The organism is Nocardia elegans NBRC 108235 (assembly GCF_001612845.1).
In the GTDB taxonomy this organism is placed as follows: domain Bacteria; phylum Actinomycetota; class Actinomycetes; order Mycobacteriales; family Mycobacteriaceae; genus Nocardia; species Nocardia nova.
Window position 1 is genome coordinate 1 of the sequence record NZ_BDBF01000037.1, and the last position, 56,966, is coordinate 56,966.

General features: G+C 68.4%; 54 protein-coding genes, 4 tRNA genes and 1 pseudogene (1 of these 59 running past the window's edge). 34 read left to right on the forward strand and 25 right to left on the reverse strand.

The features are described from left to right. Nucleotides 1-1,023: 1,023 nt before the first annotated feature. Complete coding sequence (locus tag NE2_RS37270; RefSeq protein WP_063029852.1) at nt 1,024-1,902, forward strand: DUF3710 domain-containing protein; 879 nt, start codon at nt 1,024-1,026, stop codon at nt 1,900-1,902. A gap of 43 nt (nt 1,903-1,945) precedes the next feature. On the opposite strand, the gene NE2_RS24295 is transcribed toward NE2_RS37270, so the two are convergent. Then, nucleotides 1,946-2,674, reverse strand: a complete 729-nt coding sequence (locus tag NE2_RS24295; protein WP_063029741.1) for an alpha/beta fold hydrolase — start codon at nt 2,672-2,674, stop codon at nt 1,946-1,948. 304 nt (nt 2,675-2,978) lie between these two features. Here NE2_RS24295 and NE2_RS24300 point away from each other — a divergent pair, with 304 nt between their 5' ends. From NE2_RS24300 to NE2_RS24310, 3 genes are all read left to right on the forward strand, one after another. Then, nucleotides 2,979-3,401 (forward strand): OB-fold nucleic acid binding domain-containing protein, encoded by a 423-nt coding sequence (locus NE2_RS24300; RefSeq protein ID WP_051756768.1) that lies wholly within the window; start codon nt 2,979-2,981, stop codon nt 3,399-3,401. Between the two features lie 180 nt (nt 3,402-3,581). Then, the gene (locus NE2_RS24305; protein WP_063019529.1) at nt 3,582-4,187 is read left to right on the forward strand and encodes a DUF3159 domain-containing protein; all 606 of its coding nucleotides are present in this window, start codon (nt 3,582-3,584) and stop codon (nt 4,185-4,187) included. Nucleotides 4,188-4,357: 170 nt separating this feature from the next. Then, complete coding sequence (locus NE2_RS24310) at nt 4,358-5,017, forward strand: sigma-70 family RNA polymerase sigma factor (RefSeq protein WP_307617924.1); 660 nt, start codon at nt 4,358-4,360, stop codon at nt 5,015-5,017. Nucleotides 5,018-5,023: 6 nt separating this feature from the next. Here NE2_RS24310 and NE2_RS24315 read toward each other — a convergent pair whose 3' ends face one another. Both NE2_RS24315 and NE2_RS24320 read right to left on the reverse strand, forming a co-directional pair. After that, complete coding sequence (locus tag NE2_RS24315; RefSeq protein ID WP_063029743.1) at nt 5,024-5,728, reverse strand: potassium channel family protein; 705 nt, start codon at nt 5,726-5,728, stop codon at nt 5,024-5,026. Beyond that, nucleotides 5,725-6,396, reverse strand: coding sequence for a potassium channel family protein (locus NE2_RS24320; protein ID WP_062998516.1), 672 nt, complete (start codon nt 6,394-6,396; stop codon nt 5,725-5,727). Before NE2_RS24320 ends, NE2_RS24315 begins: the two co-directional genes overlap by 4 nt. A 168-nt stretch (nt 6,397-6,564) precedes the next feature. Between NE2_RS24320 and NE2_RS24325 the strand changes: the two genes are divergently transcribed. Further along, nucleotides 6,565-8,553, forward strand: coding sequence for an APC family permease (locus tag NE2_RS24325; protein ID WP_063019520.1), 1,989 nt, complete (start codon nt 6,565-6,567; stop codon nt 8,551-8,553). Next, nucleotides 8,550-9,944, forward strand: a complete 1,395-nt coding sequence (locus NE2_RS24330) for a class I SAM-dependent RNA methyltransferase (protein WP_063029745.1) — start codon at nt 8,550-8,552, stop codon at nt 9,942-9,944. The genes NE2_RS24325 and NE2_RS24330 overlap by 4 nt, the downstream gene beginning before the upstream one ends. 117 nt (nt 9,945-10,061) lie before the next feature. Here NE2_RS24330 and NE2_RS24335 read toward each other — a convergent pair whose 3' ends face one another. Next, the gene (locus tag NE2_RS24335) at nt 10,062-10,805 is read right to left on the reverse strand and encodes an SIMPL domain-containing protein (protein WP_063909471.1); all 744 of its coding nucleotides are present in this window, start codon (nt 10,803-10,805) and stop codon (nt 10,062-10,064) included. A 173-nt stretch (nt 10,806-10,978) separates the two neighbouring features. Here NE2_RS24335 and dxs point away from each other — a divergent pair, with 173 nt between their 5' ends. Beyond that, complete coding sequence (gene dxs, locus NE2_RS24340) at nt 10,979-12,874, forward strand: 1-deoxy-D-xylulose-5-phosphate synthase (RefSeq protein ID WP_063029747.1); 1,896 nt, start codon at nt 10,979-10,981, stop codon at nt 12,872-12,874. A gap of 43 nt (nt 12,875-12,917) precedes the next feature. Continuing rightward, nucleotides 12,918-13,721: an enoyl-CoA hydratase gene (locus NE2_RS24345; protein WP_030517206.1), complete on the forward strand. Its 804-nt coding sequence runs from the start codon at nt 12,918-12,920 to the stop codon at nt 13,719-13,721. Here NE2_RS24345 and NE2_RS24350 read toward each other — a convergent pair. Beyond that, a complete protein-coding gene (locus tag NE2_RS24350; RefSeq protein WP_084494297.1) occupies nt 13,709-15,025 on the reverse strand; it encodes a ribonuclease D in 1,317 nt (438 codons plus the stop codon). The genes NE2_RS24345 and NE2_RS24350 overlap by 13 nt on opposite strands. A 21-nt stretch (nt 15,026-15,046) precedes the next feature. Continuing rightward, entirely contained in the window at nt 15,047-15,685 is a 639-nt protein-coding gene (locus NE2_RS24355; RefSeq protein WP_081879712.1) for a DUF3000 domain-containing protein, read from the reverse strand. 119 nt (nt 15,686-15,804) lie between these two features. On the opposite strand from NE2_RS24355, the gene hemE reads away from it, so the two are divergent. From hemE to hemQ, 3 genes are all read left to right on the forward strand, one after another. After that, a complete protein-coding gene (gene hemE, locus NE2_RS24360; RefSeq protein WP_063029749.1) occupies nt 15,805-16,872 on the forward strand; it encodes a uroporphyrinogen decarboxylase in 1,068 nt (355 codons plus the stop codon). Between the two features lie 152 nt (nt 16,873-17,024). Beyond that, nucleotides 17,025-18,365: a protoporphyrinogen oxidase gene (locus tag NE2_RS24365; RefSeq protein WP_063029751.1), complete on the forward strand. Its 1,341-nt coding sequence runs from the start codon at nt 17,025-17,027 to the stop codon at nt 18,363-18,365. A 483-nt stretch (nt 18,366-18,848) separates the two neighbouring features. Beyond that, nucleotides 18,849-19,544, forward strand: a complete 696-nt coding sequence (gene hemQ, locus NE2_RS24370; protein WP_030517202.1) for a hydrogen peroxide-dependent heme synthase — start codon at nt 18,849-18,851, stop codon at nt 19,542-19,544. Nucleotides 19,545-19,752: 208 nt separating this feature from the next. Here the strand turns inward: hemQ and msrB are convergent, their stop codons facing one another. From msrB to NE2_RS24390, 4 genes are all read right to left on the reverse strand, one after another. Beyond that, complete coding sequence (msrB, locus tag NE2_RS24375; RefSeq protein WP_063029752.1) at nt 19,753-20,208, reverse strand: peptide-methionine (R)-S-oxide reductase MsrB; 456 nt, start codon at nt 20,206-20,208, stop codon at nt 19,753-19,755. A gap of 57 nt (nt 20,209-20,265) precedes the next feature. Beyond that, nucleotides 20,266-21,603: a glycosyltransferase family 87 protein gene (locus tag NE2_RS24380; protein WP_063909472.1), complete on the reverse strand. Its 1,338-nt coding sequence runs from the start codon at nt 21,601-21,603 to the stop codon at nt 20,266-20,268. A 118-nt stretch (nt 21,604-21,721) separates the two neighbouring features. Further along, nucleotides 21,722-23,287: an alpha/beta hydrolase gene (locus tag NE2_RS24385; RefSeq protein WP_063029756.1), complete on the reverse strand. Its 1,566-nt coding sequence runs from the start codon at nt 23,285-23,287 to the stop codon at nt 21,722-21,724. 32 nt (nt 23,288-23,319) lie between these two features. Continuing rightward, entirely contained in the window at nt 23,320-24,111 is a 792-nt protein-coding gene (locus tag NE2_RS24390; protein ID WP_063029758.1) for a pyrimidine reductase family protein, read from the reverse strand. 35 nt (nt 24,112-24,146) lie between these two features. On the opposite strand from NE2_RS24390, the gene zapE reads away from it, so the two are divergent. Both zapE and NE2_RS24400 read left to right on the forward strand, forming a co-directional pair. Continuing rightward, on the forward strand, nt 24,147-25,166 hold the full coding sequence (gene zapE, locus NE2_RS24395; protein WP_063029760.1) for a cell division protein ZapE: 1,020 nt from the start codon (nt 24,147-24,149) through the stop codon (nt 25,164-25,166). Between the two features lie 81 nt (nt 25,167-25,247). Continuing rightward, the gene (locus NE2_RS24400; protein WP_063029762.1) at nt 25,248-26,054 is read left to right on the forward strand and encodes a tyrosine-protein phosphatase; all 807 of its coding nucleotides are present in this window, start codon (nt 25,248-25,250) and stop codon (nt 26,052-26,054) included. A 48-nt stretch (nt 26,055-26,102) separates the two neighbouring features. On the opposite strand, the gene NE2_RS24405 is transcribed toward NE2_RS24400, so the two are convergent. Continuing rightward, nucleotides 26,103-26,639 (reverse strand): GNAT family N-acetyltransferase, encoded by a 537-nt coding sequence (locus NE2_RS24405; protein ID WP_063029764.1) that lies wholly within the window; start codon nt 26,637-26,639, stop codon nt 26,103-26,105. Beyond that, entirely contained in the window at nt 26,636-27,874 is a 1,239-nt protein-coding gene (locus NE2_RS24410) for an MFS transporter (RefSeq protein WP_063029766.1), read from the reverse strand. Before NE2_RS24410 ends, NE2_RS24405 begins: the two co-directional genes overlap by 4 nt. A 268-nt stretch (nt 27,875-28,142) precedes the next feature. Here NE2_RS24410 and NE2_RS24415 point away from each other — a divergent pair, with 268 nt between their 5' ends. Next, nucleotides 28,143-29,084 (forward strand): competence protein CoiA family protein, encoded by a 942-nt coding sequence (locus NE2_RS24415; protein ID WP_233429867.1) that lies wholly within the window; start codon nt 28,143-28,145, stop codon nt 29,082-29,084. A 2-nt stretch (nt 29,085-29,086) separates the two neighbouring features. On the opposite strand, the gene NE2_RS24420 is transcribed toward NE2_RS24415, so the two are convergent. From NE2_RS24420 to NE2_RS24430, 3 genes are all read right to left on the reverse strand, one after another. Further along, nucleotides 29,087-30,271: a hypothetical protein gene (locus NE2_RS24420; protein WP_063029860.1), complete on the reverse strand. Its 1,185-nt coding sequence runs from the start codon at nt 30,269-30,271 to the stop codon at nt 29,087-29,089. 125 nt (nt 30,272-30,396) lie between these two features. Continuing rightward, on the reverse strand, nt 30,397-31,815 hold the full coding sequence (locus NE2_RS24425; RefSeq protein ID WP_063909473.1) for an MFS transporter: 1,419 nt from the start codon (nt 31,813-31,815) through the stop codon (nt 30,397-30,399). A gap of 121 nt (nt 31,816-31,936) precedes the next feature. Next, complete coding sequence (locus tag NE2_RS24430; RefSeq protein WP_030517190.1) at nt 31,937-32,179, reverse strand: hypothetical protein; 243 nt, start codon at nt 32,177-32,179, stop codon at nt 31,937-31,939. Between the two features lie 161 nt (nt 32,180-32,340). Here NE2_RS24430 and NE2_RS24435 point away from each other — a divergent pair, with 161 nt between their 5' ends. Further along, a complete protein-coding gene (locus tag NE2_RS24435) occupies nt 32,341-33,108 on the forward strand; it encodes an ArsR/SmtB family transcription factor (protein ID WP_063029770.1) in 768 nt (255 codons plus the stop codon). 20 nt (nt 33,109-33,128) lie between these two features. Here the strand turns inward: NE2_RS24435 and NE2_RS24440 are convergent, their stop codons facing one another. The 4 genes from NE2_RS24440 to NE2_RS24455 form a co-directional block, all read right to left on the reverse strand. Beyond that, the gene (locus NE2_RS24440) at nt 33,129-33,587 is read right to left on the reverse strand and encodes an SRPBCC family protein (RefSeq protein WP_030517188.1); all 459 of its coding nucleotides are present in this window, start codon (nt 33,585-33,587) and stop codon (nt 33,129-33,131) included. A 146-nt stretch (nt 33,588-33,733) separates the two neighbouring features. Continuing rightward, a tRNA-Val gene (locus tag NE2_RS24445) sits at nt 33,734-33,808 on the reverse strand. Nucleotides 33,809-33,825: 17 nt separating this feature from the next. Then, a tRNA-Cys gene (locus NE2_RS24450) sits at nt 33,826-33,896 on the reverse strand. A 23-nt stretch (nt 33,897-33,919) separates the two neighbouring features. Continuing rightward, nucleotides 33,920-33,992, reverse strand: a tRNA-Gly gene (locus NE2_RS24455). Between the two features lie 479 nt (nt 33,993-34,471). On the opposite strand from NE2_RS24455, the gene NE2_RS24460 reads away from it, so the two are divergent. From NE2_RS24460 to NE2_RS24470, 3 genes and pseudogenes are all read left to right on the forward strand, one after another. Further along, nucleotides 34,472-34,546, forward strand: a tRNA-Val gene (locus tag NE2_RS24460). 443 nt (nt 34,547-34,989) lie between these two features. Then, nucleotides 34,990-35,208: pseudogene (locus tag NE2_RS24465) on the forward strand (integrase core domain-containing protein); the annotation flags it as partial. A 168-nt stretch (nt 35,209-35,376) separates the two neighbouring features. Next, nucleotides 35,377-37,221, forward strand: coding sequence for a serine/threonine-protein kinase PknD (locus tag NE2_RS24470; RefSeq protein ID WP_373862281.1), 1,845 nt, complete (start codon nt 35,377-35,379; stop codon nt 37,219-37,221). Between the two features lie 174 nt (nt 37,222-37,395). On the opposite strand, the gene NE2_RS24475 is transcribed toward NE2_RS24470, so the two are convergent. Both NE2_RS24475 and NE2_RS24480 read right to left on the reverse strand, forming a co-directional pair. Next, nucleotides 37,396-37,749: a hypothetical protein gene (locus NE2_RS24475; protein ID WP_146165312.1), complete on the reverse strand. Its 354-nt coding sequence runs from the start codon at nt 37,747-37,749 to the stop codon at nt 37,396-37,398. Nucleotides 37,750-38,350: 601 nt separating this feature from the next. Then, nucleotides 38,351-38,884, reverse strand: coding sequence for a MarR family winged helix-turn-helix transcriptional regulator (locus NE2_RS24480; protein ID WP_063029776.1), 534 nt, complete (start codon nt 38,882-38,884; stop codon nt 38,351-38,353). A 166-nt stretch (nt 38,885-39,050) separates the two neighbouring features. Between NE2_RS24480 and NE2_RS37465 the strand changes: the two genes are divergently transcribed. Together NE2_RS37465 and NE2_RS24485 are read left to right on the forward strand one after the other, a co-directional pair. Continuing rightward, nucleotides 39,051-39,170 carry an Rdx family protein gene (locus NE2_RS37465; protein WP_195023641.1) on the forward strand — a complete coding sequence of 40 codons (120 nt, stop codon included), beginning with the start codon at nt 39,051-39,053 and terminating at the stop codon, nt 39,168-39,170. Between the two features lie 35 nt (nt 39,171-39,205). Next, a complete protein-coding gene (locus NE2_RS24485; RefSeq protein WP_063029778.1) occupies nt 39,206-40,078 on the forward strand; it encodes a haloalkane dehalogenase in 873 nt (290 codons plus the stop codon). A gap of 160 nt (nt 40,079-40,238) precedes the next feature. Here NE2_RS24485 and NE2_RS37715 read toward each other — a convergent pair whose 3' ends face one another. Then, entirely contained in the window at nt 40,239-40,622 is a 384-nt protein-coding gene (locus tag NE2_RS37715) for a lipocalin-like domain-containing protein (RefSeq protein ID WP_218018652.1), read from the reverse strand. Then, the gene (locus tag NE2_RS24490) at nt 40,619-41,080 is read right to left on the reverse strand and encodes a helix-turn-helix domain-containing protein (RefSeq protein WP_307617930.1); all 462 of its coding nucleotides are present in this window, start codon (nt 41,078-41,080) and stop codon (nt 40,619-40,621) included. The genes NE2_RS37715 and NE2_RS24490 overlap by 4 nt, the downstream gene beginning before the upstream one ends. A gap of 120 nt (nt 41,081-41,200) precedes the next feature. On the opposite strand from NE2_RS24490, the gene NE2_RS24495 reads away from it, so the two are divergent. Beyond that, the gene (locus tag NE2_RS24495; protein ID WP_063029782.1) at nt 41,201-41,785 is read left to right on the forward strand and encodes an SNIPE associated domain-containing protein; all 585 of its coding nucleotides are present in this window, start codon (nt 41,201-41,203) and stop codon (nt 41,783-41,785) included. Here NE2_RS24495 and NE2_RS24500 read toward each other — a convergent pair. Further along, a complete protein-coding gene (locus tag NE2_RS24500) occupies nt 41,751-42,116 on the reverse strand; it encodes a hypothetical protein (RefSeq protein ID WP_146165311.1) in 366 nt (121 codons plus the stop codon). The two genes, NE2_RS24495 and NE2_RS24500, sit on opposite strands and share 35 nt — an antisense overlap. 470 nt (nt 42,117-42,586) lie before the next feature. Continuing rightward, a complete protein-coding gene (locus NE2_RS24505; RefSeq protein WP_218018653.1) occupies nt 42,587-43,228 on the reverse strand; it encodes a dihydrofolate reductase family protein in 642 nt (213 codons plus the stop codon). A gap of 589 nt (nt 43,229-43,817) precedes the next feature. Between NE2_RS24505 and NE2_RS24510 the strand changes: the two genes are divergently transcribed. The 13 genes from NE2_RS24510 to NE2_RS24570 form a co-directional block, all read left to right on the forward strand. Continuing rightward, on the forward strand, nt 43,818-44,273 hold the full coding sequence (locus NE2_RS24510) for a pyridoxamine 5'-phosphate oxidase family protein (protein WP_063029788.1): 456 nt from the start codon (nt 43,818-43,820) through the stop codon (nt 44,271-44,273). Nucleotides 44,274-44,330: 57 nt separating this feature from the next. Then, a complete protein-coding gene (locus tag NE2_RS24515; RefSeq protein ID WP_084494299.1) occupies nt 44,331-45,326 on the forward strand; it encodes an NADPH:quinone reductase in 996 nt (331 codons plus the stop codon). Between the two features lie 2 nt (nt 45,327-45,328). After that, nucleotides 45,329-45,610 carry a hypothetical protein gene (locus NE2_RS37720; protein WP_063029790.1) on the forward strand — a complete coding sequence of 94 codons (282 nt, stop codon included), beginning with the start codon at nt 45,329-45,331 and terminating at the stop codon, nt 45,608-45,610. 116 nt (nt 45,611-45,726) lie between these two features. Continuing rightward, the gene (locus NE2_RS24525; RefSeq protein WP_063029792.1) at nt 45,727-46,140 is read left to right on the forward strand and encodes a spore germination protein GerW family protein; all 414 of its coding nucleotides are present in this window, start codon (nt 45,727-45,729) and stop codon (nt 46,138-46,140) included. 196 nt (nt 46,141-46,336) lie between these two features. Beyond that, nucleotides 46,337-47,332 (forward strand): YncE family protein, encoded by a 996-nt coding sequence (locus tag NE2_RS24530; protein WP_233429868.1) that lies wholly within the window; start codon nt 46,337-46,339, stop codon nt 47,330-47,332. A 13-nt stretch (nt 47,333-47,345) separates the two neighbouring features. Further along, on the forward strand, nt 47,346-48,008 hold the full coding sequence (locus tag NE2_RS24535; protein ID WP_063909474.1) for an ABC transporter ATP-binding protein: 663 nt from the start codon (nt 47,346-47,348) through the stop codon (nt 48,006-48,008). Beyond that, nucleotides 48,005-48,781 (forward strand): ABC transporter permease, encoded by a 777-nt coding sequence (locus NE2_RS24540; protein WP_063029797.1) that lies wholly within the window; start codon nt 48,005-48,007, stop codon nt 48,779-48,781. Before NE2_RS24535 ends, NE2_RS24540 begins: the two co-directional genes overlap by 4 nt. A gap of 388 nt (nt 48,782-49,169) precedes the next feature. Beyond that, nucleotides 49,170-49,526, forward strand: a complete 357-nt coding sequence (locus NE2_RS24545; protein WP_146165310.1) for a DUF6153 family protein — start codon at nt 49,170-49,172, stop codon at nt 49,524-49,526. A 92-nt stretch (nt 49,527-49,618) separates the two neighbouring features. After that, the gene (locus NE2_RS24550) at nt 49,619-51,169 is read left to right on the forward strand and encodes a multicopper oxidase family protein (RefSeq protein WP_063029804.1); all 1,551 of its coding nucleotides are present in this window, start codon (nt 49,619-49,621) and stop codon (nt 51,167-51,169) included. A gap of 202 nt (nt 51,170-51,371) precedes the next feature. After that, nucleotides 51,372-53,738: a heavy metal translocating P-type ATPase gene (locus NE2_RS24555; RefSeq protein WP_063029868.1), complete on the forward strand. Its 2,367-nt coding sequence runs from the start codon at nt 51,372-51,374 to the stop codon at nt 53,736-53,738. 121 nt (nt 53,739-53,859) lie between these two features. After that, complete coding sequence (locus NE2_RS24560; RefSeq protein ID WP_084494306.1) at nt 53,860-55,608, forward strand: sensor histidine kinase; 1,749 nt, start codon at nt 53,860-53,862, stop codon at nt 55,606-55,608. A gap of 380 nt (nt 55,609-55,988) precedes the next feature. Next, nucleotides 55,989-56,408 (forward strand): CBS domain-containing protein, encoded by a 420-nt coding sequence (locus NE2_RS24565; protein WP_063017993.1) that lies wholly within the window; start codon nt 55,989-55,991, stop codon nt 56,406-56,408. Between the two features lie 12 nt (nt 56,409-56,420). Then, nucleotides 56,421-56,966: the start of an adenosylcobalamin-dependent ribonucleoside-diphosphate reductase gene (locus NE2_RS24570; RefSeq protein ID WP_063029806.1), read on the forward strand. Its footprint extends 1,251 nt past the window's final position; the window shows 546 of its 1,797 coding nt (coding positions 1-546); it begins with the start codon at nt 56,421-56,423; the stop codon falls past the right edge of the window.

Sequence of the window (56,966 nt, forward strand, 5' to 3'; positions counted from 1 at the left end):
GTCCGTCCGCCGCGGCGCGCGCCGGGCGGACCGCGTCCGGACCTGCCGCCGGTGCCGGCGGATATGGACGACACCGGCCCCATTCCGCGCATCCCTTCCGGCCAGTTGCCGCCGCGGCCGGCGGGCGGAACCGGCGCGATTCCACGCGTTCCCGGCGGCCCGGCGGGTACGGGGGCGATGCCGCGCGTCCCCGGTGGGCCGGTCGGCACCGGAGCCATCCCGCGCGTTCCTGGTGGCCCTGTCGGGAGCGGTGCGACCCCGCGGATTCCCGGCGGTCCGGCGGGAACCGGTGCAACACCTCGGATCCCGGGCGGTCCGGCCGGCACCGGACCCACACCGCGGATTCCCGGCGGCCCGCTGGACTCCGGCGCGATGCAGCGCAATCCCGGTCCACCGGCCGGTACGGGCCCGACTCGACGCAATCCTCCGGGGCCGGGTGGCACGGGTGCCGTGCCGAGAATTCCCGGCGCAGCGCCCGCAACGGGCGGTCCGGTGACGGGTTCGGTCCGGCGGATTCCGCCCGGCGTGAACCCGGCCGGGCCCCCGACGGGTTCGGTGCCACGGCTTCCTCCGGGACCCGGACGTCCGGCGCCGGGCGGTCCGGGTGGTCCCGGCCGACCGGCCCCGGCCGGCTCACCCACCGGGGCTCCGCCTCCACCGCGACGCGCCTCGGAGCCGACGGGTACGCCCGCGCCGACGGTTACCGGCCGGCACCCCGTCGTGCCCGGACGGCAGCGCCCGGATGCCGGTGACGTCGAGTACGGCCACCCGCAGACGGGCCGGCATCGCCCGGTGGAGGCCGAAGCTCCCGGCTATCGCGAGCCCGCGCAGCCGCATCCCGCGGCGCCGGACCCCTACGCCGGGCGCGGGTACGACACCGCCGAATCCGGCCCGGCCACAGGCGGTTTCGCGGTAGCCGACCCCTACCGGCAGTCCTCCGGTGCGCACGGCGGCGACTCGTACGCCGAAACTCCCGGTTACGCCGCTGCCTACGCCGAGGATCCCGTCGAAACCTCCGGCTACGTGGACGATTCCGCATACGCCGGCGCGGAGGCCTACGCCGAGGACGACGCGTACGACGCCGAAAGTCTCGACGACACCGAGGGCTTCGACGACGACGCCGACTACGCCGACGAGTACGACGCCGACGAGTACGAGGACGAGGACCGCGACGCCGGCGAGGGCGAGGATTCCGCACCGCGGACCGGGCCCTTCGATTACGACGAGGTGGCCGAGATTCTCGCCGAGATCTCCGACCAGCATCTCGATCTGGGTTCGGTGCTCCTCCCGGTCCCCGACGGCGGTCAGTTGCAGGTGGAGATGACGCCCGACGGCACGCCGCAGGCGGTTCATCTCGCGACCCCGCACGGACGTCTCACCGTGGCGGCCTACGCGGCACCGAAATCGCCGGGCCAGTGGCGGACCGTCGCCGCGGATCTGGCGGAATCGCTGCGGGCCGACGGCGCGCAGGTCTCGGTCCAGACCGGGCCGTGGGGTCGCGAACTGCACGCGGTGACCGAGGGCGCCGACCTGCGCTTCATCGGCGTCGATGGTTACCGCTGGATGGTCCGGCTGGTGGCGGCGGGGCCCTCGGGTGCCGCCGACGAGGGCGGCCCGCTGGTCGAGGCGGCCCGCGCGATTCTCGCCGAGACAGTGGTGCGCCGCGGCGACGAGCCGATGCCGGTGCGGGAACCGTTGCCGGTGGTGCTGCCGCAGGAACTCGCCGACCAGTTGATCGCGGCGCATCAGCAGCAGGTCGAGGCGCAGCAGCAGGCGCTGGCCGCGCAGGCGGCCGCGGCCGAGGCGGCCGCGACGGGCACCTTCCCGGTGGTCACCGCCGAACAGCAGGGGCCGCGCCGCGGCGCCGAAGGCTCGGCGATGCAGCAACTCGGTCTCAACTGACCGCTTCCGGGCGCCCGCGGTACGGCCGGGCGCCCGGAAGCCGTCAGGCCCGCAGTTCCTGCGTGACCAGGTCCGGGACGCCCCGGGCGCCGAGAATCCCCGGATCGGCGCCGAGCTCGTCGAGCGTGATGCGGTGGATGCGCGCCCGCGGGATCAGCTCGTACCACTGTTCGGCGACGGCGAGCGGATGCACCGGATCGTCGACCGCCGCCACGACGGTGGTCGGAACGCGCAGTGCCGCAAGCGATTCCGCGTCCGGCCAGGCATAGGTGGCGGCCTCTTCCAGCGCCGCCGGCAGATCGGGCCAGTGCGTGCGCCACGACTGGGTCAGCGCCCGGCCCAGCCAGGCCGGGCTGCCCGCGCGCATCCGTTCGATCACGGGTTCCAAGCCGTCGGCGCGCAGCTGGGCCGCGGTGCTCGCCGCGCTGAGCGCCGCCGGGCACCCCGTGATATCGGAGCCGGTCCAGGCCGGCAGGGCCGCGACCACTCCGAACGCTGATTCCGGGTGGGCGCCGGCCCATTCCACCGCGATCGCGGCGCCCAGCGAAATCCCCGCGGCGAGCACCGGCCCGAGGAGGGCCGCCTCGTCCAGCGCCGCCCGGCAGCTCGCGACCACGGCCCGCGGCTGCGGCTCCACCGCGATGAACGGCAGATCCATTGCGGCACAAGCGGGTTCGAACGCTCGCCGGGCGAAGTCGGCATCGGATCCGGTGCCCGGCAGGGCGACGACGACGGCCGGGCGCGAGCCGTCGGCTCGGGGTAGTTCTGCCACGGCCGCAGCCTAGCCGCTGGGCCGGGTAAGCCTCGCCCCTCCGATCACCGGCGGAGTCCGGCGTCCGGCCCGCCCTTCCGATGCGTGAAAAACGTGTTGTCGACCACTCGAATCCGAGGGTTCGCGCGCGGATCGGCGGGGAACCCAGCAAACGGTGCGGTCAGCGCCGTGACGGTGGTGCCGGGCTCCCGTAGCGAGGGGGCCCGGGTGCATCTACAGTGGCGGTGTACGGCCCATCAGCCGGTCGTGTGGGAAACCGACGACGTGTGACCCACGCCGTCTGTAGTGCAGGAAGTGTTGCAAGATGCCTTTCACAGGCGGAAACAAGGCGGGTTCCGGTGCCGCGGGCAAGGTAGGCCCCGACAGCGGTTATTTCCGGCGTCTGGGGCGTCGTCTGACGGCCGATCTCGACGTACTCGATGCGGAGGAGCTGGCGGAGACCTCCGAAGCGTCGGGCGCGTGCAGGGCGGCGGAATGCCGACGTGGCGAAGAGGTCACCATGCTGGGGCGATTGCGCAGTGTGGAGGCCTGTCCGAAGTCGGCCAGCGCTTCGGTGGAGGCCGAATTCTTCGACGGTACCGACGCGGTGACCCTGGTATGGATCGGCAGGCGCCGCATACCCGGTGTCGAATCGGGACGCCGTATCCTGGTCCGTGGCCGCATCGGTGAACGCGATGGCGCCAAGGTGATGTTCAACCCCTACTACGAACTCCGCGAGAATTCCTGACGTATGCCGATACCCCACAACGACGAGGGCGCCGACCCGGCCGCCGTGGCCGGACTCCGCGCGAACCCCGTTGCGGGGCGCGGCCGTCACCGCCTGCGCGAGCCCGGCGGTGATGCCCCGCGTCATCCGGCCGCCGACGAGGACGACGATGCCTACACCGGCGAGGACCGCGAGGAGGAGATCGAGCAGACGCTGCTCGAGCAACTCGGTGGTATCAGCGGACTGATCTACTCCACGCTGCCGGTGGTGGTGTTCGTCCCCGCCAATACGCTGTGGGGCCTGACGGCCGCCATCTGGGCGGCGCTGGCCACCGCCGCCGGTGTCCTGATCTGGCGGCTGATCCGCCGGTCGCCGATCCAGCCGGCGATCTCCGGGTTCATCGGTGTCGCGGTCTGCGCCTTCATCGCCCACCGCACCGGCGCCGCGAAGGGCTACTTCCTCTTCGGCATCTGGGCGAGTCTGGTCTACGCCGGGGTCTTCCTGGTGTCGTTGCTGGTGCGCTGGCCGCTGGCCGGCGTGATCTGGGGTGTGCTGAACGGCCACGGCCACAGCTGGCGTTCGGATCGGCGCGCGATGCGACTCTACGATCTGGCCACGGTGGTGTGGGTGATCGTCTTCGGCGCCCGGTACCTGGTGCAGAACCATTTCTACGACACCGACAGCACCGGCTGGCTGGCCGCCGCCCGCATCGCGATGGGCTGGCCGTTGACCGCGGTCGCGCTGCTGGTGACGGTGTGGGCGGTGCGCCGCGCCGGCCATATGCCGGTCTCCTCGGCCACCGAATAGCGCGCCGAACGGTATCGGCGGACCGAACCGACTCCTAGTCGGGTAATGCCCCCAATTCTGGGGGCGGACAACGATGGGGTGGGCAGAACCCACCCCTGGGGTATCTATTCCACGAACCGGATTCGGCGCACGATCGTGTCAGTCAGTAGCGATCGGCGAGAGGATCCCCGGTGGATACCGAGAACGACACGGTGACGGCGTCCGGCCCGGCGAAGGGTGCGGGAGTCCGTTCGCCGAGATCGGCGCCCGCGGGGTCCGACAGCCGCCGCGCCGCAGCCGAACTGGACCGCCTGATCGGCCCGGCCGCCGCGGGCGACCAGCGCGCGGTCACCGAGATCATCCGGATCGTGCACCCGCTGGTGCGCCGCTATTGCGCCGCGCGCGTCGGAAGCAGCAACAATCCGCACGTCACCGCGGACGACATCGCGCAGGAGATCTGTATCGCGACCGTCACCGCGATTCCCCGCTACCGCGATCAGGGAAAATCGTTCCTGGCGTTCGTCTACGGCATCTCCGCCAACAAGGTGGCCGACGCGTTCCGCCGCGCCCAGCAGCATCCGTCCTATCCGGTGGCCGAATTCCCCGACACCGCCTCCACCGCACCGGGACCCGAGGAGCTGGCGCTCAACCTGGAACGCCGCCAAGCCACCCGCGAGCTGATGAAGATTCTCGCGCCGGCCCATCGGGAGGTGCTGGTGATGCGGATCGTGCTCGGCTGGACGGCCGCGCAGACCGCCGAGGCCATCGGCACGAGTCCCGGCGTGGTCCGGGTCATGCAGCATCGCGCGCTGACCAAGCTGCGCGCGCAACTGCTCCCCGAAACCGCCTGAGCGGATTCAGATCGCGGCGGGCGGCTCCGCGCCGGCGGGAGTCGCGCCCGCCGGTTCCGTGGCCAGACTGCGGCGCAGTTCGTCCTCGGCCTCCACCGTGGACACGAACAGCAGCTCGTCCTCGCCTTCCAGCGGATCGTCGGGCTGGGGGACGATCACCCGGCCGCCGCGCAGGATCGTCACCAGGGCGACGTCGCGGGGCAGGGCGAGCGTACGCACCGCGCGACCGGCCAGCGCGGTGTCGGTGGGCAGGGTGATCTCGACGAGGTTCGCCTGACCCTGACGCAGCGTCATCAGCCGGACCAGGTCGCCGACCGAGACCGCTTCCTCGGCCAGCGAGGCCAGCAGCCGCGGTGTCGAGACCGCGACGTCCACACCCCAGGAACCGTCGAACAGCCACTCGTTGCGCGGATCGTTGACCCGCGCGACCACGCGGCGCACCCCGAATTCGGTCTTGGCGAGCAGGCTGAACACGAGATTGGCCTTGTCGTCGCCGGTGGCCGCGATCACCACCTCGTAGTCCTGCAGGCCCGCTTCCTCGAGCAGTTCGAGTTCACAGGCGTCGCCGTGCATCCAGACGGCCGAGGGGGCGACCGTCGGGTCGATATGGTCGAGCCGGCGCTCGAGCAGGGTGACCCGATGCCCGCCCCGCAGCAATTCCTGGGCGATGGAGCGGCCGACGGCGCCTGCTCCCGCGATCGCTACGTTCACGACTTGTCCTCGCTCGAAGGGGCGGTGGCGGCGACGGCGACGGCCTCGCCGACCTTGTCGGAGACGGCGGCGATGTAGACCGTGTCGTCGGCCTGCAGCACCGTTTTGCTGGTGGGCAGCAGCGCCTGCCCGAAGCGGACCAGGAAGGCCACCCGCACCGGCACCGCATCCTCCAGATCCCGCACGGTACGCCCGTACCAGTCCTCGTGCAGGACGAGTTCGGTGACCGATCCGGTGCCCGTGGGGTCGCGCCAGGTGGCGGTGGTTTCGTCACCGGTGAGCGTGCGCAGGAACCGGTCGGTGGTCCACGGCACGGTGGCGATGGTGGGAATGCCGAGCCGCTCGTAGACCGCCGCGCGCTTGGCGTCGTAGATGCGGGCCACCACCCGTTCGACCCCGAAGGTCTCGCGGGCCACGCGTGCGGAGATGATGTTGGAGTTGTCGCCGTTGGACACCGCGGCGAACGCGCCCGCGCGCTCGATGCCCGCGCGGGTCAGCACGCCCCGATCGAAGCCGACGCCGGTGACCCGTTCACCGGGAAAGTCCTTGCCCAGGCGCAGGAATGCGCCCGGATCCCGGTCGATCACGGCTACCTCGTGGCCGATCCGGACCAGGGCGCGTGCCAATGCGGAGCCGACTCGGCCGCACCCCATGATCACTACGTACACCGTGTCAACCCCAATTCCGCCGAAAACCGTGGTGTGCGGTCTGGTTCCCTCTCGAGGGAACCGTACCCGTTGACGGTTCCCCGCAGCATGTTCCCCCATCGGCCGGGACCGAAACGCGAGTGAACCGCCCGCTATGTCACATCCGGTCCTGCCCTTATGCTGTGCCGAGTGTCCAAGTTGACGACGGCCGTCAAGCGTATGGTGGTCGGCCGCCCTTTCCGTAGCGATTCCCTGGGACATACCCTGCTGCCCAAGCGGATCGCGCTGCCCGTCTTCGCCTCCGACGCTCTGTCATCGGTGGCGTACGCGCCCGAGGAGATCTTCCTCGTGCTCTCCACGGCGGGTTTGTCCGCCTACGTCTACACGCCGTGGATCGGGCTGGCGGTCGCGACCGTGATGGCGGTCGTGGTCGCCAGTTATCGGCAGAATGTGCACGCCTATCCGTCCGGTGGCGGTGACTACGAGGTTGCGACGGTCAATCTCGGCCCGATGGCCGGGCTCACCGTCGGCAGTGCGTTGATGGTCGACTACGTCCTCACCGTCGCGGTGTCGATCTCCTCGGCGGCGTCGAACATCGGGTCCGCTGTGCCGTTCGTGTCCACCCACAAGGTGCTGTTCGCGGTGGCGGCGATCGTTCTGCTGACCGCCATGAATCTGCGCGGGGTGCGCGAATCGGGGACCACGTTCTCGATTCCCACCTACGGCTTCATGATCGGGATCTTCCTGATGCTGGCCTGGGGGGCGGTACGGATCTTCGTCTTCGGCGACGACCTGCACGCCGAATCCTCCGGATTCGGTCTCAACGGCAACGAATCACATCTGCAGGGCATCGCGTTCACCTTCCTCATCGCGCGCGCGTTCTCCTCCGGATGTGCGGCGCTGACCGGCGTGGAGGCGATCAGCAACGGCGTGCCCGCGTTCCGCAAGCCGAAATCCCGCAATGCCGCCACGACACTGCTGATGCTGGGCGTCATCGCCGTCACCCTGCTGATGGGCATCATCCTGATGGCGCGCAAGCTCGGTGTCGTCTTTGCGGCGAACTCGTCCGATCTGGTCGGGGCGCCGGCCGGTTATGAACAGAAGACGCTGGTCGCTCAGCTGGCGCACACGATCTTCGACGGTTTCCCGCTGGGCTTCTTCTACATCACCATCGTCACCGCGCTGATCCTGGTGCTGGCCGCGAACACCGCCTTCAACGGCTTCCCGGTGCTCGGCTCGATCCTGGCGCAGGACCGGTTCCTGCCCCGGCAGCTGCACACCCGTGGCGACCGGCTGGCGTTCAGCAACGGCATCCTGTTCCTCTCCGGCGCCGCGATCGCGTTCGTGGTGCTGTTCGGCGCCGAGGTGACGCGGCTCATTCAGCTCTACATCGTCGGTGTGTTCGTCTCGTTCGTGCTGAGCCAGACCGGCATGCTGCGGCACTGGACGCGGCTGTTGCGTACCGAAACCGATCCGGCGGTGCGCCGGCGGATGCTGCGCTCACGCGTCATCAACGCCATCGGCCTGACCATGACCGGCGCCGTGCTGATCATCGTGCTCATCACGAAATTCCTCGCCGGCGCCTGGATCGCGATCGTCACCATGGCCGCGATCTTCGGCCTGATGCGGCTGATCCGCCGCCACTACGACACCGTTGGGCGCGAACTCGAGGAGCAGGAGTTCACCGGGGTGCTGCCCAGCCGCACCCATTCGATCGTGCTGGTATCGAAACTGCATCTGCCGACGCGGCGCGCGCTCGCCTACGCCCGGGCCACCCGGCCGGACACGCTGGAGGCGGTCACCGTCAACGTCGACGAACCCGACACCCGGGCGCTGGTGCGGGAGTGGGCCGACAGCGATATTCCGGTGCCGCTCAAGGTGATCGAATCGCCCTACCGCGAAATCACCAAGCCGGTGGTGGATTACGTGAAGCGGGTGCGCAAGGATTCGCCGCGCGATGTGGTGACGGTCTTCATCCCCGAATACGTGGTCGGCCACTGGTGGGAGCAGTTGCTGCACAACCAGAGTGCGCTGCGGCTCAAGGGCCGGTTGCTGTTCGAGCCGGGCGTGATGGTGACGAGCGTGCCGTGGCAGCTGAGTTCGTCGGCCAAGGCACGCCGCCCCGAAGTGGTCAACGCCCCGGGCTCGGTTCGCCGCGGTTACGAGGATCGTTCGTGAGTGCCGGGCCGGACTGGTCCGGACGCACCCCGCAGGTGCGGCTGGGACCACCCGGCCACGGTGGTTTCTGCGTCGCCCGGCACGAGGGCCGGGTGCTCTTCGTCCGGCACGGTCTGCCCGGGGAACTGGTGCGTGCCCGGGTGACCGAGGACCGCGGCGGCTCGTTCTGCCGCGCCGAGGCGATCGACATTCTGGAAGCGTCGCCGGACCGCGTGCCGCCGAATTGCCCGGTCTCGGGTCCCGGCGGCGCCGGCTGCTGCGATTTCGCCTTCGCCACCCCGCAGGCGCAGCGTGCCCTGAAGGCGTCGGTCGTCCGCGAGCAGTTGCGGCGGCTCGCGCATTGGGAGACCGACATCGTCGTGGAAATGCTCCCGGTGCGCGAGACCGGTCTCGGGTCCCGGGCGGGTGGTGCGGGACGCTCCCGCGGGCCGGCGACCGGGTCCGAGCCGGATGCCGAACACCGGCTCCGCGAGGATGCGACCGTGGTCGTCCCCGGCGCCGAGGCGCCCGAGGTGGGGTGGCGCACTCGGGTGCGATTGGTTGTCGATGCCGAGGGACGCGCCGGCGTACACCGGTATCGCAGCAGTGACGTGATCACGGATTTGCGCTGCCCCCAACCTGTTTCGGGCGCGATGGACGGCATCGCCGACCGCGCGTGGACTCCCGGCGCCGAATTGGTGATCGCCGTCGACGCGGACGGCCTGCGCCATATCGTGGAAGTCGCGCCGCCGGCCGCACCCCCGCGGCGTGGAGGCGATCGCCGCGCGACCGCCGCGCGCCGTGCCGCCGCCCACGCGCGGCGCGCGGAACGCGTGGTGTCCGGCAGCGGACGGGCGGTGCAGTATGTGGCCGGTCGCCGCTGGGAGGTCTCGGCGACCGGCTTCTGGCAGCCGCATCGCGATGCTGCGCAACGCTATTCGGATGTGGTGGCCGAGTGGGCCGACCTCGCTCCGGGCGCCACCGCATGGGATTTGTACTGCGGTGCCGGTGTCTTCGCCGCGCGCCTGGCCGAGCAGACCGGTCCCGGCGGATCCGTGCTCGGCGTCGAATCCGCGCGCTCGGCGGTGGCCGACGGCGCCGCTGCCCTGCGCGACCTGCCCGCCGTCGACCTGCGCTCCGATCGGGTCGAACGCTGGATCGCCGCCCAGGATCGCGCCCCCGAGGTCGTCGTCCTCGATCCGCCGCGTGCGGGCGCCGGGAAACAGGTCATCACCCCGCTCACCGCCGCCGCGCCCGCGCGCATCGTCCACATCGGTTGCGATCCAGCGGCTTTCGCGCGGGACGTGGGCCTCTACCGGGAGGCGGGTTACCGAGTACGCGAGCTGCGCGCCTTCGATGCCTTCCCCGCGACGCATCACGTGGAGTGCCTGGCGCTGTTCGAACGGGCGTAGACAGCGGCGGCGCCGTCGACGAGTCGGCCGGTAATCCCGCCGGACAGGCGTCGCGGTCGTACGTGACGGGGGAGCTGTCGGAGACGGCGTCCTGCTGCCGGCGAGATCTGTTGCGGTTCAATTCAACTGCCAGGTCGCCCGCAGATCCGCGGTGACCTCGTGCTCACCGTATTCGACCGGAACCGGGGCGCCCGGGGCCGCTGATCGAGCGGCGACGAAACGGATGTCGCCGCGGGGTTCCGGTGTCGCCGAGGCGTTTTCGGTGATCTCCAGCACCGGTCCGAGCGCGCGTTCGGCGCGGGCCGCGTAGCGGCGGGCGCGGTCGAGGGCGTCGTCCCACGCCGCTTCGCGGGCGCGGATCAGCAGGTCGGCGCGGTCGGCGACGGTGAGGTTCAGCCCGCCCAAGCGGACATCGTCGCCCCCGGCCTCCACGGCCCGGGCGATCACGGCCGCGGGATCGGCGGCCGCGTGATCGGAAGCTGTGGCTGCGCCGGCGGCGGCGGGATCGGCCGGGATGCGCAGGTTCACTGTCAGCGAGGTGGTCGCCACGTACCCGGTGATGCGTGTGCCCTCGTTCTCGGTCCACGTCGTCTCGGTCCGCACGGACAATCCGGTGGTGGCGATATCGCTCGCGGCGACGCCGTCGGCGCGCAGGGCGCCGGTGACCGCCGCGGTGCGTTCACCGGCCCGGCCGTAGGCCGCCGCCACCGCCTCGGCGCGCGTTTCGATCGAGATCGATACCTGCATCCGATCGGGCGTCGCCGTGGCCACCCCGTGACCGAACGTCGTGACGGTGGCGGGACGGGAAATATCGGCTCGCTGCTGCGCTGAAGTATCGGCTCGCTGCTGCTCGGCGGTCATATCGTCCTTCCTGCGGGCGGGACGGGCAGTCACCCACTGTAATGCGGGTGATCTATGTCGAGCCTCACACCGATATCGGATGTCGCAGCTCGCCGGTCGTTCCCGTCGTCGGGGCCCGACGCGGCTCCGTAGACTGTTCGAAACAGATGAGCCACGGAGAGGGAGCGAGAACGGTGGGAGTTCTTTCCCGGGTCGATACGCCCGAGGACCTGCGCCGGCTGACGGTGCCGCAGCTGCGCGAGCTGGCCGAGGAGATTCGGGAGTTCCTGGTCCGCAAAGTAGCGGTGACCGGCGGTCATCTGGGCCCGAATCTGGGGGTGGTGGAATTGACCATCGCCCTGCACCGGGTCTTCGACTCCCCGGCCGATCCGATCATCTTCGACACCGGCCACCAGGCCTACGTGCACAAGATCCTCACCGGCCGCAAGGACAAATTCGATCGGCTGCGCAAACAGGGCGGCCTGTCCGGCTACCCGAGCCGCGCCGAGAGCGAGCACGACTGGGTGGAGTCCTCGCACGCCTCGGCCTCGCTGTCCTATGCCGACGGTCTGGCCAAGGCCTTCGCGCTGACCGGGCAGGATCGCCACGTGGTCGCCGTCGTCGGTGACGGTGCGCTCACCGGCGGCATGTGCTGGGAGGCGTTGAACAATATCGCCGCGGGCCCGGATCGGTCGCTGATCATCGTGGTCAACGACAACGGCCGCTCGTATTCGCCGACCATCGGCGGATTGGCCGACCGGCTGACCGCGCTGCGCATGCAACCGGTCTACGAACAGGCGCTCGACGCCACCAAGCGCTTCGTCCAGGGCATTCCGCGCGTCGGCAGCTCGGCCTATTCGATGCTGCACGCGCTCAAGGCCGGCATCAAGGACGCGGTCGCCCCGCAGGAGCTGTTCAGCGATCTCGGGCTCAAATACGTCGGCCCGGTGGACGGGCACGATCCGGTGGCGCTCGAGGCCGCGCTGCGCCGCGCCAAGGATTTCGGCGGCCCGGTCGTGGTGCACGCGGTGACGCTCAAGGGCCGCGGATATCAGCCCGCGGTCGACCACGTCGCCGACCAGATGCATTCCATCGGCGCCATCGACCCCGAGACCGGACAGCCGACCGGCGGCAAGACCGTCGGATGGACATCGGTGTTCTCCGAGGAACTGATCCGCCACGGTGAACAGCGCGACGATATCGTCGCCCTCACCGCCGCCATGTCGGGGCCGACCGGGCTCGCGCCGTTCGGTGAGCGGTTCCCCGACCGGCTGTTCGATGTGGGTATCGCCGAGCAGCATGCGATGACCTCAGCCGCCGGACTGGCGCTGGGGGGTCTGCATCCGGTGGTGGCGATCTACTCGACCTTCCTCAACCGCGCCTTCGATCAGCTGCTGATGGATGTGGCGCTGCTGAAGCTGCCGGTGACCCTGGTGCTGGACCGCGCCGGCATCACCGGTGACGACGGCGCCAGCCACAACGGCATGTGGGATCTGTCGGTGCTGGGCATCGTGCCCGGCATCCGCGTCGCCGCCCCGCGCGATGCGGTGACCCTGCGCGAGGAACTGGCCGAGGCGCTGGCCGTCGCCGACGGGCCGACCGCCCTGCGTTTCCCGAAAGGTCCTGTCGTCGAGGAGGTTTCGGCGCTGGAACGGCTCGACGGTGTCGACGTGCTCCGGATGCCGGAAGGGTCCTCGGCGCAAGCGGTGCGCGGTGACGTCCTGCTCGTGGCGGTAGGCGCGCTCGGCGCCACCGCGGTCGCCGCGGCGGATCTGCTGGCGGATCGTGGGGTTTCGGTGACGGTGGTGGACCCGCGCTGGGTGCTGCCGGTCTCCGACACCATCGTCAAACTGGCCGAGAACTATCGCATGGTGGTCACCGTCGAGGACGGCGGCCTGCACGGCGGTATCGGATGCACCGTCTCCGCGCGGCTGCGCGATTCCGGACTCGACGTGCCGACTCGCGAGCTCGGCGTGCCGCAGCAGTTCCTCGAGCACAGCTCGCGCGCCCAGATCCATCAGGAGCTGGGCCTGACGGCCGAGAACATCGCCGAGCGCGTTACCCGGTGGCTGACCGGTGGTGCGGTGTAGATTCTGAAACCGGTTACAGTTTTCGTCGCCGGTAGGAGTCTGCATGTCGTTCGTGCTCGTCGAGAAGCCTCGCCCGCAGATCGCGCTGGTCACCCTGAACCGGCCCGAACGCATGAATGCCATGGCGTTCGACGTCATGATCCCGCTGCGGGAGACGCTCGAGTCCGTGGCCGCCGACAACGAGGTCCGCGTCGTCGTGCTTACCGGCGCGGGCCACGGGTTCTGCTCCGGCGCCGATCTGCAGGGCGCCGGCCGGGTCCCGAATATCGAGGGCCTCACCCGCACCACCGTGGCGCGGCGTTCGATGGATCTGCTCGACAATGTGATGACCACGCTGCGGCGCATGCATCAGCCGGTGATCGCGGCGATCAACGGGGCCGCGATCGGCGGTGGGTTCTGCCTGAGTATGGCCACCGATATCCGCATCGCATCGGAGCAGGCCTATTTCCGTGCCGCCGGCATCAACAACGGACTGACCTCCGCCGAACTCGGCATCAGTTACCTGTTGCCGCGCGCGATCGGCGCCTCCCGCGCCTTCGAGATCATGCTGTCCGGCCGTGACATCGACGCCGCCGAGGCCGAGCGGATCGGCTTGGTCTCCCGCACGGTCGCCGCCGACAAACTTCTCGACACGTGTTACGAACTGGCCGAACGCATCATCGGCTACAGCCGGGTCGGCACCGAGCTCACCAAGCGGATGCTGTGGAGCGGGATGGAGGCCGGCAGCCTGGAATCACATATGCAGCACGAAGGTACGGCGCAACTGTACGTGCGGCTGACCACCGAGAATTTCGACGAGGCCATCCGCGCGCGCCGCGACCGGCGCACACCGGTCTACGAGGACTGAGCCGGCTCCGGGAACAGCGCCGCGGCCAGCTCGGGAACCGCCAATTCGCGTTGCCAGGTCCGGGCGCCCCCGGCCTCGAGATATTTGTCGATCACGGCCGCGGGGTCCGGCGGCGTTGCGCCGGTGCGGAATTCGGGCATCCCGTCCCAGCACAGCCGGCGCAACAGATCGGGAGTCAGCAGATTCTCCACCGGCACCGCGTGTCGTTCCGACAGTCCGTTCATCGCCGCTCGGGCTGCCGCCAGGCGAGCCGCTGCGACCGGATCGCGGCGCTCCCAGCGATTGACCGGCGGCGGACCGTCGAACGGCTGCGACATCGGCGGCAACTCCGAATCCGGCAGCGCGCGAGCACGTTCCACCGCGGTGAGCCATTCCCGCGAATATCTGCGCTGCCGCGGACCACCGAACACCGGCAGGGCGCGCAACTGCGGCACCGTCTTCGGATCCGCCTGTGCCGCGGCGATGATCGCCGAATCCGGCAGAATCCGCGCCGGGGCCACATCGCGATGACGCGCGATACCGTCACGCGCCGTCCACAATTCGCGGACGGTCGCGAGCTGCCGCGCCCGCCGCAGCGTGTGGATGCCCGAGGTGCGTCGCCAGCGATCCGGCTTCGGCGGCGCGGGCCGGGCGGTGCGCACATGGTCGAATTCCTGTGCGGCCCAATCGGATTTACCCTGATCGCTCAGCGTTGCCGCGACCTCGTCGCGCAATTCGACCAGCAGTTCCACGTCCAGGGCCGCGTAGTTGAGCCAGTCCTGCGGCAGCGGCCGGGTCGACCAGTCGGCCGCGCCGTGTCCCTTGCGCAGTTCCCGGCCCAGCAGCCGCGCCACCATAGCGGCCAATCCGACCCGCTCGAATCCGGCCAACCGGCCACCCAGTTCGGTGTCGAACAGCCGGGCCGGTCGCAGCCCCAGTTCGGCCAGGCACGGCAGGTCCTGGTCGGCCGAGTGCAGCACCCATTCCAGGTCGTTGATCACCGCCGCCAAGGCGTCCACCGCGGCCGGATCCGGAATCGGGTCGATGAGGAAGGTCCCGCTGCCGCGCCGGCGCAATTGGATCAGATAGGCCCGGTTGGAGTAGCGGAATCCGGAGGCGCGTTCGGCGTCGACGGCCAGCGGGCCGGAACCGGCGGCCAGCGCGGCGGCCGCTTCCGCGATCTCACGGGCGGAATCGAGAACCGGAGGAATGCCGTCGGCCGGGGCGAGCAGAGGAACCACGCTGTCCGCGTCCTGCTGCGCGGGCTGGTGCTGCGATGCGGGTGATGTCCTCGCGAGGGTGTCGGACTCGTCGGCTTCGGGCATAGCCCGAACTCTACGTGTCGCTCAGAACTGGTCGTCGGCAATCTGCGGATGCGGCCGCAAATGGGTGATGCCGGCCGGGGGCAGTCCCGCCGCGTAGGCCAGCACCTCGCAGAACGCCTCGACATGCGGGGCCAGCTGGGGTGAACCGACCGTCCACGAGGCGCGCAACTCCAGCTGATAGGCGCGCGGCGGCCCGGCGATATCGCCGTAGCGGACCGAACTCGTGGAGGTCACCGTGCCGCCGAGCGCCGTGAACTCCTCGCCGCGCGATTCCAGGGCGTCGACCAGCCAGCTCCAGGCGACCTCCGGCAGCAGCGGATCGCCGGCCAGGGCCGCGTCGATATCGGCCTGGATGTAGGCCACCAATCGGAAAACGCCGTGCCAGGCCTCGTGCCCGTTCGGGTCGTGCAGCAGGATCAGGCGACCGAAGGCGTCGTCGTCGGAATCGACCGGGATGACATTGGTGTCGGGATGCTTGACCTCGGCTCCGATGGCGTACGAATAGGGTGCCAGGCGTTGTGGGGGCCGGATCGGTGCGAGCTCGATCCGAGGATGGACGGATGCGGTGCCCATCGCATCGACCGCGGCGCGAAACTGGGCTGGTTCGCTGTCAGGGCCCGGGGTCGGTGCGGCGCCGTCGCGGAAGTCGAGCGGTGTCACGACTGTGAACGGTAGACCTCTCCGGTGTCCGGCACGCGGAGGCGCGCCGCTACGGGCGCTGTGACCGGGCGTGGACGGCCGCGCGGGTAGGCGCCCGGCGGCGGCATACGATAGCGGGGATGAGCACACCAACCCGCCGCCGCTTGCCCGATGCGCCCTTCCTCGCCGCCGCCACCGGCGCCGGACCCGGCCGCCGTCCCGTCTGGTTCATGCGGCAGGCCGGACGGTCCCTGCCCGAGTACCGCGAACTACGCGCGGGCATCGGGATGCTGGAGTCGTGTTTCGATCCGGAGCTGGTGTGCGAGATCACGCTGCAGCCGATCCGCCGCCACGGTGTGGACGCGGCAATCCTGTTCTCCGACATCGTCGTTCCGCTCAAGGCGGCCGGCATCGAGCTCGATATCGTGCCCGGCGTGGGGCCGGTGATCGCGAATCCGGTGCGCTCGGTCGACGATGTGCGCGCGCTGCCGCGGCTGCGCCGCGAGGAGGTCGGCGCGATCACCGACGGTGTGCGGCTGTTGCTCGACGAACTCGGCGAGACGCCGCTCATCGGATTCGCCGGTGCCCCTTTCACTCTCGCGTCCTATCTGGTGGAGGGCGGCCCCAGCCGCAACCACGAGCGGACCAAGGCGCTGATGCTCGGCGACCCGCAAACCTGGCACGCGCTGCTCGGTGTGCTCACCGATATCACCGTGGAATTCCTGCGCGCCCAGATCGGGGCCGGGGTGGACGCGGTGCAATTGTTCGACTCGTGGGCGGGCGCGTTGTCGCTGGCGCAGTACCGGGAATTCGTTCTGCCGCATTCGGAACGGGTTTTCGCCGAGATCGGGCAGGCTGGTGTGCCGCGTATCCACTTCGGGGTCGGCACGGGTGAACTGCTGGGTGCGATGGGGGAGGCGGGAGCCGATGTCGTCGGCGTCGATTGGCGGGTGCCGCTGACTGCCGCCGCGCGCCGCGTCGGGCCCGGAAAAGCCTTGCAGGGCAATCTCGATCCGGCCGTCCTGTTCGCGGGCAGCGAGGTCGTCGAGCGTGAGATCCGCCGCATCGCCCACGAGGCCGACGAGGCGATCACCCTCGGCGCCACCGGTCATATCTTCAACCTGGGCCACGGCGTGTTGCCCGACACCGACCCCGGCGCCATCACCGCGGCGGTCGAACTGATCCACAGCCTGCCCACGCCGCTGTAAGCCGCCATCGTCGCCAGTGGTGCGGCGGACGCACGCACTTGGAACCGTGAGCGTGGCATCGAGGCGGTACCCGGGCGCCCCTCGCGAGGCGAGTACGTTGCAGGGGTGCGGTAGCGTCGCGCGCCGGCGCGGGGACGAGTTGAGGAGCAGGTATGCGGGTCGTGGTGGTCGGTGGCGGGATCAGTGGTCTGGTCGCGGCGTATCGGCTGCGAGTGGCCCTCGGCTCGGAGCTCGAACTGGTGCTGGTGGAGCGGCGCGACCGGGTCGGTGGCATTCTGCACACCGGTGAGCTGGCAGGGGAGCCGGTGGATCTGGGCGCGGAGGCGTTCGTGGGCCGACGGCCCGAAATCCCGGCGCTGCTCGCAGAGTTGGGGCTGACCGAGCAACTGGTGCATCCGGCCGGGCGGCGACCGTTGATCTGGTCCGGCGGCACCGCCCACCCACTGCCCGAAGGCACGCTGATGGGCATTCCCGCCGGGCCCGATGCCGTGGCCGGCCTGGTGGACGCCGAGACGCTCGACCGGATCGCCGCCGAGCCGAGTCGGCCGCTGCGCTGGGAACGCGGCGGCGACGTGTCGGTCGCCGAACTGGTCGGCGACCGTTTCGGTGCGCAGGTGGTGCAACGCAGTGTCGATCCGCTGCTGGGCGGGGTGTATGCCGGGCGCGCGGAGTCGATCGGGGTGCGCGCGGCGCTGCCGCCCCTGGCCGCCGCCCTCGACGCCGGCGCCCCGAATCTCACCCGGGCGGTCGCCGACGCCCTGCCGCCGCCGTCCACGGCCCCGGTTTTCGGCGGCCTGCGCGACGGATATCGGGTCCTGCTCGACGCCCTGCGGGAGGCCGCCGCGCCGAAGGTCGAAACCGATACGGCCGCAACGGGTCTGGTGCGTACGGCCACCGGCTGGCGGATCGATCCGGTCGGCGAGGCCGACGCGGTGATCCTCGCCACCCCGGCGCCCGTCACCGCCGAGTTGCTACGGTCGGTGGCCCCGGAAGCAGCCGCGGCCGCGGCCGGTATCGAACTGTCCTCATCCGCCGTGGTCGCCCTGGGCCTGCCGGCCGACACCCCACTGCCCGACAATTCCGGCATTCTGGTCGCCACCGGAGAACCGTTGCGCGCCAAGGCCTTTACCCTCTCCAGCCGCAAATGGCCGCATCTGGCCGAGCGCGACGTGGCGCTGGTACGCGCCTCGTTCGGCCGCTTCGGTGACGACACTCCGCTGAGCTGGTCGGACGATGATCTCGTCGCGGCAGCCGTGGCCGACCTCTCCACCGTGACCGGTCTCGCGATCCACCCCGAAACGGCCCTGGTGCAACGCTGGCGCGGCGGCCTCCCGCAGTACGCGCCCGGCCACACCACTCGCATCGCCGAAGTGGAATCGGCGGTTGCCGCACTGCCCGGCCTCGCGATCGCCGGTGCGTACCTGCACGGCGTCGGCGTCCCGGCCTGTGCGGCCTCGGGAACCGCTGCGGCGCAACGCATTCTGGCCCGGTGATCGATTCGGCGTGCCGCCGGCCTGCCTCGCCCGGCGAGGCGACGCCGGGAATACCGTTGCGCGACGCGCCGTAGTGGACAAGCGGGCTGCAGGGCGCCCGCGCCGCGCGTCGGCTCGTTTTCGGGAACAGACCTGCCGAACGACCCGTGCTCCTGTCCGGCCTTCCGGCGGGCTGCCCAGGTCGGTGGAAGACTGGCTTCCGAGCGGCCCGGTCGGCTGCGGCGGCGGCGCACAGCAATGCCGGTGCCGAGTGACCAGCCGACTGTCCCGTGCAGAACCCGATCGGCCCGCATCGGCCCGGGAAGACAGGCCTGCGATCCCACGCTCTCCCTCGCCGATTGCGGGCTGTCGACGCGCATCGAACGGGTGGCGGACAACCGATATCGGCCGACTGCGTGCGGGCGCCTGTACGCGAAGCGACCGTGCCGAACAACACGGGTGCGGGCGTTCTGCTGGAAACCGCCCAGTGGCACGATGGAGGCTATGGCGCGACTCGATTACCAAGCTCTCAATTCGACCATCCGGTATCTGATGTTCTCGGTGTTCCAGGTCAAACCCGGAGTGCTGGGGGATCAGCGCGACACCGTGGTCAAGCAGGCGCGGGAATTCTTCGACTCGCTCGAGGAGCGTGGCGTCGTGGTCCGCGGGCTCTACGACGTGGCGGGTTTGCGCGCCGACGCCGATTTCATGATCTGGTGGCATGCCGAGAGGATCGAGGATCTGCAGGCCGCCTACGCCGATTTCCGGCGCACCACCGATCTGGGGCGCGCGAGCACGCCGGTGTGGAGCAACGCCGCCCTGCATCGCCCCGCGGAGTTCAACAAGAGCCACATTCCGGCCTTCCTGGCCGGCGAGGAACCGGGCAACTACATCTGCGTCTACCCGTTCGTGCGCTCCTACGACTGGTACCTGCTGCCCGACGAGGAGCGTCGCCGCATGCTCGCCGACCACGGCAAGCAGGCCCGTGCCTATCCGGACGTGCGGGCCAACACCGTGGCCTCGTTCGCCCTCGGCGACTACGAGTGGATTCTCGCCTTCGAGGCCCCGGAACTGCACCGCATCGTCGACCTGATGCGCGATCTGCGTGCCACCGACGCCCGCAACCACGTGCGCGAGGAGATTCCGTTCTTCAGCGGCCCGCGCGTGGATGTCGAGCAGCTGGTCAACGCCCTGCCCTGAGCCTCGACGCCCTGCCCTGAGCCTCGAAATCACCGCCCTGAGCGGTGCGATCCGCCGGTGCCCCCGGAATTCGGGGCGTGCCGGGATGCGACCGGGCCCGTAGGGTCTTCCCGTCAGCTCGGTCGCGCGCCTGCTCGGCGCGCGATCCGCAGCGGTCGGCGGATCGCATCCGGCACTCTCGGGCGGTGAGTTTTTACCGGCGCCGCGATCAGCCCGCCGCGTCGTCCGAGGGGTGCAGGCGCAGCGCGATCGAGTTGATGCAATACCGCTTGTCGGTGGGGGTCGGATAACCCTCGCCCTCGAAGACGTGCCCGAGGTGGCTGTGGCAGTTGGCGCACACCACCTCGACCCGGCGCATCCCCAGCGAGTCGTCGGCCCGCAGAATCACCGCATCGGAATCGGCCGGATCGAAGAACGACGGCCACCCGCAATGCGAATGGAACTTCTCGGTGCTGCGGAACAATTCGGCGCCGCAGGCCCGGCAGGTGTAGACGCCGGTGGTTTCGGTATCGGTGTATTCACCGGTGAAGGCGCGTTCGGTGCCCGCTTCGCGCAGCACCGCGTATTCCTGCGGGGTCAGCCGCGCCCGCCACTGCTGCGGGCTCAGCTCGATCTTGGGTGCCGGAAGCGATGAAGTCGCGGGCGAACCATCCTGTGAGCTCATGACGCGAGTCTAGTGGCGTCGCGCGACCATCCTCGGGACGCGACCGATCACCGCAGGTCAGCGCAGTGCACCGGCCTCCGGCTGCGCCGTCGGTTCCCTGGTGTCGTCGTCGGGCAGCGGTTCGTGGCGATCGATGCGTGGCGCCGGATCGGCAGTCGCGGCCGGAGCCTTGGTGGTCGTCTCGGGCAACAGGAACGCCGGTTCGATCCCCGAATCCAGCCGGCCCTCGCGCCGCGCCGCGAGATACCGGTCGCCGAGGACGCAGAACGTCACGATCAGCAGCAGCGCCCAGCCGAAGGTGACGCGCAGGTACTCGAGCGCCCGCCCGGTGCTCTGCCAGTGGTCGAGCAGCCATTTGTCGTAGGTCATGAACCCGAAGATCGCCAGCCAGGCCGGCCAGTTGCGCAGCACCGAATTGCGCAGCACCACCGTCATGAGGAACGGGAACAGCATCATCGAGTAGTACTGCTGTCCCAGACCCGACAGCAGCCAGGACGCGATCAGGATGATGCCGGCGGTGGTGCAGACGAAGAACACTTCGTCCTCGCGGCAGTACCGGTACAGCAGCCACAGCGAGATCAGCACCAGCACACCGAGCACGATGCGCATACTCCAGGTCAGCCATATCGGCAGTCCGTAGTACTCGGCATTGCCCGCGATCGCGCTGTTGAAGTAGTCGCGCGATTTGAGCAGATAGGGCAGCGTGCGATGGACGAAGTCCATCGGATCCTTGGTCAGCGGCCACGCGACCGCCATCAGCACCACCGGCACGCCGATCGCGGTGATGAACACCTGCCACTGGCGGCGCGCCAGCGGTATCAGCAGCATCGGCGCCAGCGTCGGTTTGACCGCGATCGTGAGTCCCATGACCAGCCCGGCCAGCAGATCGCGCCGTTGCAACAGCAGGTGGATGAACAGCACCTCGGCCAGCAGCAGGCACCCGTTGACATTGCCGAAACCCAGTGTGTTGATGACGGTTTCGGAGGCGAACATCAGCAACAGCAGCAGCGGCGCGGCCACCGATTTCGTCGAGAATTTGAACAGCCGCAGCAGCAGATACCAGGCCAGGATGATCGCCACCGCGTTGAGCGCGATGAAGCACCAGCGCGATTTCTCCGGGTCGATCAGCGCGAGCGGCGCGATCAGCAGGGTGCCGCTGGGTGGGTACAGATAGTGCGGGTCGACCAGGTCGAAGTTCTCGCCGTAGATGGCGCGCCCGTTGAGGAAGGCCAGCGACGCCTTGTAGACCGGTGCGAAATCGTCGGTGATGGAGAAGTTGGTCCCTTTGACGATGACCTGATGCAGCACTGTGAGGATCGCAAACGGCCACAGTGCGAAGTTGAACACTTCGGCGGTGGTGCGAGCGGTGCGCGGCTCGAGCTGACGAAGGAACACTGGGGCACGGTACACCGGAAACCTGCGCGATGGTTGCGCGGACCCGCCGTCGGGCGTGCGGGTGACCGCTTTTGCCGGGTGTGCGCCCGGCCACTTCGTGCGTGGCCGCACGATAACCTCAGGCCGGGCAGGCGGTGCCGTCGGCGGGCAGCGTGCCGTCCTCGAGATAGCCGGCGATGTTCTGCTGCGCACAGCCCGAATGGGTGAACACCGGATGCCCCCAGCCCTGCCACTGCACGGTGGAGGTGCGCGCGCCCGCCGCACCCAGCGCGCCGGTGACCGAGGATCGCCCGTCGCCGCCGACGACGGGATCGGCGGCCGTACCCAGCACCAGCACCGGCAGGGTGAACTTGTCCGGCAGGCGCGGCGCCTGCGTCACCGGCCACGCCGAACATTCCATCAGTCCGGTCGCCGCCGTCTTACCGAAGGCGGGATACTTGGCAGCCCACTCGATCTCGAGCTGCTTGGCGCGGTCGGGGGTGGCGGGCTGCTGGTTGTCGCTACAGCGGGAGACGAATTGCCCGTCGGCTCCCACCGCTGCCGCCTCCCGGGTGACCAGAGCCTGCAAAGGCCCCTGATCGCCGCGTCCGGCCGCCGAGAGGGCATCGGCCAGTTCGGTGGTGCGCGCGGCCTGATCCGCGCGCGGGTCGCCGAGGAACGCGGTGATCGTGGTGGTCAGCGCCGATGCCGACAGGGCGCCGAGTTGTCCCGCTCCCGCCCGGTTGATCAGATCGGTGATCGCGGCCCGCGGATCCGCGCCCAGTGCGCATCCGAGATCGGCGCAGCGGCGGGCGAATCCGGTCAGCGCCGCCTCGGCGCCCTTCACCTGCTGTTCGGTGCGCGTCACCGCATCGGTGTTCGCCGGTTCCGGCGAATCGAGCACCAGCCGGGCCAGCCGGTCGCCGAATTTGGCGGCGTAGCTCAGCGCCACGCGCGCGCCGTTTCCGGTGCCCAGCAGATCGATGTGGTCGACCTGCCACTGCTTGCGCAGTTGTTCGATGTCGTCGGCGGCGTGCGGGGCGTCGAAGGTGCCCTGATAGGGCTGCAGGAAGTCCTGGCAGGCGACGGTGGCGTTCTGGCTCAGGGTCGCCACCGCATCCACCCGGTCGCCGCCACCGGGGGCGAACTGGCCGTTGTCGGCCAGCCCCTGCCGGGTGTCGTCGGGCAGGCAGTCGATCGGCTGGGAGCTGCCGATACCGCGCCGATCCACCCCTACCACCGGCCGGCTCGCCAGAATCGCCGCGCCCGGCCCGGAGACCAGACCGGCGACGGTCGCGGTGGAGGATCGATCGCCGCCGGAGGTCACTACCAGCGGTGCCGCGTCGGCGGGCGTCTGCGGCGTGCGCGCGCGGACCGCGGCGATGCGAAAGGTGCCCAGGACCGTGCCGCCGGAATCGATCGGCGCCGAGAACTCCGCGCAGTCGAAACTCACCCCGGCCGGCGGCGCCCCGGTGCCCAGCGAGCTGAAGGTCGGTGCCGCGCAATCGTGCCAGGCCAGATCGGTTTTGGGGACCTGCGCCTGCGGTGGCGCCGCCGGCGCGGCGCTGGTACTGGTGGCCGGGCCCGAGCCGCCGTGCGGTTGTTCCACCGCCACGCCCGGTCGCTGCGACGGCCCGGCACCACAGGCGGTGGTCAGCAGAACCGTCAGCGACGATGCCAGCAGAGCGGCGCGAGTCCAACGCATGCGCTACAGCCTGCCAGGTCCGGTGCGCCGTTTCAGCCTTGGGTGCGGCTGCGCTCCCACCGCGTCAGCACCGTGCCGTCGTCGTCGATCAACGCGTGGCGCAGGCTCATCGGGGTCGGCAAGGCATTGGGCGACACCGCGATTCGGCCCGCCGTGCCGCCGACCAGCAGCGGTGAGACGGTCAGGCACAACTCGTCGACCGCGCCCGCGCCGATCAGTTCGCCGAACAGCGACGGGCCGCCCTCGCACAGCACCCGCAGCAGTCCGCGCTCGCCCAGCACCCGGCGGATGTCGGCGGCGGTGACGGTGCTCTGCCCGGCCTCGATCACCTCCGCGCCGGTCTCGGCGAGCAGGCGTTTGCGTTCGCCGTCGGCAGCGGCGGTGGTGAGGATCATCGGCCGGCGCTGGGTGTCGGTGAACAGCCGGCACGCCGGATCCAGCGCCGCGCTCGCCGTCACCACCGCGACCGGCGGCGGCGCACCGTCGCGCGCCCCGCCCAGCCCGTGGTGGTGCAGGCGCATACGCCGCCGGGAATCGGTGCGCGCACCGCCGTAGTTCTCCACGCGCGCGGTCCCGGCGCCGACGACGATCACGTCGGCCAGATCGCGCAGGATGGCGAAGACGGTGGCGTCGGCGGGCCGGCCCAGGGCGCCGGAGCGGTCGTCGACGGTGACCGCGCCGTCGAGGCTGGCGATGAAGTTGACCCGGATCCACGGCCGTTCCAGGGCCGCCGGATAGGTGTAGAGCTGAACCAGGTCGGTGATCTCGCCGGCACCGCCGGTGGTCAGTGCTGTGAACTGGATCGCATCGGGGACACGCTGCATAAGGTCCGATCACACCACGTCAGTACGCTACGAGCGTGCAACAACGCCTCGTCGATCGTCATCCGGAGGTTCCGGCCGATCAACTCATCGCCCAGATGGTGCCGCCGCCCACGTTCGACGAGGTGAGTTTTGCCTCCTACATTCCCGATCCCAAGGAGCCGAGCCAGGCCGCGGCCGTGCGCGCGGCCGAGGATTTCGCCGCGCGGGTGGGCAAGATTCATGCCGCCGCCGGTAAGAAGTCGCTGTTCGGGAAGAAGAAGCAGGTCGACGGCGCCGGGCTGTATCTCGACGGCGGATTCGGTGTCGGCAAGACGCACCTGCTGGCCTCGATCTTCCATGCCTCCCCGGGTTTGAAGTCGTTCGGCACCTTCGGTGAGGTGACGAATCTCGTGGGCGCCCTGGGCTTCACGAACGCGGTGGAACGTCTGGGCGGCAACAGCGTGCTGTGCATCGACGAATTCGAACTCGACGATCCGGGCGACACCATGCTGGTGTCGCGGCTGCTCACCGAACTGACCGCGCGCGGCGTGTCGGTGGCGGCGACCTCGAACACGCTGCCCGATCAGCTCGGTGAGGGCCGGTTCGCCGCCCAGGACTTCCTGCGCGAGATCCGCAAACTGGGTTCGCTGTTCGACACCGTCCGCGTCGACGGCCCCGACTACCGCCACCGCGATCTGCCGCCCGCGCCGGAACCCACCGAACCGGCGTTGCTGTCGGAAAAGGCCGCGGCCACAACGAATTCCACGCTGGACGACTTCGACGCACTGCTCACACACCTGAGCACGCTGCATCCGTCGAAGTACGGTTCGCTGATCGCCGGGGTGTCGGCGGTCTATATCTCGGCGGTGCACACCATCACCGATCAGGCGGTGGCGCTGCGGATGGTGGTGCTGGCCGACCGGCTCTACGACGCCGGGACGCCGGTCACCGTGTCGGGCGCGCCGCTGGACAAGATCTTCTCCGAGGAGATGCTCGGCGGCGGCTACCGCAAGAAGTATCTGCGCGCGATCTCGCGCCTGCTGGCGCTGTCGCGATTCGAGGTCCCGGCGGGCTGATCCCGGTTCGTACAGCGTACTGTCGGGAGGCGAATTCTCTACCATGGACGACTGTCCAGTTTCCCTCTGAACGGAGCTGACATGGCCCATCGTTCGATTCGCCTCGCCGCCACCGTCGCCGCCGGCGCTCTCATCGCGGCCGGTCCGGCGCTGGGTGTCGCGGTTGCCGCCGACCCGCCCCCGGCCCCCTCGTCGGTCTCGGTGCACACCGAAGACCGGTCGCTGCATCTGGCCAGTGTGCAGAACGCGCGCGATATCGGCGGATACCGCACCACCGACGGCCACGTCGTCGAGACCGGCCTGGTGTTCCGCGCCGCGGGCCTGAGCACATTGTCCGACGCGGATTCCGCCGCGCTGTCCGCGCGCGGGCTCCGGGTCGTCGACGATCTGCGCACGAGCTACGAACGCGCGCTGGGGCCGGATCGGGTGCCGGTCGGTGCGACGCTGAATATTCGTGATGTGATCGGTCAGGCCCCGCCCCAGGTCATGGCCTCGACGCTGAGCGCGGGCAGCGACCTGTATCGCGCGTTCATCACGGCTCCCGGTGCGAGCGAGGCGTTCGCCGGTGTCCTGCACGACATCGCCGGCAGCGACGGTTCGGTGCTGTTCCACTGCTCGGCCGGTAAGGATCGCACCGGCTGGACCGCGGCGGTCCTGCTGACGATCCTCGGCGTGGACCGCGAGACCGTGAACTACGACTTCCTGCTGTCGAACTACTACCGCGACGCCGCCGAGGGCGACGCGGCCGACGGGGTGGTGCAGTCGGCGCTGGATTCCGCCTTCGATCAGGTGGATCAGAGCTACGGCAGTTTCGACAACTATGTGCACGACGGACTGAAGCTGACCGACGGCGATATCGCGGCGTTGAAGGCGAAACTGCTCGCCTGACCGGCGGTTTCGACGGGCGGGTCGAATCCGGTTGCGGAACAGCCGGATTCACACCTTCCGTTGCATCACGAAGTCGTGGCATACCTGATTGCCGACGGTGAATGTCTTGGTGCCGACGCGGCGGAAACCGTGCTTGCCGTAGAAGCGCTGGGCCCGCTCGTTGCGCTGGTTGACACCGAGCCAGACCACCGAATATCCGCCGCGGCGAGCGTAATCCACCACCGCGTCCATCAGGGCGGTCGAGACGCCACTGCCGTGGTGGCCGGGCATCACGTACATCTTGCTGATCTCGAGCGCGGGGCGGGCCTCGATCATGGCGGCGACCGCGGGATCGACCGGTTCACCGGAGATCAGCATGGTGTAGCCGACGATCTCGCCGCCGACGACGGCCTTGAGCACGATCCGCTGCGGATCACTCAGATACTCGCCGAACCGTTCGCCGGACAGCACCTCGGTGATGAAGGTGTCGATGTTCTCCTCGGTCAACTCCGGCGGGCACGCCAGGGGAAACGTCGCCGTGGCGACGTCGCTCAATTCCTCCGCGTCCCAGATTCCGGCGCGGTCGACGACGACTTGCTCGGTCATGGGTCCAGTACAACATGTCCGGAACGGGTCGCCGACAGCTCGCCTGGGGCCGGGCGCGGCCGGAAGAAACGCGCGGTGGCGATGAGGACGAGGGCGAACAGCAGCGGGATCACGAACCCGGCCCGCAGGCTCGACGCATCGGCGACGGCCCCGACCACGCCGCCACCGATCAGCGTGCCCGCGTAGTTGAACAGATTGAGCCGGGCGATCACCGCGTCCAGTCCGCGGCCTTCGGTCAGGCGCCCGGCCTCGCTGAAGCACAGCGGTGCGATCACGGGCAGGCCGAGGCCCGCGATGAGGAATCCGGCCAGTGCCGTCGCCGGCCCGGGCGCGGCCACGACCAGTGCCAGGCCGAGCACGCCGATCCCGGCGGCCACCCGGACCACCGCCCGCGCGCCGTATCGGCGCACCCACCAGTCGCCGCTGAGCCGGGTGAGCAGCGAGGCGCCCTGGTAGGCGGCCAGCGCCAGGGCCGCCGTCGCCGACGAGGACAGCAGATCGTCGGTGAGATACAGCGCCGACCAGTTGCCCACCGCCAGATCGATGGCGAACACCAGCGCCATCGCGATTCCCAACGCGAGATACGCCCGCAGGGCAACGGCCGCAACGGTTTCGGGCGCCCCGCCCGATTCGACGGGCTGGGCCTCGGCCTGGCCGGCGCCGAGCAGTCGCGGCCCGAACACCAGGCTCGCCACCGCGACCACCGCGGCGGCGATGGTGACCGCGTACGGCAGTGTGATTCCGACCTTCGCGCAGCCCGAGACGAACAGTGCGCCCAGAATCGACCCGGCACTCCACGCGGCGTAGAACGACGACAGCACGAACCGCCCGTATCCGTGCTGAATGAACACCGCCTGCATATTCGTGCCCGCGTCGACCATGCCGACCGCGACGCCGTAACAACCGAGCGCGATCAGCGCCACCACGATGTTCGGCGCGATCGCGATCGCCAGTCCGGTCACCGCGATCAGCGCGAGCCCGGCCCGCAGCGCCACCCGGCTCGACCAGTGCACCGCCACCCGCTCGGCCAGTAGACTGCCGCCGGCGGCGAGGCCGGAGATCATCACGACCGCGACCAGGATGACGGTGTCGGTGAGCCCGAGTCGATCCCGCTGCTGCGGCAGTTCGGTGAGGACGACCGCGAGGAAGAAGCCCTGCAGCGCGAAGGCCACCGAATTGGCGGTACGGGCGGCCCGCAGCGTGGTCGATACAGGAATGTATCCGCGGTCGAACATCTGCGCAGCCTAATGGGTGAGAGCCCGGCGGCGGTAGCGGAGCGCCCGAGCCTCGCACCCGGCAGGAGAAGTTCCGGCTTCGCAACGTCGCGATTACGCCGCTGTCCGATCGCGGGCGATTCCGCAGTTCACCGGACTCGATGATCACGTGGGGCTCCCGGTTGGATAACGAAACCGGTCACGGGGACGTGTAGCCCCCTGGCCCGTGCGGCACTCTGGATACAGCGGGCCGCACGGGCCGCTGGTGCACGGGTAGGGGAGTGGTCGCGTGAGTACGACAGAACGGGCCGAGACGAGGCAGCAGACGACGACGCTGGCTCCCCTGGAGCCGGTGAAACTGCCTGTGGTGGAGCCGAATCCGCGCGGACATCAGGCGGGTGACCGGTGTCGCGAACCCGGCTGTGGCAACTGTCACTGGGATGTGCAGCGGCTCAAATACTGGTTGCGCGGCAGGCTGCTGGCGGCGGGCGCCGACGATGCCGAGGTGGACAAGCCGCTGGGTGCGCAGACGCCCGGTCTGCTGTGGCGGCGTGGGAACCGGTTGTGCGCTATCGAGGTGCGCAGCGCGCCGGTCTCGATCGAGCACGCGCGCAAACGCACGGCCCGGTTGAAGGCGGTGGGCTGTGACGAGGTGTTGTGGCTGTGCCCGACCGGATATTGGATCGGGCAGATACCGGCGCTGGGCGTGGACGATTTCGCAGCCGCCGGATGTGAGTACCGGGCATTGTCGGGTGGGCTGGTCATCGATTCCGACGGTATCCTCAGCCCCAGGGAAACCCCCTGGGAAATAAGGGAATTCATCGATGGCTGGGTCGCGGGCGAGTTGGCCTGCGGCTATCTGGACGAGGATACGAGAGGGTGGGCGACGGTGAGCGATTGGGAGGCCCACACCCACGCACAGGCGATGATGATCGCGCAGCAGCGGCAGGAACTGCTCGACCAGCGCACCGAATTGGCCCTGGCGCGCAGGGCGACTCGCGACAAAGCCAAACAGATGCACAAGATGATGCATCGGCTCGAACGCGCCGAACTCGTCGCCGGGGAGCTGGACGCGGTCAAACGCCGGCTGTCCGATCGCGACCGGCTCGAGGCCGGTCTGCGGGTACGGATCGCGCGTCAGCGCGAGGCGGTGCTGCATTGGCAGCTGATGACCTGTTTCGCGATGCTGGTGATCGTGACGTTCATCGTGGCGGGTTTCATGTTGAAGTGAGGTCAGGTCGCGCTCAGCCGGAACGGGGCACGATCCCAGCGCCAGCCGTGGCGCAGGGCGAGCGCGATCAGGTCCACCGGTTCCAGGCCGGTCTCGTCGACCAGGCTCCGGAATTCGGCCCAGTGCACGGCGCCGGTGGCGAGCCGGTTGCGCAGAATGTTCTCCGAACGAGCGGGCACCGTGTGCCGCAACAGATCCGGCTCGCCGAGCCGGCTGCCGGTGAACACGAGCCATCCCCAGCCGCGGGCATGCGCGTGCGCGCGGGCCGCCTCGAGCCGCACCCGGTTGGCGTGTAATCCCAACTGCCCCAAGGCGACCACGTCGGCCAATAGCACGCGTCCGTCGGTCAGTCGGGCGGCGACGGTGGGACAGTAGGAGTCCGCGACGCCGTCGACGGTGAAGTCGACGGCCACGGGCCGCTCGGTGTAGCTGTCGACCTGTTCGCCGTCGTCGAGCATGCGCAGCAGCCGGGCTTGCAGAGCGGTGTCGAATGTGGTTTCGCGGCCCAGCTTCTCGGCGAACATGTGGCCGCGGGCATCGTCGTCGGCGTCGACGGTCGTGATCGGCAGCTCCGGCAGGTCGCCGGGATCGCCGCTCGGCCAATCCACCCGTCGCAGCAGCGGAAGCAGTTGCCCGGCAGTGGGTTCGGCCGTGCGGGGGCGATCGAGATGCCACCGGCCACGCTGCTGCCAGCCCGCGATGCGCTGGAAGACGAAGCCGGCCACCCGCTTGGCGTCGATCAGCGAATGCCCGGCCAGCCGCAACTTCAGATACGCCAGATCCTGGGCGGCGATATCGCAATCTCCGACATAGGTTTCGGTGAGCAGCGTCCGGGTCAGCCGCTGATCGCCCCACCCGACCGGATACTGGTCGGCGAACACGGCCGGATCGGGATGGCCGGTGGCCTGCACACGCCGCAGCAGCTGTCCCGCCGCTCGGGTGTAGAGCTGGCGAACCCGGTCGCGCGAGAGTTCGAAGCGGGCGCCCAGCAGCGTCAAGGTCTCCGGGCGCACACCGTCGAGCCCGAGCCGCCGGGTCAGCAGCTCGCCGTCGCGGGGACGTTCCTCGGCTTGAGCCGCGACCATGTCCGCCAGCGTGTCGGCCATCTGCTCGGAGGTGAAGGAGATGCCGTCGCGCAGGTCGTCGAGCAACCCGGCCTGTATCTCCTCGATCCGGTTGGTCGTCACCACATGCCTTTCGCTGTCTCGCACGTCCTTTCGAAAGCCTATGCCTTCGTACGGGTTCCGGGCGCGCGAGCGCGGGCGTGTCCGCCGATATGGTGGCCGATTCAACGGCGAGCCGCTTCGACGGTTCAGCGGCGCGCGGGTTCGGTGAGGCGGCTGTCCCGGCCCGTGTCGGCCGCTGCCGACCCGCCGGCCTCCACGGCGAAGACGGTGATCAGCAGCGCGACCACCCACGCGAGAGTCGAGCCGGCCGCCAGCCGGTGGACGGCGCCGACGAAGCCCGGCCCGGTCGGCGATCCGGCCATCGCGCCGAATATCGCGACACCGCAGGCGGTTCCGACCTGCCGGGCGGTATTGGACACTCCCGTCGCCAGGCCGGACCGGTCCGCCGGTGTGGCGCGCACCGTCGCCGCGACCACCGATGTCGTGATGAGGCCGGAGCCGCATCCGAGCACGGTGAAGCTCAGCAGCAGCCCGCCGCTGCCACCGCGGCCGTCGAGCGTGAGCAGCATCGCCGAACCGCATGCCGCGAGGGCGCAGCCGATCGCGATCGCCGGGCGCGGGCCGTACCGGGCGGTCAATCGTCCCGACAGCGGCGCCAGCAGCACCAGCGGCAGGGCCAGCGGGAGCACGCTGACGCCCGCGACGACGGGGGAGCGCCCCAGCGTGTCCTGCAGATACAGCATGCCGATGAACAGGATGCCGTTGAAGATCAGGTTCATCATCAGGGCGACGACATTGGGAGCGAGAAAATCCTTGTGCCGCAACAGGTCCACCGGCAGGAACGGATGAGCGCTGCGCCGGGCCGAGACGTAGGCGCCCGCCAGCGTACACACCGCGACCACCGCCGCGGTGGCGACGACCGCCGTCCCCGCGTGGTGCCCCGCGGAGATGACGGCGAACACCAGCGCGCCCAGGCCGAGGACGAATCCGGCCAGTCCGAGCACGTCGATGCGCTCGCCGCGCCGCGGTGGTGCGGCCGGTACCACGATCCGGGCCGCGACGGTCGCCGCGATCGTCAGCGGCACCGCGATCCAGAAGACCGGCCGCCACCCGAGGCGGTCGACGAGAATTCCGCCGAGCAGCGGTCCGGCCGGCAACGCCAGCGACGACACCGCCGCCCAGGTGCCCAGCGCCTTCGCCTGTTCCGCCCGATCCGGGAAGACGTCCACGATGACGGCCATGGTGCTGGGCAACAGCAGCGCCCCGCCCACGCCCTGGACCACCCGCGCGGCGATCAGCACCCCGACCGACGGAGCCAGTGCACACGCCAGCGAGGCCAGCCCGAAGACCGCGAATCCGCCGAGCAGCATTCGGCGATGCCCGATCCGATCGCCGACGGTTCCCGCCGCCAGCAGCAGTCCCGCGATCGCGACCACGTACCCGTCCACCACCCACTGCAGCGATGCGACGTCGGTATGCAGGCCGCGCCCGATCGCGGGTAGCGCGACATTCACGATGGTCACATCCAGCAACGCCAGAAACATCCCGGCGCACATCACCGTGAGGATGGCGGCCGGGTTGCGAACCTGTGGAGTCGAAGTCATATCCGCAGTGTCGGTGCGCAACCTTTCGGTGTGGACCGAAGTGTCGGCGATGAGGCAGCGGGTGAAACGAACGGCGTCCTGCCGCAGCTTCTTTCGCTCCCCGCCTCTTGATGGCGCGGAGTCAGGTCCGGCGGCGGAACCATCGCCGACGCCGGCGACTGCGGCGATACACCACGGCGGTGACCCGTGCGCCCAAGGAATCGGTCACGTGGAAATACTCGCCACCGAGGTCGGCGGCGGCATAGGCGATCTCATCGATCGAGCCGTGGATATCACCGGCACCGAACGCGCTCAGCGTCATCTCGACCGTTCCGATCCGATCGAATCCTTCGGCCGGAGGCACATCGAGTTCCTCCGCACGCATACGCACCACCCCAATGTCGGCCGAACCGGAACGGTAGTCAAGGTCGTGGAGCGAGGTCGCCCGCCGATTGCCGGCGGACCGTCCACCGGCTGTCGTCGCGGACGTGCGCGGACGGCCACGATTCGGTGCGTACCGAAGTGTTGTCGCGGCAGACTCGAGTCATGACCGATCGCCGCCCTCTCTACGGGTATTCCGATATCGCCGCTGTCGGTGCCCTGCTGGCCGACGCGACCCGGGCTCGCATGATGATCGGCCTGGCGGACGGGCGCGCGCTGCCGGCATCGGTGCTGGCCGCGGAGGCCGGCGTCGCGGCGTCCACAGCCAGCGAACACCTGGCCCGGCTCGTGGAGGGGGGACTGCTCACGGTCGAACGATCCGGCCGCCACCGGTACTACCGCATAGCGAATGCCCAGGTCGGCGCCGCGATCGAAGCGCTGGCAGTGCTGGCGCCGACGCGACCCGTGCGTTCACTGCGGGAATCCACCCGCGCGGCGGCGCTGCGCCGGGCGCGCAGTTGCTACGACCACCTGGCCGGGCGACTGGGCGTCGCGGTCACCGAGGCACTGCTCGAGCGGCAGGCGCTGACCCGCACCGACGGCGTCGCGGGAACAGCACGCGCACAGGGAGATCCGATTTCGGCGCCGATGACCGACCACCCGTATCGCCTGGGCCCGAATGCCGAGCCCCTGTTCGCCGAGCTGGGCGTGGATCTCGGCGCCGCCCGCGACCGGCGCCGCCCCCTGCTGCGTTTCTGCGTCGACTGGAGCGAGCAACGCCATCATCTGAGCGGTGCGCTCGGTGCCGCGGTACTGACCCGCATGGAATCGGCGGGTTGGGTGGAACGGCCGGGAACCCGCCGCACGCTGCGGCTGACCGACAGCGGAGCGCGGGTTCTGGATCGGGTGCTGGGCGTCGAATTCGCCGAATAGCGCGCGTCGAACCCGCCGGATCAGCCGTGCTCGACGGCGATCTTCATCCGATTGAGGGTGGTGGCCATATCGTTGTGGTTGCGCCGTCCGCGCGCCCACCCGAGCGCCGTCCAGTACAGCCGCAGCGGCAGGATCGTCGAGAGTTCGAACGATTCGGTGACGTCGGTGCCGCCGTCGCGCTGTTCCAGCCGATAGCCCCACCGGTTGATGCTCATCCCCTTGGGCCCGAGGACGGTGAAGGCGAATTCTCGTTCGGGCTCGCACACGTCGACCCGGCACGTGGTCCAGTAGACCGGCCCCACCTGATTGCGCCGCACGTGCCCCCGGAACTTCGCCCCCACCGCGGGACCCGTTGCGCCGCCGAGCCATTCGGCCTCGAACGTCTCGGGACTGAATTCGCCGATCCGCGTGATATCGCTGACCAGCGCCCACACCTGCGCCGGCGACGCGGCCATGTGGACGGTTACCGAATCGCGCACGACATCTCTCCTTGCCGCTCGGCTGGTTGGGCCTCGACCGTATCCCAGGCGATGAGACGGCGGACACAGTCGTCTACAAACTCGTTACGTCCGTGATGCGGATACAAGAAAGCCCCGGTCGAAACCGGGGCTGACCTGTTCTTCGTTGGTGCGCGATACTGGGATTGAACCAGTGACCTCTTCCGTGTCAGGGAAGCGCTCTCCCGCTGAGCTAATCGCGCGTGGTTCGCCTACTCAGAGGCGGCGACGGGAATCGAACCCGTGTGCACGGCTTTGCAGGCCGTTGCCTCACCACTCGGCCACACCGCCAACCAAGGCCGGGTTGGCCTTCGAGCGGATGACGGGATTCGAACCCGCGACCCTCACCTTGGCAAGGTGATGCGCTACCAACTGCGCTACATCCGCATGCCGCGTCTCCGGGGCTTTTCGGCCCCTTCCGGCTGCGAGAGAGAACATTAGCCCACAACCCGCACCGTCAACAAATCGCCTGGTAGATGGGGGTAAAAGTGAATAACACCGGTGTGTTTTCCGGGGGCGTTGCGCTCCGTCGGACACCGGCGCGCCAGGCGATCCCTGAGGTCACATCCGTCGCGGCGCCGGCGGACCGGCCGGGGGGTGGTCGGGCCTTCGTTCCGCGGCGCGGAACACCGTAACCGCGGTCCGTTCGGACACGGCCCCGCCCGATCTCCCGCGATGCTTCACTCGGTGGAGGGGGTGACTACGCGGCGAGCCAACCTCACGAGACCTTCTGCGCCCGTTCATGTTCCGTCCATCGCCGCTCGGCTGAAACACCCAGGTCAAGCCCCGATTTGGTGTGACACCGGGGATGCGTGTTAAGGTTCCTTCTCGTTCGGAACGGCACCCCAGCCGCTCTCGAAATCCCCGGTCCCATAGCTCAGCGGGAGAGCGCTCGCCTCACACGCGAGAGGTCGCTGGTTCGAAACCAGCTGGGACCACCAGAACCTCTTTATTCGAAACAGTGACCGTCCGCAGGTGTGCATCGCGGGGGTTGGTCCCGGATTTATCCGACGCCCGATTTGGGTGGTTTCGGGCTGCCGAGTGAAGGTCAGCGAACATGACGGTCTTGTCGTCGGCGATTCGTAGTGCAGTGGCGTCTTCCAGATCATCGATGTAGAAGCATTCGAAGAACGTCTCGTTCAGCAGTCGCCGTACGTCTGGGGCTGCGTCCAGATACAGGCTGTACGGGTCGGCGATGAGGTCGAGGGCGTGACGGAGAACCGTCGTTCCGACGCTGAGTTCTTCGGAAGTGTTGGTGAGCGCTGCTTCGATGCGGTTGCGCTGAGCTCTGATCTCGATGAGTTTCAGGCGCACATTGGCTCGAGGCATCGAGCCATCGGCGAGCAGATCGACCAACCGGTTTTCGCTCTGGTCGAGTTCCTTTGGTTTGGACAACGCGATGATGGAATCGTTCTGGTCCTCGATGCAGATCGAACTACTCGACCGCAAGAAGTGGAAGACCCGCCTCGAACTCGCGAACGCGATCTTCGACTACATCGAGATCTTCTACAACCGCCAACGCCGCCACTCATCGCTGGGGTACCGCACCCCGATCAAGTTCGAGCTACTCTCCGAGAAGACACCCATCACCGCTGCCAGTTAGCCACCACGACTGGAACCTATTCGGTGGGGCAGGTCACACCGTCACCCAATCGTGCAGCAGCCCCAAGAGGTACGCTTGAGTCGCGACAGGTTTGTGGTTGGATAGCGCCGACTCTCGACTGTTTGGCCTGGCTAAATCAACTGGGGTGGGGTACCAGCTAGGGCGGGGATGGGACGCAGGCATGTACACCTTTCGCCAGTCGGATGGTCACGGGACGACACAATGGATGACACGTCAGTTGGTGACGGGGACACGATCTCAGCGGAGGCGTTCGGGCGATATCGGCTGTTGACGCTGCTGGGTCAGGGTGGCATGGGCCAGGTGTGGCGGGCGCATGATTCGCTGACCAACCGGGTGGTAGCGCTCAAGGTGTTGCCTGAGCGCTTTGCCGATGACGAGCAGCTGCGCGAGAGGTTCCGCCGGGAGTGCCGGGCGGTGGCGCAGTTGACCGAGCCGCATGTCATCCCCATCCACGACTTCGGCGATATCGACGGCAGGCTCTATCTGAATATGCGCTTGATCGAGGGCACCGACCTGCGCAAGGTGATTACGCGAGAAGGGGCCTTGTCGCCGTGGCGGGCGGTGTCGATCATCACACAGGTGGCCGGCGCGCTACAGGCGGCCCACGATGTCGGGCTGGTCCACCGCGATGTCAAACCCACCAACATCCTGCTGGGGGCCGATGAGTTCGCCTCCCTGATCGACTTCGGGATCGCCCACGCCGCCGACGACCGTACGCTGACCTCGATCGGTGAGACCATCGGCACCGTCGCCTACATGGCGCCGGAGGAGATCAGCGCGGAGGTCAAGGCCGATGCTCGGGTGGACGTGTACGCGTTGACGTGCGTGCTGTATGAGTGCCTGACCGGTCGGGCACCGTTTGCGAGCGCAGCGGGGGTGCAGGGTGTGATCGCCCATCACCTGCACACCCCGCCGCCGCGTCCCAGCACCACTACACCCGATGTACCGACTGCGTTCGATACTGTCATCGCCAAGGGCATGGCCAAAAACCCCGAGGAGCGTTACCAGACCGTGCGCGAGCTGGCGGCGGCGGCCAACGCCGCGCTGGGCGATTCCGCGGTCAGCACCACTGGGGCTGCGCGCCGTGGGTGGCGAATCAGATTGTCGCCCAAGACCGCCGGGCTGCTCGCCGCCGCGGTCGCGGTTACGGTGGTGGCCGCCGTAGCTGTCGTCATCGGTGTTCAACGGCAATCGGGCGGCGGTGGCAGCTCGCCCCCGCCTATCACCTCGGCCTACTCGGCACAGACTCCGCTGCCGTTCACCGGCGTCAGCTTGCCCACTGATGTGGCTGTCGACCCGGCGGGCAACGTATATGTCACCGACATGGGTAACGATCGGGTGGTGAAGTTGGCGGCGGGTGCGTCGACCCCGACCCCGCTGCCGTTCGCCGGGCTGAATAATCCCCAGGGTGTGGCGGCCGACACGGCAGGCAACGTTTACGTCACCGACACGAGTAACAATCGGGTGGTGAAGTTGGGGGCGGGTGCGTCGACGGCGACCCCGCTGCCGTTCACTGGGCTCAAGGATCCCCAGGGTGTGGCGGTCGATACGGCGGGAGATGTGTACGTCAGCGACCGGGGCAACGATCGGGTGGTGAGGTTGGCGGCGGGTGCGTCGGCGCCGACGACGCTGCCGTTCACGGGGCTCCAAGATCCCCACGGGGTCGCGGTCGACGCTGCGCACAACGTATATGTCACCGAATTGAGTACCGAGCGGGTCGTGAGGTTGGCGGCGGGTGCGTCGACGCCGACCACGTTGCCGTTCACCGGGCTGAAGGATCCTCAGGGCGTGGCGGTCGACAAGGCGGGAGACTTGTACGTCGTCGACTGGGGTAATCAATGGGTGGTGAGGTTGGCGGCGGGTGCGTCGACGCCGACCCCGCTGCCGTTCACCGGCCTGAAGAATCCCCAGGGTGTGGCAGTCGACAGGGCGGGCAACATTTATATCACCGACCTGGGCGCCGATCCGGTGGTGAAACTCCCGGTAGGCTGAGGCCTGTTCCGCGTAACTCGGTGGTGGTGTTCCACCCGGTTCTACGGAGTCGGATTGCTCGGCTTCTGGGAATGTCCCCGAGTTTGGTTGACTCGCGGGTTTGGTCTTTCAGGCCGCGAGTGCGGGCCGGTTTATTGTCTCAAACTCGATCGGAGTGAGTCGGCCGACGCGGTGTCAGGTTGGTTGGGGGTTGTTGCGGGTTCCGCCTGCGGGTCGCATGGGTGTCCCGCGTTTGTGGAGTGCGTCCTTGATCGTGCTCGCCGGTGCACCGGTGAGCCGACTGCACGAGACGAGGGAGTGCCCGGCGAGGTAGAGCCGTTCGAGGTGGTCGATATCGGTGTCGTTGAGTGGTTGGTGGCGGCGGGTGATGCCTTCTCGGGTGAGCAGGTCCAATACCGCGGTTTTGGAGATGCCGTATCGGTGGGCGAGTTGGAGAGTGGTGGCGCCGTCGCGGTAGGCGTGGACGAGTTCGTCGATGGTGTGGCGAGGGAGTCGGCGTTGGATGTTCCGGGCCGGCTTGGGCTTCACCGGGCTGGCTGATTTCCGCTGCCGTCGCCGCGGTTCAGTGTTGTCGGATTGGATTCCGGCGGTGAGGTTTTCGAGTTTCCGCAGGTCGTCCCGTTTCGCGTTACGCCCAGTCAGGTCCACAATTATTAAAATGCCTGGTCAGGGCCTTTCTAGGTTCTGACCTTTCGTTGTCTTTGGGTTGGTTTTCGGCCTATGTAGCCGTCTGATCTGCGGGAATATCGCTGTTCCCTGTTTCGAATCCACCTGAGTGCTGTGGCTATTGAGTCTGTCGGGGCAGAAGTGATGATTGTTGAGGATGTTGGATGATCTGCCTCCTCGCGCGGCCGGACAGGGCGGATGAGCGGGACCCGACTCCGACAGGATGTGGTGGCGTTGGAAAGTGCAGCCCAGCCTTCACTGAGGTCATAACCCAGAGGTCGCAGGTTCAAATCCTGTCCCCGATACCAACGAGGACGTCCTGACCAGCAGGTTTCAGGGCCGTCCTCAGGTATCCGCGCTGAACAGCACCCCGCTGCCGCCGGCGCCTGCTGCCCAGACCGCCACGGCACGAACAGTCGTCAAGGCAAACGGGAGGTTGCTCAGGTAGCGAGTGATGAGATGATCAAGCCTGTGCCCGAGCGCGGGGCTGGGTCTTGATGCTGGACGGAGTGTCGCCGAGGCTGGTCAGGAGCTTGCGCAGCAGCTGATCGAGTTGTTCCTGCTCGGCGGCGCTCAGGGCTCCGAGCATGCGGGCTTCGTTGGCAACGTGATCACTCAGGGTGGCGCCGACCAATTCGCGACCGCGTTCGGTGAGGCTGATCAAAATCGACCGCCGATTTTCCGGATCCACTTTTCTGCTGACCAGATCGCGTTTGACCAGGCGGTCGACCCGATTGGTCATCGCGCCCGCGGTGATCATGGCCGAATCGGTGAGCGCGCCGGCGGTCAGTTGGTAGGGCGGGCCTGACCGCATGAGAGTGGCCAGCAGATCGAACTCCCACAGCTGCTGGTCATGCTGCGCAAGGATCGCCGAGATCCCTTGTTCGAGGATTCGGGCCGCCCGCTTGATTCGTCCCACCGTGCCCATCGGGCTGGGATCCAGGTCTGGTCGTTCGATCCTCCACTGCTCGACGATGCGGTCCACGCTGTCGCCCATGCCGTACCCCTCTGCGTAAAACTATTTGAGATTGAAATTAGCAGCTGCCGCTGCGGGCGGTTCGCGAGACCTCTCCACATCTCAACGTAGAACTGTTTGACATGAAAGTGTAGCTGCACTATGTTCATCCGAACATCAAACTGTTTGGCATTGAAAGGTTTCAGCGATGACTGTCACGGTCTACGAGATCGCCGTCGGCGGCGAGGTGGTGGCGAAGAAGACCCGCGCGGGTTTTCCCGAACCGGAAGAAGTTTGCCAGGCCGTGGCCGCCGCCACCGCACGCTGACCCGCACCCAGCTCACCACTTGGAAGGAGGCGGCCATGCCGGTCGTCAACGTTCTCGACTCGTTCATGCACTATCAAGAATCCGGCCGGCCCGATGGCACGCCGGTCGTGTTTCTGCACGGCAATCCGACCTCGTCGCACTTGTGGCGCAACGTGATTCCGCATGTGACCTCCGACGCACGGCGACTCGCCCCGGATCTGATCGGCATGGGCGCCTCGGGCAAGCCCGACATCGCCTTCCGATTTGCCGACCACTCCCGCTACCTCGACGCGTGGTTTGACGCACTCGGCCTGGACGAGGTTGTCATCGTCGGGCACGACTGGGGCGGTGCGCTCGGAATGAACTGGGCCCGTAGAAATTCTGACCGTATTCGCGGCATCGCGGTCGCCGAGACCTTCCTCCGTCCCATCCGCTGGGCTGAGATGCCAGAACGGGCGGCCGAGTTGTTCCGTGGCTTCCGGTCCAGCGACGGTGAGGAAATGGTGCTGAACCAGAACATGTTCATTGAGGTCAACCTGCCGTTACAGATCTTCACGGGCCTCGCCCCTGCCGACCACGACGTCTACCGTGCTCCGTATCCCGACCCCGGCTCCCGCAAACCGCTGCTGGCCTGGGCCCGCGAATTCCCCCTCGACGGCGAGCCTGCCGATGTCGCAGACATTGTCAACGCCTACGACAAATGGATGGCCACCACCCCCGACGTGCCGAAACTGCTGATGGCGGTCGAAGGCGGCGCGACGCTGGGCTCACCGGAAATGATCGATTGGGCGCGAAAAACTTTCGTCGCGTTGGAAGTCGAATCCATCGGTCCTGGCGGACACCATATTCCCGAAGACCAGCCCGGTGCCATCGGGCGCGCCGTCGAGAACTGGATCCATCGTCATGAACTCACCAGAGCCTTCCGATAAGACGGAACCGCCGCGTGCGGCGCGAACTACCCGTGGACTTCGGAGTATGCGCAATGCCGTTCACTCTCCTGACCGTTGCGCCCCAGCAGCTTCGTCTGCTAACGCTGCACAATCCATTCGGACCGCATGGGTGGAGGAATGGGCAAAGGGGAGGAAGAGTTTAGCCGACTCGGCCAGCGCGTGGACTGGACCAGTCCGGAGCCGAGTTCTCGACACGATTGCTCGACAGCGAAGTGAACGACCGGCCTGAGTGGGGTGTGATGCGCCGTCGGGCCACCGCCCCATTCCACGAAGTTTCGCGAAAATCGAATGGAGGTGTCGACAATGTCATTCCGTCGTCGCTGTCGAACCGGACGATGCGCAGCCGGTCGGTGCCGACCCAGTTAGGGAACAACGACACGGTCGTCACGTGGTGGACCGTCCGCGTTTCCTCGTCGACACGAAAGGGTTCTGAATAGGCCAGGTATCCGCGCGCAGCTCGTCGAACATCGGACAGCCGAGGATCTGGTGAGTATCCGGTCCCACGAAACGAACGACGAATCACTCTCGGCGGCAGGCGAATACCGCTGCCTTCGCTGTCTCCGCCTCGTCGACGTGCAGGGGCGTAACCGTCAGGGGGAGCCGGGTGATGTGGTCGGCGCAAACCCGTCCCAGCATGAGGGCCAGATAGCGGCGCCAAAGTTCGGAGTTCAGCGGTTTGGCGAAGCTTGCCATCGCCTCGCCCATGGTGACCATCGCGAAGAGGTCGAAGGCAGCGATCCCCGGCCGTAGCACGCCCTCGGCAACGGTCTGGTCGAAGACCGCGGTGATCAACTCCTGTTTGTTCGCGAAGCGGCGGTAGACCGTTCCCACGCCGACCCCGGCCGCGTCGGCGGCATCGTCGAGTGACCTCGAGACCGCGCCCGGAATACAGATCCTTCGCCGCATGCAGAGTTCGCGCATAATTGCGGGCGGCATCGGCGCGCAGACGTTTCGGCGCGGGGGCGGCCATGCGATCATCATGTTGCGCGGGTGCATATGATCACTCGGCTCTTCCCCTGCCTGAGGGCTGGTGCATCAGCGACGGGGCAGCCGTCGCCGCGCGCTGACGATTGCTGAAGATTCGCAATTGGCCTGAATTGGGTGGCCTTCGGGCGTGTCGACACGCGGTGTCGGATCAGCTGGGGTTGTTTCGATGGCCGCCCGTGCGCGCTCACCGAGCGGCTCGGGCTGTCCGAAGTCGCCGCGATCGAGGCGGAACGCAAGCACTTCGTCACCGAGGTCGAGCGTCTGAAGGCCGAGAAGGCTGAGCTGGACGCGCAACTCGCGCACGAGCGAGCGGACCTGATCGAAGTGCAGGGCCAGAAAAGCCTTCAGGACTTGGGACTGTTCCGGTATCACCATCCGGCCTCCTCGTCGGTGATGCTCAAGGATGAGCTCGATCGCGTGCAGGCGGAGATCACAGATACGGTGCGTGCCAAGCGGGCGATCTCGGCGATGACCAACTTCACTTTCAACAACTCCGCTGCCAAGGGCCGCAACTTCGTCTCCGACATGTCCCGGATCATGCTGCGCGCTACAACGCCGCGGAACCGAGGGTGTAACCACTGTCCGTGCCGGCTGGCGGTGTCTCGATCGGCCTGCGCTCGCAACGCCGGACAAGCCCAGATCTGCAGGCACGTATCCGAATTCGTCACTGCCCGGGGATGCGGCAACGATCGGTCGTGACGTCCAACTGGCCGTTGATGATGTTCTGGTGGACAAACACCGTGCCGTTGCAGATGTAGGCGAGGTCGTTATCTCTGGGCTGGATGAGAGTCGCTTCCTCGACCTTCCCGCTGGTGGGCGTGCCCTGGCCGGCCTGGCAGTTCTGCCCCCTGATGGCCTTGGTTCCGTCGAGTTCCGTCACTCCGAACCCTTGCTCCGCGATGTCGCAGGTGTAGACCGGCAGCGGACCGAGCGGCTCGGCTGAGGCCGTCGGCGCCCACACTGTCACCGTGGCCGCGGCGGCGAGGAAGGCGGTGGGCACAAGGGGCCGGGCACAACGAGCATCACGCATTTTCGACCTCCTGGGGTGTCGTACCGATCCGGTCGTGCCGCCCCGAGGCCGGCTTCTCCTCGCGACAGCGCAAGAAACTTGCTGGACAAGCTGATCGACAGGCCAGCCGCGCTCACGCGCGGCGCCGGGCAGACAACCCGACGCGACCACGGTAGGCGCACCGCCTGCACCGGCCGACACGTCCGCTCATCCCGGCGTGTCTGGCCCCCAAACCTGTGCACCTGCAGAGTCGGACATGGTGTGGCTCGAGGCCGAACGGGTCGCTTCGGCATCGGACCGGGGCGACTGCTGGTGGCTCTTGCGTCTCAGTTTATCGAGGGCCGGGCGCCGCATTGGCTGGGGTGACGATCGGCAAGAGAGTGCGGTATCCGTCTCCCTTGGCCGGTCCCCGGTCACGACTCGTTCCGAGCCGCTGCTTCGGATCGTCCACACGATCTCGGTGAGGTAGTCCCGCAGCATGCTTGTTGGATTCAGCGTCGGACGCGATAACGAATGTGCGTAGCCGCAGGCGTATTGATCACCTCGATGATGTCGAGTTCGACCTCCGACGGCAACATGTCGAACAAGCGACGTCCACGACCGAGCAATACCGGAACCACATGGACCTGCAGTTCGTCCAGCACCCCCGCTGTCAACGCCTCGCGCACAGTGTAAGCGCCGCCGCGTATCTGCACATTCCGCTCCCCAGCAGCAGCTTTCGCCTGTGCCATCGCGCTTTCGATGCCGTCTTGCACATAGGTCACCAGCGGATAACCCCAGCGAGCGGCCGGTGCAGGCGGGCGATGGCTGGGTACGAAGATCGGTTGGCCGTTGTGATCGCCACCCCAGTGGTCCATCAGCTCCGCGGTACGCCGGCCCGACAACACCGCACCCGCGGCGTTCCACTCCTCCTGAAACCGGGCGAGCGGCCCGGCCGCGTCGGTCTCCTCGGCCCACAGGTGCAATCGCTCACCGTCCTCACCGCCGAGGAAGTCATCGGAGTCCGCGATATACCCATCGAGCGACATCGACATATCCAGCACTGAAACAGACATAAGTGACTCTTTCGCAGGTTTCGACAGTGAGCTTCCTACCCGACCAGACGACGGCGGGCCGTGGAATTCATCGCTCACTCGCCGCGAGTTCCGACGAGACCCGTGGCGCCACGAACCCAGCCTCCATCACGCCGACCAACCACCCCGCCGCCCGGACAAACCCGTAGTCACCCCCAACAGCAGCTACGCCATTATCCGCCCGATATTCGGCGATTACTCCCGGAGCCCCTGCTTCGACACAGGCCCTAGTGGTTCGGTGTGCTGTGGGTTCCGCCGGGGCGGGGGGTGTCGTGTTTGTGGAGTGCGTCTTTGATGGTGCTGGCGGGTGTGCCGGTGAGTCGGCTGCAGGAGGCGAGGGAATGGCCGGCGCGGTAGCTCTGGACGAGCTCGTCGATGGTGTGGCGGGGGAGTCGGCGCGTAACGCCCAGCCAGGTCCATTTTTTGTGTAATCCCTGGTCAGCACTTTCATCTGTTCTGGTCTTTCGCTGTCTCCCGGTTGGCTTTGTCTCCTCAGCGTGCTGTTGCGTCGTGTCCTCGACCGTGGCGGTGTCCGCGCACTCGAACACATTGCTGCGGGAATCCGGCCCAAGTCGCGGTGCACCCGTCGCGGAGGTCGTGACGAGAGCGGGCTCGGATTCGCCGGCAGATCCGGGGGTAGGCACGGGAGATGGGTGTCATCGACGAGGACATGCGCTCGATCGTGGACAGCGCCAAGCTCGGGTTCGTCGCCACGGTGTGCGCGGACGGATCACCGAACCTTTCCCCGAAGGGAACCGTGCGGGTGTACGACGACGACCATCTGGTGTTCCTGAATCAAGCATCGCCGGGCACGGTCGCCAACTTGCGGCGTGATCCCCGACTGGAGATCAACGTGGTCGACTTCCTCAAACGACGCGGGTACCGGTTCAAGGGAACCGCCGAATTCCATGGCCCCGGCAGCCCGGTGTTCGAGTGGATTCACGACTGGTTGCTCGCCACACAGGGCCCGGGATATCCCGCGATCGAAGCGGTATTGGTGACCGTGGACCGCGCCCTGCCGGTGGACTCGCCGGCCTACCAGTTCGGGCATGCCACGGAGTCCGAGCTGCGGGCGGCCTGGGTCACAACGTACGGGATCGAGTAAGTCCCCAGGCCGTGACCGCCGTGTCGGCGCCTCATCGGCCGAAAGGAGGCAGGCACGATGGCCGGGATTCCGGACGTGATGTACGCGGCCTACGTGGAGGCGCTCGGCCCGGCCGATGCGATCCGCTACGGACGGTTGCCCGTCCCGCGCACCGGTCCCACCGATGTGCTGGTGGCCGTCCACGCGGTCACGGTCGACCCGGTGGACACCTTCGTGCGGTCGGGGGCGTATGCGACGCCGACTCCCTTCCCGTTCATCATCGGCCGCGACCTGGTCGGAAACGTCGCGGCGGTCGGCGACGGGGTAGCCGGTTATGCGGTCGGGGACGCGGTGTGGTGCAACAGTCTGGGCCACGGTGGCCGCCAGGGCTCGTTCGCGCAGTACGTGGTTGTCCCGGCCGAGCGGCTGTACCACCTGCCCGACGGGGTGGATCCGGTCCAGGCGGTCGGTGTCGCACATCCGGCTGCCACGGCATGGTTGGGGCTGTTCCGGCACGCTCGGCTAGAGCTGGGAGGCACCGTGTATATCGGCGGCGGTGCCGGAAACGTGGGCGATGCCGCGGTCCGCCTGGCACGCGCGGCCGGCGCCCGGGTGATCGCCTCCGCCTCCGGGAACGGGCTCGAGCGTGTCCGCGATGCGGGGGCCGCTGTGGTGGTCGACTACCGGGACTCCGACTTGGCCGAGCAGATCCGGGCGGCGGCGCCCGAGGGGTTGGACGTGTATTGGGACACCTCGGGTCATCACGATATCGACGTCGCGGTCGCGTTGCTGGCCCGCGGGGGCCGGCTCCTGCTGACAGCGGCCGGACCAGAGGCGCGGGTGCCGCTACCCGTCGACCGCGCATACACCCACGACATCACCCTGGCTGGGTTCGTGATCAGCAACGCCACCGTCACCGACCTGGCCGCCGCCGCGACCGTGCTCAACCGGAAGCTCGCCGACCGAACCCTGACCGCACGGATCGCCGACACGATGCCCCTGGCGCGAGCAGCCGAAGCACACCGCCGTCTCGAAAAGGGCGGCGTCCACGGGCGTCTCATCCTGATGCCCTGACGATGAACCGGGCCCGGCTCGACACCAAGCTCGCGTCGTATCTGTTGGCGAGTGTGCGTTCGGAAATGGCTCGCTCGGTCGTCCGATCGTGGTCGGCACAGTGGATGGGATGCGATCTGCACGAGACGGCCGCCACCCGGTTCGTCACCTCGGTCGGTATGGCACTCGCCGACCCCCGAGAGCACCTCTACCGGCCGGCGATCGGACGCCCGCCGCCGACAATGTTGCGGCGGCATCTCGGAGGTAAGGGCGCCGGGAAACGAGATCGACCGCAGAAGTCGTAGTCCGGAAGTCGTGCCTATCCGGGACCATCGGCACCTCTATTTCGGGATGCGCTTGCCGAGACTGGAGAGCAGGGCCGCGAGTGCGGTTCGGAGTCGAGATCCGGATAGGACATGCGATGAAGGTCGACGACATTGTCAACGCCGCGAAGGAATCCATGACGGTGCGGCGGGTGTTTTCCGAGCCCGTGGAGCGAGACGGGATCACGTTGATCGAAGCGGCGGCGGTCTCCGGCGGTGGCGGCGCCGGGGGCGGCACCGATAAAGAGGGCTCGGAAGGTTCGGGCGGCGGGTTCGGAGTCGGGGCCAAACCCGTCGGCATGTACGTGCTGCGCGACGGCCGGCTCACCTGGCAACCGGCTGTCGATGTGAACAGGTTGATGACTGTGGTCGGTCTTGTCGCCATCACTGCGTTGCTGGTGGGCGCCCGTATCGCCGGCCGCCGCGCCCCCGCCTCGACACACCGGAGCGTTCCTGCGGTCCGCGGTGTCGGCCGCAAGCTCACCTCTCGACGGGGCCGGAATCGACACTGACCGCGCCTCGTATGGTGTCACGCCGCCGCGCTGGCAGACTCCCTGGCGCCGAGCGCTCGGCCGAGCGGGGTTGCGCATTTCGACCTGATAGGTCCTCTGCCGCAACACTTTTGGTCGCGTTTCGTCACCACCCCGCCCACGGGGACCGGGCCGGGTGGGTGAGAGACGGTTGATGCGGCCGATTCGCATATGTGCGGTGCTGTTGGGCGCGGCCGTTCTGATGAGCGGCTGCTCGAGTTCGGCATCGCTGGGGCCTCCGCACCCCGGTGAGCTGCCGCTGCGCCGGATCGCGCAGGTGTCGTTGACCGGCGGATCGGTGCGTTTCGACTACACCGCCCTCGATGCCGCGCGCGGGTTGCTGTTCGTGGCCCATATGGGTGCCGGGGAGGTGGTCGAAGTCGATGTGCGCGCCCATCGGGTTGTACGCACCATTGCCGATATGCCCGACGTGCACGGGGTGCTCGTTGTCGGAGACACTCATCGCGTGTACGCCACCGCGACCGGCCGCAACCAACTCGTCGCGATCGACGAGGACACCGGTGCGGTCGTGTTCACCGCACCGACCGGCGATTACCCCGACGGACTGGCCTATGACCCGGTTCGCCGTGCGGTGTGGACGACCAACGAACACGCCGGTACCGAGACCGTCGCCGACGCCGAAACCGGAGTGGTGCGCGCGACCGCCGCAGTGGATGATGAGGCCGGCAACGTTGTCTACGACCCGGTCATCGACCGGATGGTGGTCGCAGTGCACGGCCGCAACGACCTGGCGCTGATCGATCCCACGAAAGCCACTATCACCCAACGCATTCCGACTCCGGGGTGTGACGATCCGCACGGGCAAGCCCTGGATGCGGCAGACCGAGTGATGTTCGTCGGCTGCGAGGCAGGGGCGGCCATGATCACCGTGGACCTGGTCACCGGCACCGTCACCGGTCGCGACTCGGTGGGCGAGACCCCCGACGTACTGGCCTACGACCCGGGCACGCACCGGGTGTACGTCGCGGCCGAAAGCGGCTGGGTCAGCGTGTTCGACCGCCGCGACGGTCGCACCGTCGGGGTCGGCGCCGCGCATGTGGCCGATGGCGCCCACTCGCTGGCGGTGGACCCGGCTACCCACCACTGCTACCTACCGATCCCGAAAGGCCCCGACGGCACTCCGGTGCTGTGGGAATTCGAGCCCACCAGCTGAACGTGTGGAACCCATGTCTGCCATATCGCTCGACCGGGTCACCGCCGGCCACGGCACCACCACGGTGCTCGTCGATGCCGACGCGGAATTCGCCCGTGGCGCCTGTTCGGCGGTCGTCGGGCCCAGCGGCGCCGGGAAGACGACACTGCTGCGGCTGCTCAACCGGCTCGCCGAACCCACCAGCGGCACCATCCAGCTCGATGGCACGCCGATCACCAGCCTCGACGTACTCGACCTCCGTCGTCGCGTCGGGCTCGTCGGACAACACCCCGTCCTGCTCACCGATACCGTCTCCGAGGAGATCCGGTATGCCCGAGCGGATTTGGCTACGCAGCGTCTCGAGCGGTTGCTGGCCCTGCTGGGGTTGGGACCGGAGTTCGCCACTCGTCGATGCGCGCAGCTGTCCGGCGGTCAAGCCCAACGAGTCTGCCTGGCCCGCGCACTCGCCGTCGAACCCGAAGTGCTGCTGCTGGACGAGCCGACCTCCGCTCTCGACAAGAACTCCGCCACCGCGGTCGCCGAACTCATCCGTACCCACACCCGCGACGGCGGCACCGTCGTGCTGGTCAGCCACGACACCGACTTCGTCGACGGCGTCGCCGACACGATCTGGTCGCTTCACCAAGGGCGGCTGACCCGTAGTTCCCGCCCACTCGAACCACGGAACACGAAATGACAGCGGGCCTTTCGGTGCCCGGTTGGGGCGGGGTGGCGACGTCGCTGGCACTGGTGGCGGTGGCTGCCGCCATCGGCTACCGCCAGCAGTTGCACCTGACCCGCGAACTGCTCGTCGCCGCCGCTCGCGCCGCTGTCCAGTTGGTCGCGGTCGGCGCGCTCTTGCTGGTCCTGTTCCGGCACACCGGGTTGCCCGGCGCTCTCGGCTGGGTCCTGGTCATGGTCGTCATCGCGGGGCAGGTCGCCGCACGGCGCGGTGCCGGTCTGCCGCACGCGGCCCGCGCGGCCACCATCGGCGTGGCCACCGGATCCGGCATCACTCTCGGCGCGTTGCTCGCACTCGGGATCATCTCCACCCAAGCCCGCGTCGTGGTCCCGGTCGGTGGCATGATCGTCTCCGCCGCCATGCAGGCCACCGGCATCGCCCTGCGCCGTCTGCGCGAAGACGCCCAGGATGCCCGCCCGGCCATCGAAGCCCGGCTGTGCCTGGGCCTTTCGGCCAGAGAGGCGTTCGCACCGCATCGTCGCTCGGCCTTGCGCACCGCGCTGATCCCCGCGATCGACTCCACCAAAGTGGTCGGCCTGATCAGCCTGCCCGGCGCCATGACCGGGCTCATCCTCGCCGGCGTCGACCCCCTCACCGCGATCCGCTACCAGATCGTCGTCATGTACATGCTGCTCGCCGCCACCGCCTTGGGCGCCCTCACTACTGCCCGCATCGCGCAACAATCACTGTTCGATGAGGCTCAACGGCTACGTCCCCTCCCCGATTAGGGCGCAGACATGTTGCTCGGAGCCGGCGCACTGCGCGCCGCTTCCTGCGATCTGCTGCGCCTGTCGCCGGGTGCGGCCGTCGTCGACGTGGGGTGCGGTACCGGTCGCGCCGTGGCGGAACCGTCGCGGCGCGGGAGGCGCGCAGTCGGGGGCGACCTCAGTGCGTAGATGGTCGTTGCGCGCGAGATCGCTTGCCTGGCAACGATTTTCGGGGTTCCCGGGGACGTGCTGAGATTGCGTGCGCTGATCGGTACCGGGCCTTGCGGCGCCAGCTCGTGGCTATACCCCCGGGGTGTAGTTGGGGTGCCGGAGTGGTCGGACATATGATGGCCCGGTGAATGCAGCGCACGCGCGGCGTCGAGTTACCTGGCTTGTCCGGGTGCTGGGTTTGTTCGTGCTGCTGTGCGGTTTCGCGGCGATGCATGCCGGAGTGACCGCTGCCGGAACTGGCGGCCTCGATCGCGTCGACCGTTCCATGTCGGTGGAGTCGGTCACGCCCGGAGCGCATACCGGCCCGCACCACGCCCGTCAAGGCGGTGCGCCTCATCGGCATCCGGCTACTCACGCGTGTGTGTTCGTGCTGAGCGATGCTGTGGCTGTCGGTGGACTGGTGCTGTTTTCCTGGCTGGCCGTGACCGGCTGGTCGACGAACGCGACCGTGACAGGGGGGCGGCGCATCCGCCGGCGTCATCCGCCGCCGTGGCCGACACCCAACCTGGCAGAACTGTCGATCCTGCGGGTCTGACAGGTCGCAGTCGTGCCCGAACCCGCGAGGGGCCGGGCCGCCGACTGCGTCGACCCGTGTCATCGACGGTTCCCACTCTTCCAGGAGCGCGCATGTCGCCCACCCACTCTTCGTCTTCGGCACCGCTCAGCAGGCGCCGCTTTCTCGCACTCACCGCGGGCACCACGGCGGCGGCGCTGGCAGCAGCCTGCTCGAACAATCCCGAACCCCGCCGTGATCTCGTCCTACCCGATTCGGCCGAGGTGAAGGCCGCCGAGGCCGCGCGCCGTACCCCGAACGCCCCGGTCCGGCAGGTGAACCTGCGCGCCCAACCCACCACCGTCGATCTCGGCGGGGTTCAGGTCGATACCTGGACCTACGGTGGCCGGCTGCCCGGCCAGGAGATCCGCGTGGCTCGCGGCGAGGTCCTGCGCGCCGAGGTCACCAACACGTTGCCCGCGCCGACCACGATCCATTGGCACGGCATCGCGCTGCGCAACGATATGGACGGCAGCCCCGACATCACTCAGCCCGCGATCGCCCCCGGCAGCGGTTTTCGCTACGAGTTCACCACCCCCGATTCCGGGACGTACTGGTTCCATCCGCACGTCGGATTGCAACTCGACCGCGGGCTGTACGCGCCGCTGATCGTCGAAGACCCCGCCGACGGCCGCGACTACGACACCGAGGCCGTCATCGTCCTCGACGACTGGCTCGACGGTATCGGTGGCCGCACACCCGACAAACAACTGCGGCAGTTGCAGGCCGGCGGCATGAGCGGCATGGGTGGCATGAATATGGGCGGGATGAGCGGGATGAACATGGGCGGCATGTCGATGCCCACCGACCCGAACAATCCGCTCGGCAGCGACGCCGGCGACGTCAAGGACTACCCCTACTTCCTCGTCAACGGCCGCACCGGCACCGACCCGGTCACCCTTCCCGGCAAACCCGGTCAGCGGATGCGGTTGCGAATCATCAATGCCGGCGCCGATACCGCCTTCCGCGTGGCTGTCGGAGGCCACCGGTTACGGGTCACCCACACCGACGGCTACCCCGTCGTGGCGACCAGCACCGACAGTCTGCTCATCAGCATGGGCGAACGTTACGATGCGATCGTCGATCTCGCCGACGGCGTCTTTCCTCTCGTCGCCGCCGCCGAAGGTAAAGCGGGGCAGGGGTTCGCGCTCATCCGCACCGGCGGCGGCGCCGCACCCGCATCGGATGTGCGTCCGGCCGAGCTCGCCGCTGCTCCACTGACCGCGGACCGGCTCACCGCCACCGACAGCGCCCGGCTACCGCAGAAGAATCCCGACCACACTCTCGACGTCGCCCTCGGCGCCGACAATCGCGGATACATCTGGACCCTCAACGGCCGAACCTATGACCACCGCGCACCCCTCGACGTGACCGCCGGTCAGCGGATCCGGCTGCGATTCACCAATCGGACCACGATGTTTCATCCGATGCATTTACACGGCCACACATTCCAACTCCGTACCGCGGCGGGAAACGGGCCACGCAAGGACACCGTCATCGTCGGCGCCATGCAAACGATCGAAGCCGATCTCGACACCACCAATCCTGGCCAATGGATGCTGCACTGCCACAACGCCTACCACCAGGAAGCCGGAATGATGACTGTCATGTCCTATCTGCGCTGACCGCCCGTGCCGGGCAATGGCTGTCCGTTCTGTGACGTTGTACCCGCTGTCGGGATTCCTCGTCCTCTGCTCCGTGCCTGCGTCGATGCTCGATCGTTGAGATGCGGCGAGCCTGCGCGAAGGAGTGCGTGCGCAGGTGCCGGCCGAGCAGTGTGCGCGTGGGGAGGTCGATGAGGACGACCACCCGGGAGAGGAGACGCCGATGGTTGCCCAGGACTCCGCGACAGGCAGCTGGGCAGGTCGGGTTCGGCGGTGGGTCGAGCCGGCACTGCTGGTGGTGGTGGCTGTCGCACTGGTCGGTGGGCTGATCGCTTGGGCCGCAGGGTCTTCCGAGGTGGCGGACGGGTTCTGGATCGCGGCGACCGTGGTGGCGATCGTGCCGGCGGTGTGGTGGATGGTGGCCACCGTGGTGAAGGGACGCGCGGGGGTCGATCTGATCGCGGTGCTCTCGCTGGTCGGCACGCTCGTGGTGGGCGAGTATCTGGCGGGTGCGCTGATCGCGGTGATGCTGGCCACCGGCCGCACCCTGGATGCCGCCGCGGAACGGCGGGCCTCCCACGATTTGCGGGCGCTGCTCGAGCACGCACCACGGTCTGCGCGTCGCCGCGTCGGGGGTGAGGTCACCACGGTCGCGCTCGACGACATCGCCGTCGACGACGTCGTGGTCGTCGCGGCCGGCGAGGTGGTCCCGGTCGACGGGCGGATCATCGGTCCTGCCGCTGTACTCGACGAGTCGGTGCTCACCGGAGAGCCGTTGCAGGTCGAACGCGAGGTCGGGGAGCCGGTGCGCTCCGGGGTGGTCAACGCGGGCGCGACCTTCGAACTGCGTGCCACCGCCACTGCCGAGGCCAGTACCTACGCCGGGATCGTGCGACTGGCCCAGGAAGCCGGTGCGGAGAACGCGCCGGTCGTTCGGCTGGCCGACCGATATGCGGCGTGGTTCCTTCCTCTGACGCTGCTCGTGGCGGCGGGCGCCTGGGTGTTCAGTGGCTCGCTGGTTCGGGCGGTGGCGGTGCTGGTGGTGGCGACGCCGTGTCCGTTGCTGTTGGCCGCGCCGGTGGCGATCGTGTCGGGGTTGTCGCGTGCCTCGCGGCAAGGGGTGATCATCCGCAGCGGCGGTGCGTTGGAAAACCTCGGGCACGCAACAACTTTGGTGATGGACAAGACCGGCACTCTCACTGCGGGCAGGCCGGTGGTCACGGCGGTGGTCGCGGCCCCGGGCGCCGACTCCGCCGAGGCGATGCGGCTCGCCGCCTCCCTCGACCAACTGTCACCGCATGTGCTGGCCGAAGCGATCGTCACCGAGGCGCTGGCCCGTAATCTGGTGCTGTCGTTGCCCTCGAATGCCACCGAGCAGGCCGGGCGCGGAGTGCGCGGTGTCGTCGACGGTCACCGCATCGAGGTCGGGAAACTACCCGATACCGCCACTACCGCCGACTGGGCGCGCGCGGTGGTCAACCAGGCGAGTCTGGACTCGGCGGCGATCGCGTGGCTCACCGTCGACGACCGGCTCACCGCCGCGATACTGCTGCGCGACCCACTGCGCCGCCACGCGCCGCGCACGGTGCGACGCCTGCGGCAGGCCGGGTTGAACCGGCTGGTGATGCTGACCGGTGACCGGCCCGAGCCCGCCCGTGAGGTGGGCACCGTCCTGGGACTCGACGAGGTCTACGCCGGTCAGAGCCCCGCCGACAAAGTGCATGCGGTACAACGTGAACGCGAGGCCGCGCCCACGGTGATGGTCGGCGATGGGGTCAACGACGCCCCGGCGCTGGCCGCGGCCACCGTCGGAGTCGCCATGGGAGCGCGCGGCTCGACCGCCTCGTCGGAAGCCGCCGATATCGTGCTGGCCACCGACCGCCTCGACCGGCTCGCCGACGCGATGGACACCGCGCGCTGGTCACGCCGCATCGCGGTGCAAAGCGCTGTGGCCGGCATGGGCATGTCGCTGGTGGCCATGGTCATCGCGGCGCTGGGGTGGCTCCCGCCGGCGGCCGGCGCGCTGCTTCAGGAAGCCATCGACGTCGCGGTGATCGTCAACGCGCTGCGCGCGCTTCGCGGTAGTCCCGCCGCCCGCGCCCAGCTGCCTGCCGACACCGGCCGGCTGCTGCATCGCTTCGCGGGTGAGCACGACGAACTGCGCGACACGCTCAGCCTGCTGCGCACCTCCGCCGACCGGCTCGCCCAGCACTCCGATCCCACGGCGCTGTCCGCGGTCGAGGAGGCATACACATTCCTGGTCGACCGGCTGCTACCGCACGAAACCGCCGAGGAGACCCAGCTGTATCCGAAGCTGGCCGGGCCGCTGGGCAGCAGCGAAGCCACGGCAACGATGAGCCGCACCCACGCCGAGATCCAGCGACTGACCACGCGCATCGGCACTCATCTACAACTGGCCCGCTCCACCGGTCACATCGCCGCGGACCAGGTCGACGATCTGCTCGCCTGCCTCTACGGCCTGCACGCTCTGCTGCATCTGCACTTCCTGCAGGAAGAGGAAAACTACTTCACCCTCACCGACGATGAACCGGACACTCCGCACGCCGTAGCGCCCTCACTACAACAGTGATCGTCCGGCGCCTCGAGAGCCCTCGGATCGGTTTACGCTACAGGTAGCGCACCGGTATGGAACATAGGCGTTTCGACTGTGGACGCAGGGGCACGTGGGTGTCTGCGAGGAGGTGGCCGCCATGGGCGGCGGGCCGTCTGACTACAACGGCAGCGAGCACGCGGTCGTGGGCAGTGTCGCGGCGCGTGACGCGCTGTCGCAGCTGCAACTGCACACGGTTCTGTCCGAGCTGCGCGACCGGGTCGAGGACGTCATCAGTGCCCGCGACCAGACCGACAGCCTGGTCGAGGCCATGCTGGCCGTGACCGCCGACCTGAATCTCGACGACACCCTGCATGCGATCGTGCACGCCGCCAAGGGGCTGGTCGGCGCCCGCTATGGCGCGGTCGGTGTGCTGGGCGCCGACGGCACACTGGCCCGATTCGTGCACGAAGGCATAGACGCCGAGACCGTCGCCCGGATCGGGCACCTGCCACGCGGGCGCGGAGTGCTGGGAGTCACGCTCACCGACCCGAAAGCGCTGCGTCTCGACGATCTCGCCCGGCATCCGGAATCGGTGGGATTTCCCGAGCATCATCCACCGATGCACAGCTTCCTCGGTGTGCCGCTACGCATCCGCGGCGAGAATTTCGGCAGCCTCTACCTGGCCGAGAAGACCAACGGCCAGCCGTTCACCGCTGACGACGAGGTCTTCCTCAGCGCTCTCGCGTCCGCCGCCGGCATCGCCGTCGACAATGCGCGGCTGTTCGGATCCGCGCAGCTTCGCCATCGGTGGATCGCCGCGACCTCGGAGTTGACCACCGAATTCCTCGCCGCCGCCGATCCCGACACCGTGCTGGGACACGTTGTGGACCGAGCGCGGGAATTGACCGGCTCCGACCGGGCCTGGATCGCTATCAGCGTCGACCCCGATGTTCCCGCCGACGAAGTCACCGAACTGCTCATCACACACTGGGCCGGACCGAACACTCGACTCGACCGGCGAATCCCGGTCACCGACGGCATCTGCGAAGTCTTCCGCGACGGCAAAACGATGAGCAATCCCCGCATCGACCGCAGCGACAGTGCGTTGTTCGGAGACGGACCGGTCCTGCTGCTGCCCCTGCAGACCAGGACCACCGCACTCGGTGTGCTGGTCTGCGCCCGCTCCGCAGAGCAGCCGTCCTATCCCGTCGAGGTCGCCGAGCTGTGTCAAGGGTTCACCGGGCAGGCGGCGTTGGCGTTGGATGCGGCTCGGATGCAGCAGCGCGTCCGGGAGCTCGACGTGTTCGCCGACCGCGACCGCATCGCGCGCGACCTGCACGATCACGTCATCCAACGGGTATTCGCGATCGGACTTTCCCTCCAGGGCGCCGTCGGCTACAGCCACCGCCCCGACGTCCAGCAGCGCCTGTCCGACGCCGTCGACGAACTGCAGCAAGTCATCACCGACATCCGTGGCAGCATCTACGAACTCCACGCCGACACCGGCCCCACCCGGCTGCGCCAGCGCATCACCGACATCATCCGCGGTCACGCCCAGCCCGCCGGGCTGCACGTCACCACCGGATTCACCGGTCCGCTCGACGCGGTACAGCCCGAGCTGGCCGATCACGCCGAAGCCGTTGTCGCCGAAGCCGTCAGCAACACCGTCCGCCACGCCGACGCCGACACTCTCGCCCTCGATGTCACCGTCGACGACGCACTCACCATCACGGTCGAGGACAACGGTATCGGCATTCCGGCCGATACCGACCTCACCGCCAGCGGTCTGGCCAACCTCGCCGACCGCGCCCGCGACGCCGGCGGCAGTTTCGACTACGGGCCCGCCACCCGGCCAGGTCCCCGCGGGCGGGGCACCCGCATCATCTGGACCGCTCCGCTGCCCTGAACCGGCCGGCCGCCGCGAGGGACGGTGCACGCCGACAGAGGGAGGTTCGTGGGACTTTCGGCACTTTCCCGCCTGGTGCTCTCGATGGGATCCTGGTCGGTGCCGGGCACGCTCGGTGTTTGCTCGAGACGGTGGCTCGGCCAGTAGATTCGGGCCGAGCCACTACGAGACGTGAAACGTCGGATTCTCGGTGGTGCATGATCGACGCAGGCCCGTCCTCGAACAGGCATAACCACATAACCGCAATGCCCGTCGTGTCGTGACACCGGCGGGCATTGTCGTCGATCCCACCTCGGGTGCTCATCGGGACTTTGTTCTCTTCCGGCCTTCCGTGCATCGGTGGAGGGTGGAGAACTGCCGATACTCGAAAGGAGAAAACGATGACCACAGCCAAGCAGATCATGCACGAGGGTGCCGCGTGGGTGTCACGGACCGATACCGTCGAGCACGCTGCCCGGCTCATGCGCCGGCTCGACGTCGGAGTTCTACCGGTCAGCGATGAGAACGAGCGGCTGTGCGGAATCATCACCGATCGCGACATCGTGGTGAAATGCCTTGCGACCGGCGGTGATCCGGCGACGGCGACCTGCGCCTCCCTGTGTGAAGGCACACCACGCTGGGTGGACGCCGACGCCGATGTTCACGACGTTCTGCACGAACTGGAAGAGCGCCGGATCAAGCGCCTACCGGTTATCGAGAACAAGCGGCTGGTCGGCATGATCAGCGAGGCGGATATCGCACGCCACCTCAGCGACGACGAGATCGCGAAATTCGTCGAAGGCGTCTACGCGGGCACCTGACAGCAGTGCACCATGCCTGAAGAGACCGGCGTCGTCGACGACCTCGGATTGTCACCGGCGGCCCTGGCGACGGTCGCCGAACGGTACCTGCGGCGCGATGCCGGGGGCCGGATCTGCGAGTCGCCGGGCCGGATGATGGATCGGGTCGCCCGGTTCGTCGCCGGTGCGGAGGACGCCTACCGGGCCGGCAGCAGCGAATACTGGGCGCAGCGGTTCGCGGCACTGCTGCGCAGCCGTGAGTTCCTTCCGAATTCGCCGACCTTGATGAATGCGGGCGCCGGTGACGGTGTGCTCTCCGGCTGCTTTGTTCTGCCACTGGAGGATTCGCTCGACTCCATCTTCACCACGCTGCGCACCGCCGCACTCCTGCATCGCTCGGGCGCCGGAACGGGATTCGCGTTCTCGCATCTGCGCCCCCGCGGCTCGCGCATATCGACCGGAGGGTCGGCGAGCGGTCCGGTCTCGTTCATCCAGCTGTTCGATGCGGCGGCCCGGGTGATCCGTTTGGGCGGGCGGCGCCGGGCCGCCAATATGGCGGTGCTGCACGTCCGTCACCCG

What these genes read in the sequence shown, in the direction of transcription:
- NE2_RS24400 (WP_063029762.1), top strand. Translation starts at nt 25,248, where the DNA reads ATGGCCCATCGTTCGATTCGCCTCGCCGCCACCGTCGCCGCCGGCGCT.
- NE2_RS24335 (WP_063909471.1), bottom strand. Translation starts at nt 10,805, where the DNA reads ATGACCGCCGAGCAGCAGCGAGCCGATACTTCAGCGCAGCAGCGAGCC.
- msrB (WP_063029752.1), bottom strand. Translation starts at nt 20,208, where the DNA reads ATGAGCTCACAGGATGGTTCGCCCGCGACTTCATCGCTTCCGGCACCC.
- NE2_RS24565 (WP_063017993.1), top strand. Translation starts at nt 55,989, where the DNA reads ATGACCACAGCCAAGCAGATCATGCACGAGGGTGCCGCGTGGGTGTCA.
- NE2_RS24555 (WP_063029868.1), top strand. Translation starts at nt 51,372, where the DNA reads ATGGTTGCCCAGGACTCCGCGACAGGCAGCTGGGCAGGTCGGGTTCGG.
- NE2_RS24550 (WP_063029804.1), top strand. Translation starts at nt 49,619, where the DNA reads ATGTCGCCCACCCACTCTTCGTCTTCGGCACCGCTCAGCAGGCGCCGC.
- NE2_RS24385 (WP_063029756.1), bottom strand. Translation starts at nt 23,287, where the DNA reads ATGCGTTGGACTCGCGCCGCTCTGCTGGCATCGTCGCTGACGGTTCTG.
- NE2_RS24300 (WP_051756768.1), top strand. Translation starts at nt 2,979, where the DNA reads ATGCCTTTCACAGGCGGAAACAAGGCGGGTTCCGGTGCCGCGGGCAAG.
- NE2_RS24345 (WP_030517206.1), top strand. Translation starts at nt 12,918, where the DNA reads ATGTCGTTCGTGCTCGTCGAGAAGCCTCGCCCGCAGATCGCGCTGGTC.
- NE2_RS24365 (WP_063029751.1), top strand. Translation starts at nt 17,025, where the DNA reads ATGCGGGTCGTGGTGGTCGGTGGCGGGATCAGTGGTCTGGTCGCGGCG.
- hemE (WP_063029749.1), top strand. Translation starts at nt 15,805, where the DNA reads ATGAGCACACCAACCCGCCGCCGCTTGCCCGATGCGCCCTTCCTCGCC.
- NE2_RS24510 (WP_063029788.1), top strand. Translation starts at nt 43,818, where the DNA reads ATGGGTGTCATCGACGAGGACATGCGCTCGATCGTGGACAGCGCCAAG.
- NE2_RS24490 (WP_307617930.1), bottom strand. Translation starts at nt 41,080, where the DNA reads ATGATGATCGCATGGCCGCCCCCGCGCCGAAACGTCTGCGCGCCGATG.
- NE2_RS24410 (WP_063029766.1), bottom strand. Translation starts at nt 27,874, where the DNA reads ATGTTCGACCGCGGATACATTCCTGTATCGACCACGCTGCGGGCCGCC.
- NE2_RS24485 (WP_063029778.1), top strand. Translation starts at nt 39,206, where the DNA reads ATGCCGGTCGTCAACGTTCTCGACTCGTTCATGCACTATCAAGAATCC.
- NE2_RS24525 (WP_063029792.1), top strand. Translation starts at nt 45,727, where the DNA reads ATGAAGGTCGACGACATTGTCAACGCCGCGAAGGAATCCATGACGGTG.
- NE2_RS24435 (WP_063029770.1), top strand. Translation starts at nt 32,341, where the DNA reads ATGACCGATCGCCGCCCTCTCTACGGGTATTCCGATATCGCCGCTGTC.
- NE2_RS24390 (WP_063029758.1), bottom strand. Translation starts at nt 24,111, where the DNA reads ATGCAGCGTGTCCCCGATGCGATCCAGTTCACAGCACTGACCACCGGC.
- NE2_RS37465 (WP_195023641.1), top strand. Translation starts at nt 39,051, where the DNA reads ATGACTGTCACGGTCTACGAGATCGCCGTCGGCGGCGAGGTGGTGGCG.
- NE2_RS24560 (WP_084494306.1), top strand. Translation starts at nt 53,860, where the DNA reads ATGGGCGGCGGGCCGTCTGACTACAACGGCAGCGAGCACGCGGTCGTG.
- NE2_RS24430 (WP_030517190.1), bottom strand. Translation starts at nt 32,179, where the DNA reads ATGCGTGCGGAGGAACTCGATGTGCCTCCGGCCGAAGGATTCGATCGG.
- hemQ (WP_030517202.1), top strand. Translation starts at nt 18,849, where the DNA reads ATGGCGCGACTCGATTACCAAGCTCTCAATTCGACCATCCGGTATCTG.
- NE2_RS24350 (WP_084494297.1), bottom strand. Translation starts at nt 15,025, where the DNA reads ATGCCCGAAGCCGACGAGTCCGACACCCTCGCGAGGACATCACCCGCA.
- NE2_RS24470 (WP_373862281.1), top strand. Translation starts at nt 35,377, where the DNA reads ATGGGACGCAGGCATGTACACCTTTCGCCAGTCGGATGGTCACGGGAC.
- NE2_RS24425 (WP_063909473.1), bottom strand. Translation starts at nt 31,815, where the DNA reads ATGACTTCGACTCCACAGGTTCGCAACCCGGCCGCCATCCTCACGGTG.
- NE2_RS24500 (WP_146165311.1), bottom strand. Translation starts at nt 42,116, where the DNA reads ATGCGTGATGCTCGTTGTGCCCGGCCCCTTGTGCCCACCGCCTTCCTC.
- NE2_RS24515 (WP_084494299.1), top strand. Translation starts at nt 44,331, where the DNA reads ATGGCCGGGATTCCGGACGTGATGTACGCGGCCTACGTGGAGGCGCTC.
- NE2_RS24535 (WP_063909474.1), top strand. Translation starts at nt 47,346, where the DNA reads ATGTCTGCCATATCGCTCGACCGGGTCACCGCCGGCCACGGCACCACC.
- NE2_RS24540 (WP_063029797.1), top strand. Translation starts at nt 48,005, where the DNA reads ATGACAGCGGGCCTTTCGGTGCCCGGTTGGGGCGGGGTGGCGACGTCG.
- NE2_RS37720 (WP_063029790.1), top strand. Translation starts at nt 45,329, where the DNA reads ATGAACCGGGCCCGGCTCGACACCAAGCTCGCGTCGTATCTGTTGGCG.
- NE2_RS24405 (WP_063029764.1), bottom strand. Translation starts at nt 26,639, where the DNA reads ATGACCGAGCAAGTCGTCGTCGACCGCGCCGGAATCTGGGACGCGGAG.
- NE2_RS24480 (WP_063029776.1), bottom strand. Translation starts at nt 38,884, where the DNA reads ATGGGCGACAGCGTGGACCGCATCGTCGAGCAGTGGAGGATCGAACGA.